The organism is Pseudomaricurvus alkylphenolicus, from assembly GCF_011683955.1.
GTDB lineage: Bacteria > Pseudomonadota > Gammaproteobacteria > Pseudomonadales > Cellvibrionaceae > Pseudomaricurvus > Pseudomaricurvus alkylphenolicus.
This window is the reverse complement of sequence record NZ_JAAQPI010000001.1, coordinates 403,698-461,368: the sequence shown is the minus strand read 5'-3', so window position 1 is coordinate 461,368 and position 57,671 is coordinate 403,698. Positions and strand designations below refer to the sequence as shown.

Here is a 57,671-nt window from a genome sequence, read left to right as displayed (position 1 = left end):
TCATTGAAATGGCCGGGCCTCGCCGATCCATCGCTACCCAATATGGGGTATATTCCTCACGCTGTGTCGACGGCGGTGGAGCGGGCCGGCTTTAGCCCTGAGCTTACTATCGTTCCCTGGGCCCGAGCCGTCGAAAAGGTAAAAACCGGATATGCCGACGGCTTTATTTCTGTGTTTATGATCTGGGAACCCGGATTTCCAACGGTAAAGATCGAACCCTTCTATGTGGCCAATATCCACTTTGCTGCACGCAAAAACAGTGAAGTCAGCTTTGAACGGTTCGAAGATCTTTTTGGTCTGTCAGTAGCGCAACTGCGCGGCAGCTGGTACGACGATCGATTTCACCACTCAGACCGGGTAAATAAAGTGTATGTCACCAATCTAAAGACCGGGTTGCGGATGGTTGCGCGCAAACGTGTCGACCTGTTTATCGAACCGGAACATCCGTTGCTCTATGCCATCGACCAGATGCCAGCGGTCGATCAGGCTAAATTGACCATTCTACCTACACCGCTGACCAAGCATGCACTCGGTGTGCGTTTGGGGCCACAAATGGTAGACAACGAGGAGGTCATCGGTCGGTTGAATAACGCCTTTCGCGAGATAAAGGCCGATGGTACCCTCAGGAGCTTGATGCAAGAGCATAAACTCCGGGGAACAGTGGAAGTACCTTAACAAAGCCAATCGGTAGACGCAGATTTGAGTCGGCGTCTAAGATATTGAAATAGCCTGGCGTAGCGGGTATTCTTCCCGACGAACACAATCAACCAATTGGACACGGAATTATTCTGTTCATCTTATGAACGTTCGGATGATTCTTCACTATTACAGGGACGGGACTCTTTATGACCACCTTACGCATTCTATTTATTTCCTGCTGTATGCTCTTTGTCGGGTGTGCTTCGAACCCAATGCAGACGGCTACCAATCAAACACTAGAAAGAGTATCGGAAGACAAGACGCAGGTGGTTTTTATGCGTTCATCGTTTGTCGGTAGCGCCATTAATGCCTCTCTTTATGACGTTACCGATGGCGATCCGGAGTTCATAGGTATCATCGCCAACGACACAAAGATCGCTTATGAAACCCAACCGGGTGAACGAGTGTTTATGGTAGTCTCTGAAGCCGCTGATTTTCTCAACGCTCAATTGGATGGTGGCAAGGTGTACTATTCCATGGTGACCCCTCGTATGGGGGCCTGGAAGGCGCGATTTTCCCTATGGCCCATCCGCAATGACGGGACAAGCAAGTTCAATACCCAAGACAAATCGTTTGATAAGTGGATTCGTGCTACCAAGCTGGTTGAAAATTCACCAAAGGCAAGTCAGTGGTTCAACAGCAATGTGGATAGTGTAAAGGCGAAGCAGGCAAAGTACTGGCCTGTTTGGCAGCAGAAGTCCGAAGCTGATCTGGCGAAACGTACCTTGAACCCTGAAGATGGTATTTAGAGTGTAGCCCCGGTAAGTGAAAAGACCCAAACCATAAGACCAATATCTTTGGTTTGGGTTGTTCTCGACTACGTTTCCCCAAACCCCACATCCAAGGCTGCGGCAATTTTATCCGCTTCATCCGTCGTTAGAGTCAGAGGCGGCGACAAGATAATTTTGGTCCCCACGGGCCTGATCAGCACACCCTGTCTGCGCGTGGATTCCGCCACTCGTGAGGCATAACCATCCATCGGATTGATTGGCTCGCGAGTCTGTTTATCCGTTACCAGATCCAGCGCAATCATCAAGCCCTTACCCCGAACCTCACCGACAACTTCGTACTTATCGGTCAAAGGCTGCAGAACTTCCAACAGATACGCTCCTACTTTTGCTGCGTTCGCAGGCAGACTTTCCTGCTCAACAATATCCAGAACGGCCAGAGCCGCAGCACAGGCGGTGGGGTGACCCGAATAGGTATAACCGTGCATGATCATTGAACTGAAGTCGCTACTGTTTTCAATCGTTTCGGCGATGCGTCGGTTAAACACGGTTGCCCCCAGAGGGATGTAGCCAGCGGAGATTCCTTTGGCCAGGCATAGAATATCCGGGGCCACTCCCCAACCACGACTGCCCAGTATGGAACCCGTGCGGCCAAATCCGGTAACCACCTCATCGGCGATCAACAAAATGCCATAACGGTCGCAGATTTCCCGTACCTTTGGCCAATAGGTTTGTGGCGGGACAATAACGCCGCCCGCGCCCTGCACCGGTTCGGCAATAAATGCCGCAATGCTGTCGGCGCCATGGAACTGGATTTGGTCTTCCAGTTGTCGGGCGCAATGTGCCGCCAGCTGCTCAGGATCTTCACAGTCCCAGGGATTGCGATACAGCCAGGGAGTGTCCAGTATAATGCATCCGGGCATCAAAGGACCGTGGTTTAGATGGTAAACGTTGTTGCCCCCCACGGAGGTGCCACCGAAGTGCACACCATGGTAAGCATTGCGTAGCGACATAAACTTGGTGCGTTTGGGTTCGCCGGCCGCCAACCAATATTGGCGGGCCATTTTCAGTGCCGTTTCCACTGCATCGGAGCCGCCGCTGCTAAATAGCACGCGCGACATATCTTCCTGTTCAAACATTGACGTCAAACGATCAGCAAGGTCGTATGCTCTGGGGTGAGCAATACCGTCAAACATTTGGTAATAGGCCAGCTCGTCCATCTGTTGTTGGATGGCTCGCTTTACGGATTCACGATTGTGCCCGATGTTGACGTTCCACAATCCGGCTATGCCATCGAGCAGCTGATTGCCGTCGATATCGGAGACATAGTTACCGTTGCTGCCGGCTATAATCAACGGCGCCGTTGAATTGGCAGGCGACATGGGATGCCAGAATTTTCTTTCAGCTGTTTTGTATTTCTCGTTCATAACGTCATCTCTGGTGAAGGCTATTTGTTAACGTAAAGCAGGTGATGAGAGGTGTATTCAAGCAGCCCCTCAAGCCCAAACTCCACGCCGAATCCAGACATTTTGCAGCCGCCGAAAGGAGTGTTGGGTTGGATCTGCGCGTGGCAATTAACCCAGCTCACTCCGCTCTCCAGTTGTGAGGCGATTTCTTTGGCGGCATCGGAGTCTGAAGACCAGACTGAGCCACCGAGACCGGAGTCGCTGGCATTGGCTCGGGCAACCGCATCGTTGACATCCCGGTAGGCGATAATAGGCAACACCGGACCGAACTGTTCTTCGTCCACCAGCGCAGTGCCATCGGTGATGTTTGCTACAATCGTCGGAGGGTAAAAATACCCAGCGCCCTTAATGGCTTCTCCGCCACACAGCACCGTTGCACCTTGTTGTTTTGCGTCTTCCACCAGTTTTGCCACTTTGTCGAACTGACGGGCGTTTTGGATAGGGCCAAAGTTCACGCCCTCATCCAACCCGTTGCCAACCACTTGTTGTTCAGCAATTCGCGTCAGACGCTCGCAGAAATCCTGGTATTGAGACTCGTGTACGTATAATCGTTTCAGTGCGGCACAGGTTTGGCCCATATTCAAAAAGGCCGCCTGAAAAATGTCTTCGCAAACTTGAGCCGGATGGGTGTCCGGGAGCACGATACCAGCGTCGTTGCCGCCCAGCTCCAGCGTCAGCCTTTTCAAATTGCCGGCGGCGCCTCGCATAATGTGCTGACCGGTTTGTGTTGAGCCGGTAAAAATTATCTTGTTGATGAAAGAGTGTTCCGTGATGGCCGCCCCAATAGCGGCGGCGCCGGTCACGATATTAATCACTCCGGGTGGAACGTGCAGATTGATGATCTCCACCAACCGAAGTGTACTCAGGGGTGTAAATTCGGAGGGCTTGCTGACAACGGTATTGCCTGTGCGAAGTGCGGGCATAATGTGCCAGACGGCTATCATAAAAGGCCAGTTCCAGGGAGTGATCGAGGCAACCACTCCGAGCGGTTTGCGGTGCAGCTCGATTCGTTTGTCGGAGGTTTCTTCAACGACTTCTACCGGAATGTCCAGTTCTGCGTTGTAGCGAGTCCAGGCAACTCCTCCCATTACTTCCGATTCTGCCAGCGCCAGAGGCTTACCCTGTTCCTCCACAATCAGCCTTGCCAATTCATCACATCGGCTTTCGATGTCGTCTGCAATGCGATGGAGAAGTGCCCGCCGCTCCGCATCAGAGCTTCGTCGCCAGCTGACAAAGGCTTGCTTGGCTGCGGCCACCGCCTGATCGAGTTGCTCTGTAGAGCCACAGGGGCATTGTGCAACGACCTCTGCCGTAGCCGGGTTAATGACATCAAAACAGGCTTCTGCGCCTGCCTCGCCTTTACCATCAATGACCAGTTCAAAGTGCTTGTTCATGGGGAGCCCTCCTTATGATTTTCGCAATAATCTCATAATATGAGATTTAGTCAAATAAATATAATCTGATGTTCCCCGATTGGAGAAGGCAGTCGCACTTTGAGATAATGCCGGGCTTCCACATTACGAAGAAGATCAGCGGAGGTTTAGGTGTCGAGTTTGAGCAAGATGTTAAAGGTTCTCGACCTATTTGGGCCTGAGGCCCAGAAGTTGGATGCCGATTTCATCGCCCAGGAAATGGACTTGTCACGGGCAACGGCTTATCGATACGTCAAGGAACTCTGCGATGCCGGGTTGCTCTGGCGCCTTGATGGTAGCTATGCGCTGGGGCCGAGGCTGATTGAACTCGATTGTATGATGCGCCAAAACGATCCGCTCATATTGGCGGGCCATGAGCCTATGCAGGCGTTGTCGGAGAAAACAGGACTGGCTGTTTTTATCAGTGTTTACTATGACGGCCGTGTGATAAACACCCATGTTGAGCAGCCCACCAAGACGATTAATCTGGCTTTTGGTCGAGGTCGGCCGCTACCTATTTTTAAAGGGGCGCAGTCCAAGGTGTTGGTTTCTCATCAGAAAGGCAGGCGTTTAAAGCGCATCTTTGAAGAGCATATCGAATCTGATACGACTTATGACTTTTCCTGGAAGGATTTTTTGCAAGTGACCAAGAGAATCCGCCAGGACGGTTACTGCCAAACCCACGATGAACTCAATTTGGGACTGACAGGTATTGCCGCGCCCATTAACAATGTTGCCAATGACGAAGTGGTTGCTAGTCTGGCCGCCGCGGGTAACACCAGGGACTTTGAGTTGCTCCGTTCGGAAGTGGTGGTGGAACTGGTGATTGAATACGCTCGCCTGATTAGTGAGAAGCTTAATCCCTAAGCCGCAATGGCCCAAATGCGCGTAGATGAAATTGAGTTTTGAACTCGGTTCTGGTCGGACTGTCGGCAGAGTGCGAAAAGCTGAACTTCGGCGTGGCACAGTTTGTCTTCGTGTGTAGCAGCGCGCTCCGAGCGCGACCGGGTTGGCACCGTCTCTTTGCACAATAACCGACCATTGGAATTAGGTGTTTTTCCCAGGTCTTTTCTTTGCGGATAGGAGGAAAGGGGCTGGTGATTTTGTGCCACAACGGGCGGCTGGGTGTCCGTTGGAGGGGCACGCTACCGGCCCTCCCGGCTTCCCTCAGTCCCCAATGAGCCAAGCAAAAAACGCTTGTCTCATTGACTCCTTCGGCGTTCGCTTGAAATGCCCCTCCAACGAACACCCAGCCACCCTTAAGACCGAGGTATGCCGACTTGTTCGTTCTGAACTTTGCAACTTCAAACCGTTGATATGGAGAAAACCCATCGCGCTCAGAGCGCGCTCCTACAGGTGGTTGGAGAATCCTGTAGGAGCCGGCTCTGAGAGCCTGCCCCGCCTTATCGGGTACGGCGATTGCGCTCGAAGAGCGCACACATCTACTTCAGGTTATGGCACAAAACCGCCTGTCGTAAGAATCACTTCTATTACTCATTCCTCCTCCATTTTTGCACTTCCGTTCTCCTGGATACCGGTTGACTGATATGTCGCCAGCTTGAGTGATTTCTTTGCTTTGAGAAATTTACCCTCTACCAGGCAATAAAATCCGTTGACCAAATAGCACAAATCTCATAATATGAGATTCAAGCAATCAAAACGGTGTTCTAGAAAAGATGAATGGCGCTGAATTACTGGTAAAGTCCGCAGTCGAAACGGGCATTGAGTACTGTTTCGCTAATCCCGGTACGACAGAAATGCCCCTGGTGGCGGCAATGGAGACAGAGCACCGCTTAAAACCGGTTCTGTCCATGTTCGAAGGTGTTTGTACCGGGGCCGCCGATGGCTACGGCCGCATCGCCGCCAAGCCGGCTCTGACCCTTACCCATCTCGGGCCGGGCTTTGCCAATGGCATCGCCAACCTCCACAACGCACGCCGTGCCAATAGCCCGATAGTGAATGTGGTGGGTGATCACGCTGCCTGGCACGTGAATTACGATCCCCCTCTGGCCAGCGATATCGAATCCCTGGCACGTCCGGTATCAGGTTGGGTGCGTACGTCCCGTTCTGCGGCGGGTATCCCAGAGGATTTTCTGGCAGCAGTTAAAGCGTCCTGGCAACCGGCCGGGCAGGTGGCAACGTTGATGTTGCCCATGGATCTGCAGGCGGCCGATGTCACTGCAGAGTCAACGCCTTTGACAGTGAGTGCTCCAAGCAGACGTTTTGATAACGGCAGTGTTGAAGAGATTGCCGTACAGATTCGCGCCGGCAAGCGTCTGGTGTTTATTGTGGGCGACACGGGTTTATCAGAAGAAGGCTTAAAGGCCGCTGGCCGCCTAAAGCGGCTTGAAGGCATTGAGCTGTATGCGGAAACCTTTCCCCGGTTGAGTTATCGCGGGGGTGGCTTGCCAGATCTGGATCGATTGCCTTATTTTCCGGAGCAGGCCATCGAAGTGTTGAATCAGTACGACTATGTTGTCTGCGCGGGTGTTGTAGATCCTATCAGTTATTTCGGTTACGAAGGTCTGCCTTCCCGTTTGGCTGAGGAAGATCGGCTCATGTCGCTGGCTCGTGTTGGTGATGATGTAACGAGTGCGCTCTCCGCCTTGGCTGAGATGGTTTCGGCACCGGGTTTTTCTCCACTGCAAGGAGAGGTTGCACTTGCGTCTCCAAATGAGGCGTTAACCCCTCAATCTATTGGGCAAGTTGTCTCGGCCAATCTTCCTCGCGATTGCATTGTGTCAGTCGAAGGCGGTACCTGCGGTTATCCGTTTTTCTCTGCCTCTGCGCACGCGGCCAAACACAGGGTCATGACCAACACCGGTGGCGCCATTGGCCAGGGTATTCCCGCCGGGCTGGGAGCCGCGTTGGCGGAAAGAGGCAACACCGTGGTGTGTTTGCAATCCGACGGCAGTGCGCAATACACCATCCAGGCGCTTTGGACGATAGCCAGAGAGCAACTGCCGGTCGTGATCCTAATCGCGGCGAATCATCGCTACGGCATTCTGCAGAACGAATTGCGTCGCTATGGAGTGACGGACTTTGGTCCTCAATCGCTGACGCTAACGGAACTGGAAAAACCACGGATTGACTGGCAGGCGCTGTCGCGGGGTTATGGAGTACCTGCCGTAACCGTTGCCACAAATGAAGAGCTCTCCCGGGAGTTCAATGCAGCTTGCGCTGCAAAAGAGCCACGACTGATTGAAATGGCCCTGTAAGCGGATGGAGACTATGAATAACACGCAACTTCTGCCGCAGGTGCAAGCGTTTCTGGATAAACCACACCAATTGTTTATCGGGGGCCAATGGTGCGCCGCTGCCGATGGTGGGACGTTTACTGTCGAAAATCCGGCAACCACTCAAGTGATCGCCGAGGTTGCAGACGCTGCCGAAGACGATGTTAACGCTGCAGTTGCTGCAGCCAGGGACACGCTTGATACCGAGTGGAAGCAGGTATCTCCCTCCGAGCGTACCCGGCTGATGTTGCGTCTGGCCGATGCCATTGAAGCCCACGCCGAAGAGTTGGGACAGATTATCACCCTGGAAAATGGCAAGCCTTACACCAATGCTCAACAGGGCGAAGTTCGCATCACCGCGAATATCATTCGCTATTTTGCCGGATGGCCAAGCAAAATTGAGGGCAGCACTATCCCGGTTTCACCTTCCAGCGGCGAGCCCATGTTGAACTACACCCTGCGAGAACCCGTTGGTGTATGCGCTCTTGTGGTGCCCTGGAATTTTCCTCTGTCGATGTGTGCATGGAAGCTGGGGCCGGCATTGGCTACAGGCTGTGCCTCCGTGCTTAAACCTGCCGAGCAAACGCCTCTGGTGGCGATTCGTCTGGTCGAACTGATCGAAGCCTGTGGCTTCCCTGCCGGCACCGTTAATCTTATCACCGGATTCGGTGCCAAGGCGGGGGCGCCGCTGGCCGCTCACCCGGGAGTGGATAAAATCGCCTTTACGGGCTCCACTCAGGTCGGCCGACTGATTGCCCAGGCCGCCACTGGCAATATGAAAAAAGTCTCCCTGGAGCTGGGCGGCAAGTCCCCCAATATCATCCTGCCGGATGCTGATATAAAACGGGCGGCCAAAGGGGCTGCCGACGGGATTTTCTATAATCAAGGTCAGGTATGCACCGCCGCATCGCGGTTGTACGTGCATGACAGCGTGCTGGATCAAATACTCGACGAACTGTCTTCCCACGCGGCCAAACACGTGGTCGGCCCGGGGTTAGCCGCCGACACCACCATGGGGCCGCTGGTGTCGGCCGCGCAACACCGTACTGTCAGTGGTTATCTGGAGCGTGCCGCCAATGAAGGGGCGGAGTTGATCTGCGGTGGTCAACGCCCCGAGGGTCTGGAGACGGGCCACTTTCTGGAGCCCACTGTGTTTCTGGATGCCAGCGAACAGGCATGCATCGCCCGGGAAGAGATTTTTGGACCTGTGGTTACCGTCATGAGCTGGTCCGATGTGGATGAATTGGTGCACCGGGCCAACAACACACCGTATGGATTGGCGGCGGGTCTGTGGACCAACGATTTACGCCAGGCGCATACCATTGCCGCGGAGCTGAAAGCCGGTTCCGTATGGGTGAACTGCTGGAACGTTGTCGACCCGGCGTCACCCTTTGGCGGCTACAAACAATCGGGTTGGGGACGGGAAATGGGCAAGAACGTCATTGATGCTTACACAGAAACCAAAAGCGTTTTCGTGAGTTTGGCCGGATAACAACATTGAATTGAGACAGAGAGGTAAGACTATGGATTTGGAACTGGAAGGACGCGTTGCCATCGTAACCGGTGGTGGTATGGGGATCGGTAAAGACGTAGCCCGTTTTCTGGCCCAGGAAGGTTGCAATGTGGTGATTTGCTCGCGCACGCTTTCGGTGTTGCAGGCCACAGCCGCAGAAATTGCAGAAGAAACCGGTCGCGACATTCTGCCGCTGGTGTGCGACACCAATGATATGGAATCGGTCAATAACATGGTGGCCAATACCATGGAGCACTTTGGTCGTGTGGATATCTTGGTGAATGGTGCCGCCGCACCTTCCGGTGTTGTTCGCAATGATATCGAACATGCCGGTGACGATGAGTTGCTGGGAGACCTGAATACCAAAGTGATCGGATACTTCCGATGCGCCAAAGCGGTAACACCTCACATGAAGGCACAGGGGTTTGGCCGCATCATTAACATTGGTGGGTTGACCGGACGCGGCAGCAAAGTGATATCCGGTATGCGTAACCTGGCCGTGGTGCATATGACCAAGTCACTGTCCGATCAACTCGGACCTCACGGTGTCACCGTCAATATTATCCATCCCGGTGTCGTCGACACGCCGCACATTCAGGAACTGTACGAACGCGAAGGCGAAAAGCAGGGCAAGACACCCGCGCAGGTTGAACAGGGTTACATTGATGCAACACCCATCCGACGTACCTTGCAACCCATTGAGATGGGTTGGCTGATCGGCTTTCTGGCCTCGCCCAAGGCCGGTGCCGTAACCGGTGAATCCATCGGCATCGATGGTGGCTTGACTCGCGGCATCTTTATTTAACCCAAGATACGCGAAAATCACGAGGAAACACACATGAGTGGAACAGTATTGGTAGCGACGGTAGGGCAGGGTGTGTTGCGCAGCGCCGACGATGGTAAAACCTGGCACCGCCTGGGCCTGGGCCAAGACGTCGAGTTTGATGCGATTATTCGCTCACTGGATATGCACCCGGGCTCACCGGAAGTGATCTACGCGGGGACCGACACTGGCCTGTGTGTCAGCAATGATGCCGGCAGCAAATGGGTCCAGTGCGACACGCCGTTTAAAGGCGAAACCGTGTGGAAGGTAGCGGTGGATCCCAAAGACGCAGACCGGATTTTTGTGGGTACGGGCGCGCCGTCACGCGCGGTTCTCTGGCGAACGGAAGATCGCGGTGAAACCTGGTTTCGGGCACCAGTAGAGATTCCTGAATTCTGTGCCGGAGTGAATCGTCCGCGCCTGCTGGCATTTTCCTATGATCCCACGGACCGTAACAAACTGTGGTTTGGCCTGGAAGAGGGTGGTCTGTTTTACAGCGACAACGGCGGTGATAACTGGGAGCGGGTCGATAGCCGCCTGCTGTGGGAATACAACTCGGATATCCACAACGTCCATGTGTTGCCAAACAGCGGCAACAAAGTGGTGGTGGTGGTGTGTGTCAACGCCATCTATCGCAGTATGGACGACGGTGTGACTTGGGAAGGGGTTAATCCAGAAGATGCCTTCGGGCTGTATTACGCCAGGGCAACGGCAACACCCATGGGCAGCGAAAGCACCTTGTATCTCAGTATCTCTGACGGTACCCCGGGTACCACCAGTAAAGTGCTGGTTTCTCGTGATGCTGCGCAAACCTGGGAGGTGTTGCCTCTGCCAACCCAGCCCAACTCCTGTATCTGGGGCATTCACGTCAATCCCGCCGACGCCAACAAAGTGGTGATGGGGACCAAGTATGGCCATCTGTTTACCTCGGAAAACCAGGGTGACGGCTGGCAGAAGCAATGGCGTGAATTCAGCGAAATCGCCGACGTATTGTGGACGCCGGCAGAGGCACAGATCAAGGCGGCGCATCAATCCGTTATTGAAAATTAATCCGTCATTACAAGCCAGTGAGGCTCTATTATGGAAATCAAAGTTAACCGCACCCACATTTCGTTGTTTGTCTCAGACCCCGTATCCTCAGCTCGCTGGTATGAACACGTGCTGGGCATGGAAGAGAGTGCCCGCGGAGAGGCCTGGATCATGATGTCCTTTGGTCAGAAGCACCACGACATAGCGTTGATTCAGGCGGAGTCAGGTGCCCAACAGGGTGGATTGGGGCTGCAGCACTACGGTCTGGAAATCGAGGGTGACGAAGAAACCCTGCGCCGACTCTACGGCATGTTGCTGAACAAAAACGTCGAGGTGGTTAAAACCACCGATCATGAAATCGGCAAGGGTGTCTACTTCAACGACCCCGACGGCAATCGCCTGGAATTCTTTCTGGAAACCGAACACGACGACGAGCTGGCCAAGGCCCGCTTTAAGGCAGCCAACGCCCCTAGCCGACTCATTGAACTCGACCCCCTGTTTGACTGAATACAAGGTAATACAACATGAAAGAAGCAAATTTCGGCCCGTATCATATCCGCAAGTGGTTCTCCTTTCAGGAGGAAACCCTGGCGAATGAGAGTGGTAAATTGGCCGACGGTGAGCCGGTATACAAGTACGTGGTCGCAGCCGCTATTCACAACCCTTACGCCGGTGAATACAGCGATTCGCTGGAAAGCCTCATAGAGGCCTCCCCCGAATTGGGGCGTGAATTTGGCCGTCGCATCCAGTCACTGGCGGGGGATCGGCCGATAGAAAGCTACGGTAAGGCCTGTTTGGTAGGCGCCAACTGCGAGTATGAACACGGCAATGCTTTCCTGACCAACCCGGCTGCCAATCCGGTTCGCGACGCCGTGGGCGGCGCCAAATCCTGGGTACCTTCCACGGGTAAGCGTGGTGCGCCTGGTGTGGTAATTGATGTACCCCTGGCTCACAAAGATGCGCTCTACGTGCGTTCTCACTATGACACCATTTCCATATCTTTTAATGACGGTCCCGCCCCCGACGAAGTGATCATTATATGGGCCTTTGCTACACGCGGTCGTCTGCACGCGCGGCTTGGTGGTCTGGCCGTTGAAGATGTTAAGGGCGAAGACGGTCTGGTGTGATGACGATGACCCCCGATAGTGGCTACTTTCAACACGATGGCCTCAACCTGCATTACTTGCGTTGGGGTGAGCCGAAGTGCTTGCCCATTGTGATGCTGCACGGCCTTCGGGCTTACGCCCAAACCTGGCAGTCTCTGGCGGCGGAACTCGCTGAAGAGTTCTGTTGCTACGCATTGGATCAACGAGGGCGGGGTAGCAGCGACTGGGGGCCAACCGGTTCTTACCACACTGAGGTGTATGTGCGCGACCTAAAGGCACTGGTCGACCATCTCAACCTGGAACGCTTTATTTTGATAGGCCACTCCTTGGGCGGCACCAATGCTCTGGAGTTTGCCCGGCAATACCCCGAACGGGTGGCTGCCCTGGTAATAGAGGATATTGGTCCCGGTTCATCGAATCGCGGTGAAGGGTCGGAGCGCATTCGCAGGGAGATGCGCAACACCCCTCTGGTGTTTTCGGACTGGGAGGAAGCAGAGAACTTCTGGCGCAAGGGGCGTCCCAATTTGACGGCGGAGGGAGTGCGGTCTCGCTTGCAATACTCCATGCGGGAAGATGAACAGGGGGGTATCGTCTGGAAGCATGATCAGTCGGGTATCGCCGAAGCGCGGCTGACGATCACACCTACCGATCTATGGCCGGCAGTGGAGTCCATGAATTGCCCTACACTGTTAGTGAGGGGCGGGCAGTCGGATTTTCTCCCCCAGGAAACTGTGAACCAAGTGATGCAATGCAATGCCAACTTTCAGGCCGTGGAGATATCCGGAGCCAGTCACTACGTACACGATGATTGTCCCGAAGCCTTTAATCGAGCCGTGACGTCCTTCGTACGCGAGCAGTTGCAATGAATATAGCCATAAATGAATAACCGTGGGTAAAGAGCAATGAGAAAGGAAAAGACACAAGTCGTTATTGTAGGCGGTGGTCCCAACGGGGTGACCCTGGCCAACTATATGGGCCTCTATGGCATTGATGCGGTTGTGGTTGAAGTCGAAAAGCAAATCCTCCCCTACCCAAGAGCTGTGGGAATGGACGACGAGGCCATGCGGGTACTGCAAACCGTTGATCTGGCTGAGCCCGCCATTAAAGACATGATCCAAAATGTTCCGCTCCGCTACTACAATGCCCGCGGTGTTTGCTTTGCAGAAGTCAAACCGGCGGCACGTCAGTACGGCTGGCCCATGCGCAATATTTTTATGCAGCAACTGACCGAGGCAACACTGCGGGAAGGGCTGGGGCGCTGGTCCAATGTCGACCTGAGACTCGGCCATGAAATGCAGGAGCTGACCCAGGACGAAAATGGAGTAACACTGACGGTCAAAAGCGGTGACGGCGACTCTTATCAATTGCAGGCTGACTATGTCATTGGTGCCGACGGCGGCCGCTCTCCGGTACGAAAACAGCTGGGGATTAAACTGGAGGGTATTACTCACCCCAGAAAGTGGGTAGTGGTCGATGCTGCCAATGACAAGCTGGACGCACCCTATACGGCCTTGCATGCCGACCCTTCTCGCCCATTTGTCTGTATTTATCTTCCTTACCAATATCGTCGCTGGGAATTCATGTTGTTCGAACATGAAGACGAAGAAAAAATGTGTGAAGAAGGTAATATCCGAAATCTCATTCGCGGCCATATCGGTGATGCTGCAGACGAACTGGATATTGTTCGCATCCGCGCCTACACCCATAACTCCCGAGTGGCGGAAACCTTTGTCAAGGGCAGGGTGGTACTGTCTGGCGATGCCGCCCACATCACACCACCTTGGGCGGGTCAGGGATTAAACTCCGGGCTTCGTGATGTTGGCAATATTGCCTGGAAAATTGCGGCAGCGGCAAAAGGCCTGGTCGGCTCCGACATTTTGCAAAGCTATGACAGCGAACGCCGTGGTCACGCCACTGATTTGATCGCCCTTGCCGACAATATGGGCGCAGTATTGGGATTGACCGATCCTTTGATGGCAGGCGTACGCGACTGGATATTCAAGGCGGTGGATTCAGTGGATAATCTGCGTGAGCACCTGGTCCAGTTCAAATTTAAACCCAAGGCGATGATTACCAAGGGCATCGTGCATCACGACTCTCCGGATATCCGTCGCGATACCATGGTAGGCCAGTTGTTTATCCAGCCCGACGTTGAGGATTGTGAAGGTCGTCGCAGGAAGTTTGATGAAATTCTGGGCCCTTGGTTCTCCATTGTCGGGTACCGTGAAAACCCAACGGACTATTTGTCCGAAGAGCACAAGGTATTCTGGGAACAGTTCAACACCCGCTACATTCAGGTTAATCGATCCCGCAGTGGCCTCAGCTTTGACGAGCGCCTGGAAAACAGCAATTCGATATCGGTGGAGGATGTGGACAACGATTTGGCCAACTGGTTTAGCGACGCTCAGGATAGAATCGTCGTGGTACGCCCGGATCGATTTGTCGCGGCCATTACCAGCCCCGCCAGATTAAACGAAGCACTGGATGGTCTGCGTAAGAAGCTGGGTGGATAAAGGGCGAGATGATGACGGCGACAGTAGAAATTGCGACAGAAGCACTGATGCGGGCATCACAAAACTCCGTTTCAGTGGAAAGGTTGACGGCTCTGGAGGAAATGCCACTGCAAGTGGGTTACCAAATTCAGATGGACAACCTGCGTCGTCGTTTGGAGTCCGGTGAGGTTCACACCGGTTGGAAAGTGGCGATTACCAATCAGAAAGCACTGGATAAATTCAGTGTCACCGAGCCTGCGTCTGGTCCCCTGACACAATCTATGGCGGTGATCAACAGAGGCTCTATTCCGCGAAACGAGCTGCTGCGGCCAAAGCTCGAAGCGGAATTGGCGTTTATCGTCGGAGAAAACCTGACGAAGAGCTGCGATAACGACGAGCAACTGTTGAATCATGTCGCCAGCGTCGCGCCTGCTATCGAAATTGCTGACTGCCGCATTCGTGACTGGGCATTTAACGCTACATCCTTTGTTGCCGATAATGCAGCCGCCGGGAAGTATTGCCTGGGGGAGGCGCTACCCTTTCATCAGTGGGACAGGTCCGGTCCTCAATGTGACCTCTTTATCAACGACTCACCGGTTGCCCAAGGTCAGGGCAGTTATGTGTCGGGAGGTCCGATCGCCAGTTTTCTGTGGCTGATCAAATCGCAACTGCGACAGGGCGGCATGCTCAAGAAAGGCGATGTGGTACTGACGGGCAGTATGACACCGCCGTTGGATATTCATCCCGGAGATGATATTCGCTTACGTATGTTTGATAACGATGTTCAAGTGCATTGGGCGCAATAGCTCCAGGAGCGACAGGTAATCCGATGAAACCCTCAAACCATCTAAACAGCAATATTCCTGCGGCCAGAGTTCTCGGCCTCAAGTCTTTGATCGCGGTCGGGGTGGGGCTGGTGGTGTCACAGGGCATCATGGCGCTGATGCTACAGGGCGTTGGTATTGCCGGCATCGGGTTTCTGTTGCCCATGACGTTAGCATTTGTGATTGCCCTGGCCAACGCCGCCAGCTTTTCCGAGTTGGCTCTGATGTTTCCCAAGGCGCGAGGCTTTAGCGAATACACCGAAGTTGCCCTGGGTCACTTCCCCGCCATGATGGGGGCTTATTCGGGCTATGTGGTGGTGGCGATGTTCGCCATTCCCACGGAGCTGATGCTGGTGGATCTGCTGGTGGGTGCGCTTTACCCCGGCGTGTTTCCTCCTCTGGTATTGGGGTCTGGTGTGCTGGTACTGTTTACCGTATTGAACATTATCGGTGTGGATGTCTTCGCAAAAGCTCAAAGTGTGCTGGCGTTTACCATGATCCTGTCACTGTCTGTATTGGGACTGTCGGCATTGGCCGGTGAACCCTCTGCGGATGCCACTTTTGCCAATCTGTTTACCCAGTGGAATCCCTCAAACGTTGATTTGTTTGCTTTGGTGACCATGGCGATCTGGGGATTTGTGGGTGCGGAATTTGTGTGCCCGCTCACCCAGGAATGCAAATCTCCTGAGCGCAATATTCCCCGCGCCATGTTTCTCAGTACCGCGATTATCTTTACCGTGTTTATTATTTACTGCCTGGGAGCGCTGCACTATGTTCCCGCCGAAAAACTGGCGGGAGGCCCGTTGCCCCATGTCGACTATGCCAAAGCGGTATTTGGCGATTCCGGACTTGTTTTCATCACCATTGCCGGCCTCACGGCGGTCTGCAGCACTGTCAATACCACCCTGGCATCTGTACCCAGAATGCTGCAGGGAATGGCGCGGGATCGCCAGGCGCTACCACAGTTTATGGTGCTGCACCCGAAGAGTGGTACTCCGTGGGTCGCAATTGTGTTTATGGCGCTGTTGGTTGGCATACCCATGGCGCTGATGTCGGCGGAAGATATCAGCACCATGTTGATTTCTGCCTCGCTCTGTTGGTTGCTGGCGTATCTGATTGCTCACTGCAGTGTGCTGGTGTTGCGAAAGCGCCTGCCGGAAAAGTCCCGACCCTTTAAAACCCCGTTCTACCCCATGCCGCAACTGATCGGTATCGGCGGTATTACCTATGCATTGCTGCACGCGGCGCCGTCCCCGGAGCTGGTCGGCCAGATCTACGGCAACACCGGGCTGGTGCTGGGGGTTGTGTCAGTCGCCACTTTGCTCTGGATTAAATTTGCAATGAACCCTGGTCAACTGGAGGTGCGTCATGAGCACTAAGTTTGAGAACGGATTGAAGCTGCGCAGGAATACGTTGGGAGCGGAGTATGTGGACCGTTCGATTGACAACGCAAACGCGTTTAACCAGCCGTTGCAGCAGCTGGTCACCGAGTACTGTTGGGGAGACGTCTGGCAGCGGGAGGGGCTTGCCCTCAGGACCCGAAGTCTGATCAATCTGGCGATGTTGACCGCGCTCAATCGCCCCAAGGAACTGGCGTTGCATATACGGGGAGCATTGAACAACGATTGCAGCGTAGAAGAAATACGCGAGGTTTTGCTGCAGACCGCCATTTACTGCGGCGTACCTGCTGCCATCGACAGTTTTCGGGTCGCGGCGGACATTTTTGAGGAAGTTGGCATTACTTTGGACGAGTAGATCATACCTAACAACTCTTTATAAAAACGTGAAAACCAAAAAGTGGAGAAACAGCCATGAACAAAGTCAAGTCTATGGGCACTGCAAAGTACTTTACTTACGCAACGTTGGCAGCGGCGATCAGTGCGGCCAACGTATCGGCGGCAGTACTAGAGGAAATTGTAGTGACTGCTCAAAAACGAGAGCAAAGTCTTCAGGACGTCGGAATTTCGGTATCGGCATTTTCCGGTGATCAGATGAAAGATCTCGGCGTGACCAATACCGTGGAAATTACAGAACAGGTTCCAGGGTTGCAGCTAAATACCTGGTCTCCCACCATTACCATCTTTAACCTGCGCGGTGTGTCCCAGAATAACTTTACGGACAATCTGGAAGCGCCGGTAGCGGTTTACATTGACGACTCCTATGTTGCCAGTATGAACATGATCAGTGGTCAACTGTTCGACGTTGAGCGGGTAGAAGTGTTGCGTGGGCCCCAGGGAACATTGTTTGGTCGCAACGCGACCGGCGGCGTTATCCACTTTCTGACCAAAGGCGCTGACGAAGAAGAGCTCAATGGCTATATAGAAGCCACCGTTGCGGACTACGACAAGATGAGCATCGAAGGTGCGGTGGGTGGCGCGCTTTCTGATAATGTCCGCGCCCGTGTTGCTGCTCGTTGGGAGCAGTCTGATGGCTATATCGAAGCCGCTGCTTTCCCTGAGGGGAATCCCCGAGCCAGCAGCGGCGAAGATCTGGGTGGCAGCGATGGTTACGCATTCCGCGGTGCCTTGCAGATCGATCTTAACGACAAGGCAACATTGGAGCTGATGTATAAATACACCGAGGACGAAGATGTACCCACCGGAGGCTACAGCTTTCTGCCTTATGGCGACAACACTGAGGCCTATATCCCTCCAGAGTTTCAAGACTTTGTCACCAATGTAATTAGCGCTCCGGCAGAAGCCACTGGAGATATTTTCTTTTGCCCGAGCCAGCTCGACTGCTTTGCGCCGGTTAATGAGGCGGGTCTAACCATCTTTGAAGGGGATTCTCCGACCCCGCACAAGCACTTTTCTGACTACGAAGGTTTCTTTAACCGTGAGACCCAGAACTTTACCGCGCGTCTGGATTGGGAGCTGGATAACGGTATGGAGCTGGTGTCGATTACCAACTATGCCGATATGGATAAATTCTATACCGAAGATGGTGATGGGATTCCGGTGTCCATTATTGAGTTCACCACCATTGCCGATTTTGAGCAGCTCTCCCAGGAAATTCGGCTTTCTGGCAGCACTGACTCAACCCGCTGGCAAGTAGGCGCCTTCTGGCTGGATATGGAAACCAATGCCGACGTGATCACTCGTGGAGCGCCGGTATCCGGCGTGGCGGCCGGGCTGGGTTTTGATCCGGCAGCGTTGACCAATCCTTCGGTGGTACAGGACTATACGTTGGAATCGTCGAACTGGTCCGTTTTTGGTCAGGCAGAGTTTGATCTTAACGACAGTCTGACATTGATCGCCGGTTTGCGTTGGTCCCAGGATGACAAAGATATGCGCTTCCAGACGGGATTTGTCTCAGAAACCGACGGTATAAACGTACCAGGCCTGTTTGATTTGCAATCTGCAATCGCCGAGGCTGGCGGCGGTGATCAGGATAACGTCGACTACGGTGACTACGCCGCCAGGTTGCAATTGGACTGGCGTCTGAATGACGGTACCCTGGTATTCGCATCATTCAATAGGGGTATTAAGGGCGGTAACTTTGCACCTTCCGCCAACGTCGGTGTGTCCAACATCAAACACGATGAAGAGGTGCTGAACTCCTACGAAATCGGCATCAAAACGGAAATGATGGATGGGCTTGCCCGTCTTAATGCCACGGCATTTTACTACGATTACGAAGACTACCAAGCCTTTACCTTTTCCGACGCCACACCCAGCGTCGCCAACGCGGATGCCACCAATGTGGGCGCGGAATTCGAGCTGTTCCTGACCCCTAACGAACACTGGGACATTATGCTGGGCCTCTCGTATATGGACTCTGAGGTGGATGGTGTACAGACGCCACAACAGCAAGTGACTCCTGTCGGGTTTGAGGTGGACTGGCCGGTGGATATTCTGGACGGAGTCGAACTGCCCAACGCGCCAGCCTACAGCCTTAACTATCTGTTCCGCTATAACTGGGACATGCTGGGCGGCAATGCGGCGGTCCAGATCGACGGAACTTACTACGATGATCAGTATCTGGAAGTCACCAATGGTGGGGGTGCTCTGCAGGAAGCTTATGGCGTGACCAACGCTAATGTCAGCTGGACCAGTGAAGACGATACCTGGCAACTGAAAGCGTGGGTTAAGAATCTGGGTGATGAAGAATACAAACTCTACAACCTGGACCTGGGAATTCTTGGCTCAACCGCGTTCTATGCGCCTCCGCGTTGGTACGGTGTAACTGCAAATTATAAATTCTAGCGTCAGGTGTCCGGACGGTCCTTTTTCAACAATCTGATCAAGGGCCGTCAGTCCGAGAACTCTCTTATCCACCGATTATAGGAAACCGCCTCTTTGATGACTAAAGCCGTCTTCTTTCTGTTGAACTTTGTCATTGCGTTGAGCGCAATACCGGTATCCCAGGCGAGTACCTCCCCGAATGACTCTCCTAATCCGACTCGTCCAAATATTTTGCTCATTGTCGCAGATGACTTGGGATACGCAGACCTTGGCAGTTATGGCAGTGAAATCGAAACACCAAACCTCGATAAACTGGCAAATGCAGGTGTTAAGTTTACCAATCTCTACGCTGCACCTACCTGTTCCCCTACTCGGGCGATGTTGTTGTCAGGTACCGATAATCATATTGCGGGCCTTGGCAATATGGCTGAAGAGATGGCCTCAAACCAGCAAGGCAGGCCGGGATACGAGGGCTATTTAAATTTCAACGTCGTGTCAGTAGCCTCTCTGTTGCGCGACAGCGGCTATCGTACGTATATGAGCGGTAAGTGGCATCTGGGACTGGAACAACAACACAGTCCTTTCGCCCGAGGCTTTGATCGGTCCTATACCCTTCTCCAAGGTGGTGGTGGACACTTTGATGATTTGCCCATTATTGGTCCGGAGAGAGCCCTCTACCGCGAGGACGGAAAACTGACCAAACCGCCCAAGGATTTCTATTCCACGGAATTCTACGTGGACAAACTGATCAGCTATTTACAGAACGACCGGCCACAGGCTACAAACCCCTCAGGCCGCCAACCGTTTTTTGCCTATCTGGCGTTTACCGCCCCCCATTGGCCGCTACAGGCGCCGGCCGCCAGCATTGAAAAATACCGTGGCCGCTACGACAGGGGCTATGATCATGTCCTGGAAAAACGTCTGAACAGAATGCGAAAACTGGGATTGATTGATTCCACTCTGTCTGCCGGCCCCCGCTTTCCGGGGGAGCGCCCTTGGGAACAACTGACCCGCGAAGAGCAAAAAATGGAAGCTCGCAAAATGGAAATCTTCGCAGCGATGGTGGACGACCTCGATCACCATGTTGGACGGCTGCTGGACTATTTGGAGCAAATCGGTGAGAAAGACAACACCTTTATCTTCTTCCTGTCCGACAATGGCGCAGAGGGGCATCATCTGGAGCGTGGCTGGAAGGATCTGGATGACTGGGTGGCACAATGCTGCAACAACAGTTATGACAATATGGGCGAGGCTGATTCCTACGTCTGGTATGGTCCTAACTGGGGAAGAGTCAGCAGTGGGCCTCTGACTTATTTTAAAGGTTTTACCTCAGAAGGGGGAGTTCGTGTTCCAGGATTCGTCCACTATCCAGTGGCGAAGAGAACCGGTGAAGTCAGCAATGCATTGGTTACTGTAAAGGACTTTGTGCCTACGGTACTGGAATTGACCGGTGCGGATTATCCCAAGGGGAGTTACAGGGGGCATAAGATTGTGCCGCTTCAAGGGACCTCTATGTTACCCTATCTGAACAAGCAAGCAGAAGAAGTGCATGATGCAGAATATGCTATGGGCTGGGAACTGTTCGGTAAGCGAGCCGTTCGCCAGGGCGATTGGAAAATCGTATGGCAGTACAAACCATACGGAACGGGACTATGGGCGCTGTATAATCTCAATAATGACCCTTCAGAAAGCAGGAATCTGGCAAACCTCTATCCAGAGAAGCTAAGGGAAATGATCGAGCAGTGGGACATCTATGCGCGAGACAATAATGTGATCCTGCCTGATCATGCCAATGTGCATTACTAAGCTCGCTAACTCAAGACACAGGGGCATTGCAGTTGAACCATCGACAAATCCGTTAAAGGCTACGTCGGCTGCGGTTGAGCACTACTGCCATAGAGTTCAATGGCGTCGAACACAATCATAATGGCGTCGGACTCGTGCTCCTGCACGGTTTTGCGAAGCAGCGGAATTTGATCGCGTTTGACGGTCATAAACATAACATCGCGTTTGCCGGGTTGATCGATGCGATCACAGTGTAGCAGCGCTCCCGGAGAGCACAGATTTTTCTGAATCTGCGGCAGCAATTGTGACACGTCATGGCAGGAGATATGAACGGATTTAACGTTGGGTCTGCCAGTAACGATCAAGTCGATCATTTTCCCCGTCACGAAGATACTGATGGCACCGTAGAGTGTTGTTTCCAACTCCATAAACGCCAGCGCGGAGAGTGCCACAATCAGGCAATCCAGACCGAACATCATCCGTCCCACGGCGATGTGAAACCGATCGGCCAGTACCCGTGCCAAAATGCCCCAGCCACCCGGGGCGGCACTGCTGCGGAATGCCAAGCCAACGCCAATTCCCGTCAACACGCCACCAACCACGGCACTCAGCAAGCGATCTTCGGTGATAGAGATCTCCGGGCACAGGTAATAAAACAGGTCTGACGCCATTGAAGTCATCAGGATAAAAGCCAGTGTGTGGAGTAGAAAGTCGCGACCGAATGCCTTGAGCCCAAGAATCATCAGCGGCGCGTTCACCAGAGCCATAATCAGCCCTGGTCCAATGCCGGTGAGGTGATTGGTCATGATGGCGATACCGGATGCTCCACCAGCAGCAATTTTTCCCTGGGTGAGAAAAAACACGATGCCCGCTGCCATGCTGACGCTGCCCAGTATCAGGTTCAGGTATCTGATCGCGTTTTCGGACTTGAATGTCATTGTTTTCTCTTGGAGGCATTTCAGGATTGCGGAACAGTGACGGGATGTCAGCCCAGAACATTATCCGTGCCTAAGGGATTCAGCACAATACACACAAAATTTACAATGACTACCTACTAAGAGGGGTGGAAGTCGAGGCCGTTAGGGAAATATTCTATCAGAATTGGTACTAAGCCAGATTGTAGGGGCATGATATCCGCGCGACAATTCAACGCCCCTTCAGTCCGGCCTCGGGAAGTTAATGAATCTCAAGTATCTTTAATGCTCAAGCGAGAAACCAAATACTCGATGCTCTTTGGTGTAAGTCACCATGCGTATTTAACGAAGGCTATAAACCACATTGCCGTCCATTACGGTCATCGTTACTTTAACATCACTGAAGGTATAAGGGTCTGTTTCAAACAGGTTCTTGTCAAGCACAACAAAGTCCGCTTTTTTGCCGACTTCCAGCGAGCCGATTTGATCTTCCATGCGCAGTTGATAGGCTGAACCCAGGGTATAACCCCGAATCAGGCTGGCGATATCCAGTCGTTCGGAAATATTCGGCTGGATCGGCGCATCGCGCTCGCCCGTCTCCTGGCGGGTGTGACCGATTTCCATATTAAACACCGGTGACATGCCCAGCGTGCCGGCTCCGGAGGCGGGAAAGTCACTGCCAAAGGCCAGGGTCACGTCGTTTTCTTTAAAGCTGTTATAACGGAAGTAACGATTAAACTGATCTTCGCTGACGTACTTTTGACCTTGTGAATCGAACGATGTCCAAAGAGGTGTACTTTGAGCCACCACACCCAGCTCGGCGAAGCGTTTGATAGACTCGTCGGTAACCACCTGTACATGGCAAATGGAATAACGACTGATTGAATCCTTGTGTGTTGTCTTTGCCAGCTCAACAGCGTTCAGAGCCTCGTGAACGGCACGTTCGCCCAGCGCATGAATATGAACATCGATATCACGCTTGGCTGATTCGCTTACCAGGTCGTTCATCTGCTCTTGGCTAAATACGGTCTTGCCATTATTGCCGGGATCGCCCTGATAATCCTCAAACATCGCCGCCGTCTTGCCTTCGATGGTACCGTCATTCATGATCTTTAGCATATTGACGTGAAAGCGATCGCTCTTGCTGGTTCTGCGCAGCTCTTCAACACGATCAATAGCACCGTCGATCTGATCGGCACTGACGATCGCGTGTGAACCCACATAACGAACATGCATCTTGTTGGCGTCCTGCAGCTTTTTCAGCACACTGACTTGATGCTCGGCTGCATCAAAAGCGCCGGCATCGAAAACAGCCGTGATGCCATAGCTGTTCATGATGTTAAAGACCAGTTCGGAACCTTGGGTGATGGACTCCAGGGTGATCACGTCCAAGTCTTCCATCGCCTTGCCGGCGGTCCCTTCCAGCAGGTAACCTGTCGGCTCGTTGCCGTCGCCGCGTTTGTAGTAGCTGAACCCCGGGGCAATATCGGGAGTGTCTTTGGTGATATTGAGCACTTCCAGCGCTTTGCTGTTGGCCCAGGCGCCGTGAAAGCCTTCATCCATCAGCAGTACCGGACGATCAGAGACCACTTTATCCAACATGGCCTTGTGCGGACCATCGGCGCCAAAGGCCGAGGCCAGAAAGCCATAACCGAAGATAACGGGTTTGTCCTGGTGCTGCTCGGCGTAGTCGCTGACGGCTTCTACCCAATCCTCGGGGCCGGCAAAGGTATCGAGCGCTAAAGCCAGCGCATAGGCGCCGCCCATCAACGGATGCATGTGAGAGTCCACAAAGCCGGGCAGCATCATTTTGCCGCCAAGGTCTGTAACACGGGTGTCCCCGTCGGCGTATGCCGCAACACCTTCATTGGAGCCCACGTAGACCAGCTCGCCATTTCTCACGGCTACCGCTTCAGCCCAGGGTTGGTCGTCATCTACGGTGTATACGCTCGCATTCAAATAAACGGAATCTGCGGCAGGAACCCGCATACCCCCAGCTTCCAGCGCTGTCTTACAACCCGCCACAAATAGCGCGGTTCCAGCCAGGCCCGCCGTAAGCCACCCCAGATAACGTGTGTTCATGGACTCTCTCCCAGGTTTTACTGCCAAAATGTAAGTTGCGACTCATATTTTTGCATTATTGTGCTGCCTGGCGCAAGAATAAATTGAATAATTGTTCGGCTAATGGCTGATTTTATGGGTGCTAGGTGTCGCCGTTGAAAGCTTAATAGCTCTTCAAAATCAATTGGATAACTGTAATTTCTGGTGTTGGGCTGAGCTGAGGAAATCTTTGATATCTTGAGCGATCTGACCAAATTGATCCTCGAATGTCGCTTGCTGATGAAGTGATTTCACCGCCTGGTCATATGTTTGAGCAAGGTTCTTGTTGCGCTCATTGATCAGAAAGGACAGGTACAGATAGCTATCGGCAACGAATTCCTTGTGGAACTGATTTAACGGAATTCCAAGGCGGTCAGCGAGAGCGGTAATGGTCTGGTCACTATCCAAAAGGCATGGCAAACGACCTCTGGCCAGCATCTTTAAACCCAGGTCGGCGGAGTTAACCAGAGTTCTCTTTGGCAGCCCGAGAAGTTCTTCATAGTGATACCCCCGTGTCCAGGCATAAGAGGTGTCTTGCCAGCTGCCTTGGATATTGGAGACACAAATCGCTATCAAGGTTTCTTTGGCGATGGGGTGATTAGGGGTCAGGAGATTAAAATTGAACAGCCCCTTTGTATAATTGGACGAGTAGGTTCCCACGATGGCATCAATGGTGCCATTAGAAAGCAGCGAGGAAAGTCGCTTGAATGGGGACAATTGGATCTTGACCTTATAGCCCGCCGGCACATAAGCGGCCCGAAGCAGTTCCAGCACGGGGCCGCTGCCGTCCTGATTGACGTAACCAGGCCAGTAGTCAGTGCCAAATAACAGCGTCTGATCGTTCTGATCGGCCACCAGGGAAGTGCAGGTACCACCAAAGATAAGTACGGCAAGAAGAGCGCACAACTTCATGAAAGCCTCTGAGTACCTGTATTGCTGACACTGAAACTCTCAATATAGCCTAATTTGCCACCATTATAGGGCTCAATAGGCCATGCATGCCGGTATCGTTATGGCGTGCGGCGGGGGCTTCAGGCGAGGGCTGCGGGGTTCGTTCAAACCAGGGATCTGATTAATTTGAAGTCCTCGTTTGATCTGGGTCAAAAATGGAGCAATCTGTGCACGCAAAGCGAAGATTTGACTATATGGTGCTCTCCGTCAAAGAAAGTGAATACAACTAAATAAGTATTAGCCAACAGAGAGAAGCATTATGTTTTGCATCCAATGCGAGCAAACTCAGAATCGTGATAATAACCCGGGTTGCCAGCTGAGCCGGGGGTTGTGTGGCAAAGAAGCGGAAACCGCCGACCTGCAGGATCTGCTCAATTACATTCTGATGGGGATCAGTATGTATGCCCATCGCGCCCGCGCCCTGGGCGCCGCCGATGCAGACGTCGACCACTTTGTGGCGCCTGCGTTTTTTACCACATTGACAAACGTTAACTTCGACGCCGACCGCTTTGTCGAGTTGATTGGAGAGGCGATCGAAGTCCGTGCCAAAGCCCGAAACCTCTATACCGAAGCTGCTGAAGCCGCAGGGCAGGCTGCGCAAGAACTCCATGGACCAGCCACCTGGTTGCCCACCGCGCTTAACCGCCAGGCGCTTCAGGCTCAGGCCCATATTGCCAGCATCGCCCAGGGCGACACCCACGAAGATATTTTTGCTATGCAGTGCCTGCTGATTTACGGCCTCAAGGGGTGTTGTGCCTACTACACCCACGCGTTGGAGGTTGGAAAAGAGAGCGAAGAAATCTATGCCGGCATTCACCAGTATATGGATTTTATCGCCAGTAAATCCCAGGAGCTGAATGCGCTGATCGAAGCAGCGATGGGCATTGGTAATCTGAATCTGAAAGTGATGGCGTTGCTGGACGAAGGCAACACTGATCGCTTTGGTCATCCCGTTCCGACGCAAGTTCGTGTCACACCGGTAAAAGGCAAAGCGATTCTGGTGTCAGGTCACGATCTGCAAGATCTTCACGAGCTGCTGAAGCAGATCGAAGGCAAAGGTATTAACATTTACACCCACGGTGAAATGCTACCCGCTCACGGTTACCCGGAACTGAAGGCATACTCTCATCTGGTGGGTAATTACGGTGGCGCCTGGCAAGATCAGCAAAAAGAGTTTGCCAACTTTCCCGGCGCAATACTGATGACGTCCAACTGCTTGCTTAACCCTAACGTCGGCGGCTATCAGGAGCGCATATTCACTGCCGGGCCTGTGGGCTGGAACGGTATTGGTCATATCGAAAACCGCAACTTCGCTCCCCTGATCGAAGCGGCTGTGGCGCAGCCGGGTTTTGCGGAAGATCAGATCGAACAATTTGTTTCCGTCGGTTTTGCCCGCAACAGTGTTTTAGGAGCGGCGGACAAGGTGATTGACGGGGTCAAATCCGGAGCCATCAAACACTTCTTCCTGATCGGTGGCTGCGACGGTGCCAAACCGGGTCGCAATTACTTTACCGAGTTTGCCGAGCAGACGCCGGATGACACCGTAATGCTCACCCTTGGCTGCGGTAAATTCCGTTTTAACAAACAACAGCACGGCGACATTGGTGGCATTCCCCGTTTGCTGGACGTCGGTCAGTGCAACGATGCCTACTCAGCCATTCAAATCGCGGTGGCTCTAGCGGACGCGTTCGACTGTGAGGTGAATGATTTGCCACTGACTTTGATCGTGAGCTGGTTTGAGCAAAAAGCGGCCGCCGTTTTATTGAGTCTGCTGGCGTTGGGCATCAAGAATATCCATCTGGGCCCCTCGCTTCCACCGTATCTGTCACCGACCGTGGTGAACTTCCTGGTGGAGACGTTTGATTTGAAACCCACCGGTAATGCACAGCAGGATATGGAGGCCATTCTCAAGGCCTCGTGAACGGTTTTAAATTGTACTCACGTACCAACTAAATAAGAAAACCTTGTGGTTATGTTCCGGGACAGTGTCAAAACATTTGACACTGTCCCGTATAAACCCCAGTCTGAAAAAGTCGTAAAAAAATCTTTTCAAAAGAAAACAGACCATTAGATAGCAGGACCCTTTCTGCGGTGTGGAATATGCGTAGTTTTCCACACCTAACTGGTAAACTCCGGAGAATAGGTCATGTGCAAGCGGAATACACGAATACTCGCGACGTTGCTGTCGATAATTCTGTTGGGACTGGCCACGTTGACCTCTGCCAATACTATCCCCATGGGTAATACGCACCTGGATACGCAGACGCCCACGTTTATCGAGTTCAATCCCCCTCAACTTCCAGCCGGTTTTTTTGCTCCCAACCCCAACTTCGCGGATCCGTTCTTTGGTCCTTTCTCTCCCCCTCTTATTGAGCTGGAGGGTTTGGGCGACCCCGACACCATCGTGAGACGAAAAGAAGATATCGTTCTTTCCAATATTGGTGATACGGCCACTGTTGATATCGAGATAGTCGCGTTAAGTTTGCGTTCAGTAGAGCCTTTTCAGGTTGACGTTGGTGGACAAACTCAGGATTGGATGCTGGATATTACTTTGCCGTCGTCCGTCCCTCAGCCCTTAGGGCAAATGACGATCGAAAGAACCTCCAACGAAGGAGGCACTTTCTTGGCTACCTTGCCAGTCATGCCTTTGTTGGTTTTTACACGGCAAAGTGACAATGAGCAGCTTTTTCATGATCAATCCACTTTCCTGTTGCAAACTGCGTTTCCGGCCAACTGGTTTGGTTTGGATGAAGGCATATTTTTCCCCGAACCCTTTGCCTTGACGAATGGCATCCCGAATTCGGGTTCTCCGGGTGGATTCGATCCTCCGTCCCAGATGCCATTTGTGTTCCATTCTGTGGAACCTGTATCTTTACCTTCAACCATCGTGTTGTTAGTGCTGGGGCTACTAATGGTCAGGCCGCGTTCCAAACGAAGTGCAATCTCCAAATAATGCCCCGTAGCTTTCCTTTAACATTCAAGGAGAATTCGCGGCTCTACTAGTAACGATATTTGGCTGACACTCTCACCGTTCTGGGTTCGAGTGGATGGTAGTGAACGTCCTCCACTGCGTTCACTTCATTGGAAAGCCGTGACTCGTAAAAATAGTCGATGTCGTGATCATTGCTGTCGAACAGATTCAATACATCAGCTTCCAGAGTCAGGGGGCCGCGCTTGTAGCCCAGCCGAAGGTTGGCAACGGTTGTGCTGTCCGAAGTTATGTCACCGCTTTCTTCCAGGGGACGCTCACCGAAGTATCGCAAACGCAGGCTGCCAAACCAGCCGTTGTGGAACTGCGCATTAATGCCGGCTTGCCACACATGCTCAACGGCACCGGGAATATGATTGCCGTCGGGACTTGAATCGGAGAATTCGGCATCTGTGTAAGCGTATTCCAGATCGAGATTCCAATGCTCATTCAGGCGAAAATAAGCCGTGAATTCCAGCCCCTGACGTTCGGATTCACGGCTTGTTTCAGTATTACCGGCATCGCCGACAAACAGCAGTTCGTTGTCGAGTTCCAGATGCCACAGCGCCAGTGAGGTATTCAGCCGCTCGGTGATAAATCCACGAAAACCCACTTCGTAACCCAGTGAGCCAACCAGGGGATCAACGGCATCTACCCCGGCGCCATTGGCGGGATCAACCGTAATGGTTGTGCCGCGGGCATCGTTGGAGTGAAATCCTTCGCCGATGGATGCATAGGTTTCCCAGTTGCGATTCAGCGTATAAACGATGCTGGCTTTTAATGAGGTCAAGGCGTCCTGTTCGTTGCCACTGTTGCCATTGAGATCAATGCCGAAGGTATTGTTACCGGCGAGGTTGTCCACTTCAAAATCGAAACGGTCATGACGCAGCCCGATAATTGTCTTCAGATCTTTTGACCACTGCAGCTGATTTTCCCAGTAAGCACCGATACTGAACTCATTGATGGCATCGCGTCTTACCGTGCCCAGGCGTTGCCGACCTTGAGTTTTGTACAGGGCAACTTCGTCGATATCGTCGTAGCGAAGTTCGACTCCCAGCCGATTGCGCATCGGTTTTCCGAACAGCGATTGCAGTTCAAATTGATAGTGAATGGCTCCGCCGTAGATCCAGCGTTTGTCCGCCTGTTCAAACTGATCACCGTTAACAGAGTCGTCCAAGTGGTAGGTAAAGTTTGACCATAAATTCATATCGTAACGAATGGCATAGGCCGACCACTGCCACTGCTGGTTTTTCCATTGGGCGTTGACACTATAGCGACTGGACTCTCCGCCGGCAGAGTCATCAATAGACCCCAACTCATCAATGATATGTTGCCTGACCGCTCTATGCGGAATTTGATCTGCACTGTTCCAGCGGTTGTCGTAGCCCATAAAGGCGAGACTCAACTCGCCGTTGAGCCAGGGCCGAGTGTGTTTTAACAACACATTGGTTTTGTCCAGATCCTCATCGACATCCTTCCAGGGGCCCTGGTAGCGATTGTGCTCAACTGCATAGAGCAGATGACCACCCGCGGCAGCCATGCTATCGGTGAGCAGTAAACGACCGTAACTGTCCTCTCCCAACGAGATTTCCGCTTGCCCCTGATTCCGTTGTGTGAAGGTCTGCATGGCGGCGCTGCCGGCGCCACTGAAATCTCCAACATCGGCGTAGTAGGCGCCTTTTTTATAGGCAAGGGTTTCGATGGTCTCCGGGATAACAAAGTTCAGATCCGTATAACCCTGCCCGTGGCCATGGCTGCGCATATTGATGGGCATGCCATCGATAAAGGTGGCAAAGTCGGTACCGTGGTCGAGATTGAAACCGCGAAGAAAATACTGATTAGCTTTACCGGTGCCGCTGTGCTGTGTCACCACCATACCGGGTACCAGCTCAAGCACTTCGCCGGTACGCAATAATGGGCGAATAGCGATTTCCTCCTGCCCCACCAAACCCTGGGACGCACTCTGCGAAGCACCTATCAAATTAACCTGTCGGCCAGTGACCTCCATTTCCTCTATAGAGTCGGATTCTGAAGTGTCGCGAGCCGAGTCTGACTGAGCAGTCAGGCCGTGGCTCAAAGCCGCTATGGCTAACGTTGAACGGAGTAGGGTTGTTCGCATCAAGTGCTCCACAGGTGGTTACCGGTTGACGGGCAGCAAAAATCGGCTATGGTGCCGGGTAAGGACTGAAAGCATAGATGTCGTTGTTTTGGTTGGCAATTAAAAATTGTATATTTATCAATAGGTTATGTTATTTCTCGATTTGTGTGTCGGGTTTTGACGGCGCCGATTGCCAATCGGTTTTAAGAGCTGGCGGTCATTGCCAGTCATAGAGAAAGAGTGATGTTCAAACGTAAAACCCAGGTCAATGCTCTGCCGCAGTTAGGTGAGTTGGAATTATCCGTGATGGATGCCCTGTGGCTCGCACCTGGTCAAGGGGCTAAAGACATTCATGCTGCGCTGCCCCGGCAGCAACGCTCCAGCCTCAGCACGGTGCAGTCCACTCTGGAGCGATTGTTCCGCAAGGGTTTACTGACTCGAACAAAACAGGGCCATGCCTATCTCTATCATCCCAAGCTCGAGCGCTCCGAATTGATGGGGCGCCTGATCGGTGGTGTCATCAAGCAGCTGCACAATGGCAGTCTGGAACCCATCCTTTCCAGCTTTGTGGACTTTGCGGATCGGATGGATGACAACACGCTGGATCAGTTGGAACAGCTTATTCACCAACGGCGCCTGCAACGCTTGGAACAGCAGGAGGAGAGCGATCATGATTGAGTGGTTCGCCTCGGTGTCGCTGATGTTATTGGGGCTCTGGTTTGCGTTGGCCTGCCTGCTACGCTTGTGCTATCCGGTGATCCGATCGGCAGTGATTGGTGGTCACGCGCCCCAGGCCAGTCTGTTATTACTGCTATATTCCGCTGTACCGTTGGTTGGCAGTGTCTGGCTGGTATCGAGCCTCTATTGGCCTGATGTTGCCCGTTGGTTGGTGGTAGAACACTGCCACTCCGGTTTATGCCGACCCCACGGGCCTGTGAATAACCTGGCGATTTGGCCGGCATTGTGCGTCGCACTTTATGTGGCTTGGCGGCTAATACAGAAGATCCAACAACTTTATCTGCCCTCCCAGCGGTTGCTCAAACAGCTACGGTTCGTCGGCGTTCGGAGACAGGGCTTTTTTGAACTGCCAGACTCTCAGGTAGCCGCGTTTACCGTGGGTGTCTGGCGGCCGGATATTTTTCTCAGCAGCGGGCTGCTCGAACGATGCAGTGAGCAGGACGTTGTCACTGTTCTAGCCCATGAAAAAGCGCACCAGCGACGACTCGACAATTTGCGTCGAATCCTTATTGGCATGCTGCTGGCACCTTTGCCGCAACCCATGTCTCGTCGGTTGTTTGACGACCATCAGCTATTGTGTGAAAAAGCCTGTGATCAGGCGGCAGCTGACCAGGCCGGGCCGGAATCTGTTGCTGAGGTCATCGTCAAACTGGCGCGTTGGCAAAAAGCGGCGCCCGCTCATGCCAGTGCGTTTGCCGACAGCCATGCCCGCTTGCGAGTGGAGTCATTGCTGGCGCCGTTTCCCAAAGCCAATCCCGGACTCTTTGGGTTATTGGCAATTACCATCGTTGCCCTGCTGTGGTTGGCTGATCCGCTGCACCATCTGTTGGAAGGCTGGCATTAAACAGAATGTCGCTGCTTGATCAGAGCGGCAATTCGAGCAAATCACAACATGTAGTGGTGGGGTCTGCCAAAAATCGAGGTTTTAAACACCCCTAACCACAATATATGGTGTTCAAAAGCTACACAATCGGGCCCGGTCTGGCTATAATCCGCGCCATCGGGCGGATTGGATGTAGTCGCCCGTAAATATGTGTTTAAAAGAAACTCAACTTTTTGGACCCCATAGGAACCCTACATGCCAAAAGCAAAAAAAGTAGTAGACCCAATCGCCGCAATGGAAAAAGAAATTGCGACTCTCCAGGCCAAACTCGGTAAGGCCCGCGACAAAGCGGTTACCGAAGGAGAGAAGGCCGTTGCCAAGGCCCAGGCTGCTGCGAAGAAGCTGAGTGAAAAGCAGAGCAAGGTAAAGGCTCGTCTGGACGCCGTTCGTTCCAAGCACAAGACCAAGCCGACTGCCGCGACCAAGAACCAGCTGGCCAAGCTGCGTACTGATGCAAAGGCTGCTACCGCTGATGCTAAAGTCGCCAAGCAAGCTCTGGCTGCCGCCAAGCAGGCTCTGACTGAAGTGAAAGGTGCGCAAAAAGTCGCTGCCGGTCGCGCTGGTGCCGTTGCCAAGCACGATGCCGCTCAGGCCAAGAAAGCTGTTGCATCCGAGAAGAAGAAAGCTGCTGCTGCCAAGAAGCGCAAAGCTGCTACCGGTACCAAGGGTAAGGCCAAAGCTGCGAAAGCCGCTGCCTGATCCGTTTTGGTATAAAGTAGCCCCCGTGCCGCCGAATGTGGTGTGCATGGGGGTGACCCCAAACTGGGTGATTCTATGACCGAACAACAGCGTAACAACCCCCTGCATGGCGTCAAGCTGGAGGCCCTGTTAACCGAACTGGTCGAACACTACGGCTGGGAAGTATTGGCCCAGTCGATCAATATCAACTGCTTTAAAAGCAATCCCAGCATCAAATCCAGCCTCAAATTTCTCCGCCGCACTGCCTGGGCAAGAGAGAAAGTAGAGAGCTTCTACCTCTATAAGTACAAGCGATTACCCAAACCCGACGATGTACAGTACCAATTGCCCCCTCGCGATCGGATTGTGCCTATGGATCAGAAACCCCGCAGTCCGGCGGTGATCGAGGCAAAAGAGAAAAAAACCGAGCAGGATGTGTGGAGCAACTGGCGGAGCAAGAAGCCTTCAGATTCTCAGGACTGAGTTGATTCAAAGCGCTGGATCACCCAAAGCGCGACGAGTGCCATACCATCGATATGGCATTGCCAAAATACTCTGCTATCTTCGATGGGTTTTATAAAGGAAGCTCGGGCTCAATCGAACCCTAATCAGAACAGACACCGATTTCAATCGATATTGATCAAAAACAGGGTGGTTGCCTTGATCTTATCAACAATCCGACGCCTGGCGGCCGGCTTAAGGCTGTCGGGTCGAGTTGTGACAATGAGTCCATCAATCATTGAGATCAATAAGGTGGCTTGTTCTCTGGCATCCCTTTTGGTTAGGTCCGGTTGGGCTTCAGAGATCATCTGGGCAAGTTGAGAGATTTGCCATTCGTACATATTGTGGTGATGTCGGGCTGCTGTTTCATCATGGCTGGACAACGACCACAAATGGGTAAAAAAGCCGATCGTTTCTGCTTCCCAGTTGTCGTAGGTTAAATATTCAACAATTCGAAGCAGCTTTTCTCTGGGCTCGTCTGTAGAGTCATAGATTCGCTGATATTCCTCCTCATATCGACTGGCGGTGTCATTACATATTGCTTCCACCATGTCGCTCCAAGTGGGGAAATAATACTGAACATTGGCTAGATGCATGCCCGCCTGAGCGGCAATGCTGCTCATGGAAAGCCGTGTGTCATCTTCATTGGCGAGAATTTCACGGGCGGCGTTGAGTATCTTGCGAACTTTTTCCTGGCCTTTTTTTCTTACCGCAGTGCCGGGTTTATGTCCGTGGATTGCTTCATTCACAGTATATATCCAAAGTGCCTGTCAGGTTTCATTCGTATCCCAGTTCTGAGATTCACAAAACCAAGATGGGTGTGCAGAAGCCAGTGTAACCGATATCCCCCTCCATTTCATCGCTCGTCCACAAACAAAATTGGTTGGCATACCAATAACAAATTTTGTAGTAGTACAAAAAAATTATTTGTAGCACTACAAAAAAACTGATACATTGAAGTTGTAACCATGACAGAGGCCCGTCGGCTCTCTGTAAGCTATTGATTTGATTGAGGAAATAGGAGTTTACTATGATTGACTATCGGCAGGCGACGGTGCAGCAGGGCATTGAGCCTTATCTACCACTGGAGGAAGACGGCTGGGAAGTTCTGGAGGGCAGTCCGATACAGTCTATGAGATTTGACCAAGGTTCCCTGGAAAATGGACCGGTACTGGCCATATGGCGTTGTACTCCCGGTAAGATTCGCAAAGTACAACCCTTTAACGAGTTCGTCACGCTGTTTGACGGCGAGGTCGAGGCAACCGTCAATGGAGAGTCTCAAAGTCTCAAGCCTGGGGACAGCTATTTTGTACCCAAAGGGGCAACCATTACCTGGGATGTGAAGAAGACCGTCAGCAAGTACCTTTTAGCGTGTGGAGAAGGCGCTGTTCTCTAGCAGTTTAATTCAGAGGTGACCATGAAGAAAACGTCTAAATCCCTGGGTATGGATAACAACATTTCCCGTAGAGACTTTGTGGGGTCCAGTCTTTTGGGCGCGGGAGCCTCGCTGTTAGCCATGTCCGCCCCCTCGCTTTTCAGCGGCAATGCTCATGCACTTGAGCAGCGCATTCCACTGCCTCTGAAAGGGCTGGGTCCTGAATGGTCTGGCCCCGGCGGAATGGGTGACTACGGAAACGCGAACGGCAACACATACCGAGAGGTGAATGCCGGCCACAGTATTCGAAATCGAGCGTTTCGAAAACGACTCGATACCGCTGAAGACTCCGGGGAAGAAATGGATCTGGTGGTTGTCGGAGGGGGTTTTTCCGGGCTGACCGCCGCGTATAACTTCTCCAAGTCGCGACCCGACGCATCGGTTCTGATATTGGACAATCATGCCATTTTCGGTGGTCACGCCAAGCAAAATGAATTCGAGGTTGATGGAGTTCATTTGTGGGCGCCGCAGGCTTCTGAAGGCAATGTCTGGCCTATCGCGGACCAAAAAAAGCTGGGGCTGTCCGTTCGTTATTGGGACGAGTTTGGGCTGCCTCAAGAATTTGAGTGGCAGTCGTTAAGGGGAACCAACAAACCCTTGAACGTACCTGTTGATCGATTTTCCCCCATGAACATCGCCTGGGAGAGAGCGGATACGGGATATTTTTTCAATGGTGCTACTCAGGGCCGCGGACAGTGGGCCGTCAATCCCTGGAAGAATGGCTTTGCGGACGCGCCCTATTCGAATCAATTCAAACACGATCTGGCGAGAGCCGAATTGTTTCGGCAGCCGCCCAAGGTTGATGATGTATCGGCCTTCCTGGACTCAATGACCTATCTGGAATATTTGACGCAGGTTGTGGGTGTATCACCCGAGTATGCAAAGCATGTGGACATGCCCATGGCGGCCATGGGGTGTGGCTTGGGGTCGGATGTGGTATCGGCTTATACGGCAAAAGGGTTCTTTCAGCCTGCCACCGCCGGGTTTGATATTGCCAAAGGGGGGCGGGACTTCACCGACACCGTTTGTCTTGCCAGCTGGCCGGGCGGTAATTGTGGCATCGCCCGCCATTTTGTCAAAGCGATGATTCCTGATGTCTTTCCCAAAGCGAAGTCGATTAGTGATGTTCTCAATCATGAGGTCAATTGGAGTTCGCTCGACAACAAAGACCAGACCGTACGAATTCGCCTGAGTTCCACCGTTGTTAATGTGGTACATGAGGGTAGACCTCACAAGAGTGATGCGGTCCAGGTTACCTACCTTAAAGATGGCAAACTACACAAGTTAAGAGCCAAGCAAGTCATCATGGCCTGTGAGCAACACGTAAACAAGTACATTGTGCAAGGCCTGCCAGATGCAACCTACAACGCGATGGATACCTTCTTGCACGCGCCCATGTTAACCGTGAATGTTGCCGTCAGAAACTGGCGTTTCATGGAAAAACTGGGTATTACGGCTGCCCGATGGGATGACGGTTTTGGTTGGTGGACCAGTTTGCGTCGACAGATGATTATCGACGGCAAGGAACCCATGCCGCTGGATCCTGACAAACCCACGGTACTAACGCTTTATATCCCGTTCCCGATTCCGGGATTGGCCGCCGCCGACCAGGCATCTGCAGCTCGCATGCAAATGTTCAGCCTGGCATTCAAAGACATCGAATACAAAGTCCGGGAGCAATTCACCAAGATGTTTGGTGCTTCCGGATTTGATGCCAAGCGCGATATTGCCGGAATCACCGCCAATCGCTGGGGGCATGCCTATGTTGTTACTCCGCCCGGGTTCCATCATGGCAAGAATGGAAAACCTTCGGCCAGTGACGTGATTCGGGAGGGTTTTGGCCGTATTCAATTCGCCCATTCAGAGCTGATTGGAGAACAATTGTGGCAAACCGCCGCCATGGAAGGTGAACGTGCCGCGCAGCAAGCACTGAAATACTGATCTTATTCGCCCGTCTATCAATAACAACAAGTTACAGGAGAGCAATATGAACATGAATATGACGCATACGAATGACTATTTGGCTCGTCTACCCAAAAAGCTGGTGCCAGTGATGACCTGCCTTGCTATTGGCGCATCCTCCAGTGTGAGTTCCTCGGTACTGGAAGAAATAGTAGTTACGGCTCAGAAGAGGGAGCAAAGCCTCCAGGACGTCGGCCTGTCGGTTTCAGCATTCTCTGGCGATCAGCTGAAGGAATTGGGGTATTCGGACACCATCGATATTGCAGCCCAGGTTCCAGGTTTGCAGCTGCAACAATTTCACCCTTCGATCACCGTATTTAATATCAGAGGGATATCGCAAAACGATTTCGGAGACCAACTGGAGGCTCCCATTGCGGTATTTACCGACGATGCATACGTCGGCGCGATGGGTGCCATTCACGGTTCTTTGTTCGATGTGGAGCGGGTAGAGGTTTTGCGTGGACCACAAGGTACACTGTTTGGACGCAACGCTACCGGGGGGCTGATTCACTTCGTCACCCGCAAGCCCACAGAAGAGCTTGAAGGCTATGGCATGGTCACTTTGGGCGAGTACAGCCAGATTAAGACCGAGGGCGCAATCAGTGGCGAGTTGAGTGATGGCTTACTCGGCCGCTTCTCCTTTGCTACCAATCGTGGGGACGGGTGGCAGAAAAACCAGATAGGAACGGACTTCAAACAGTCGGATTCCTTCTCCGTTCGGGGACAATTGCAATTTGATCTGTCGGATGATGCTACCCTGAACCTCAAGTTGCAGCACAGTGAAACGGATGAAATTGGGAATACCTATGAAGTGATTACGGCCGAGGCCACTGGCGTTGGCGGCACTGCAGTGATTACAGGCGGCCCCAATCCCATCACTGGATACGAAAGACCTTTCAATGATCCCCATAATTTGGCGGTCAATGATCTTGGTTACTTCCAGAAGGAACAATCCGGGATAACCGCCAATCTATCCTGGGATCTGGACAAGGTAAGCTTTCACTCCGTGACCGACTTTCTCTCATTGGATAAAGACTACAAGGAAGACGCCGATGGGTCCCCGATTGACTTCTTCGCGTTTTTTACGGAACAGAAATACGATCAATTCTCCCAAGAATTCCGATTAAACGGTGAAGGTGAACAGTATCGGTGGGTGGGTGGGTTATATTATTTAAAGATGGACACCGAAAATCGCTCATTTATTGACATTAACTTCCAGGATGGCAGTGGGACAATACCCTCGGGCGTAACCTACGAGCTTGAATCAGAAAGCTACGCGGTATTTGGCCAGGTGGAATATGATCTTTCCGATGACTGGATGTTGTTGGGTGGTTTGCGTTGGACGGAGGACGAACGGCAGATCGACTCTGCCTTCACCGACTTCCTATTTACCTCTGGTGAGCCGATTGTATTTAGTCCCAACACCACAGATTTAGCCGATCAGGACTGGAGCAACTATTCGGCAAAATTGGAAATCGACTGGCGACCCAATCAGGACTGGTTGTACTACGCCAGCGTGACCAAAGGACACAAGGCGGGTAATTTTGCACAGCCGGTGTTTGCGACTACCTTTTCGCTGCTGCCACACGACGAAGAAGAACTTGTCAGCTATGAGATAGGATTCAAAGGCGAAATGGCCGATGGTTCTCTCAGGTTAAATGGTGCGATCTTTTACTATGACTACAAGGACTACCAGGCATTTTCTCTACAAGGTCTGGAGCAGGCCATCTTTAACAAAGACGCGAGTCTGAAGGGTGGAGAAGTCGAAGTAACCTGGTTGACCCCTGTGGAGGGATTGGAAATTCTGCTAGGGGCCTCGTTCCTGGATTCAGAGGTCGAAGACGTTGTTCTGCCTGACGGCACAGTCAAGAACAGAGAAATGCCTCAAGCGCCTGAGTTGTCCGCCAATGCGCTTGTGCGCTATGGATGGGAGGCGTTGGGGGGACAGATGGCGGTACAGCTTGATGCCAACTACAACGCTGAGGCCTATTTCTCCGTTTTCAATGGCCAGGAAGAGCTGGAAGACGCCTATACCATTGCCAATGCCCACATTTCCTATCGAACCGACAATGACCAGTGGAGACTGACAGGCTTCATCAAAAACCTGACGGATGAAGAATTCCGAGTCTACAACCTGGACGTCTCCGCTCTGGGGTTTATTCAAAACGCCTACGCGCCACCGAGAACGGCAGGTGTCAGTGTTGAGTACAATTTTTAATTTTTCTTGTCGTAGACTTGGCGCAGGGAAACCTGCGCATTTTTTCTTCCGACAATCCCAAAGTGTGTTTTTGAAAAAGATCATATTGAGAGAGAATCCTATGAAAACCAAAATAATTACAACAGACAATCACAGATATTCCGCCCTATTCGCGACTACAGTGATGCTGTCGTCGTTCAGCGTAACCTCATTGTCTGCGACAATCGAAGAGATAATCGTCACGGCCCAGAAAAGGGAACAGAGCTCACAGGATATCGGTGTTGCCATAACCGCTTTTGGCGGCGAGGATCTGAAGGATATGGGTATTCGACAGCCCGTCGATATTGCTGCCCAAACACCCGGAGTTGATATTAAGAACACCTTGGGGAAGGTTAACCCGGTCATCACCATTCGCGGCGTTGGATTAAACGATTACCACAGTAACAACAACCCGTCTACGGCAGTACACGTCGATGAGGTGTATCTGGGGTCGTCGGCCTATTTGTCTTTTCAGTTGTTCGATGTGGAGCGTGTGGAGGTATTAAAAGGCCCCCAAGGCACGCTCTATGGTCGCAACACCACCGCGGGTGCGGTGAACTTTATCACCAAGAAACCAACAGAAGAATTTGACGCGAGTGTTGATGTCAGCTACGGGAATTACAACAGCTTCAGTGGCGAGTTTGCGTTTGGCGGGCAGTTGACGGAATCGATCAACGGTCGTGTGGCATTGATGGTCGATCAAAGTGATGGCTATGTCGAAAATCGGGGTACTGTCGGATTTGAGGGATACACGGGGGCACCGGGAAAAATTGAACCACTGCCGCTCAAGAATCCGGATGACGAAGCCAGCAGTACCGATGCTGTGGCCTGGCGAGCGTCATTTACAATAGAGCCCCATGATAATCTGGACATCTTCGCCTCGATACACGGCAGCAAAGACGATTCCAATGGCTACATTCTTCAAGTAGACGGCCCCGTTGGTTCATTTGATGGCGGTGTGGTTTCCGGAGAGAGTAGCCGTTTTATAGACACCGATTCAGATCCTTTCACTCGCTATGATAACTCCGATACCCGCGTCGATTCGGAGGCTCTGGGAGGGCAGCTGCGTATCGACGCACACGGTGAAAGTGTGACGTTTTCTTCCATTACGGGTTACGAGGAACTGGACAGAAATGTTGTGGACGGTGATGGCCATCCGCTCAGGTTGCTTGAGTGGGATTGGTACGAGGATATGTATCAGTTTACGCAGGAGTTTCGGTTGACTTCCAACGGTGACGGCGATTTGCACTGGATTGCCGGTGTGTTTTATTCAGACGAGGAAATTGACTTCCAAAAGAATGCCATTACGGCGGACTGGTTACTAACCGATATCAATACTGAATACGTGCAAGGCGGAGAATCGTTGGCCGTATTTGGCCATACTGAATGGCAATTCTCGGAAGCCTGGAAGCTGACGCTTGGCCTGCGCTATACGGAAGAAGAGAAAGACTATCGGGGTGGCACCTACGATTTGGACCCCTACGGAGCTACCATCTTTTTTCCAGGCGGTGGCGCCTTCGCCGAAGCCGATGAGGACTACGATACGCAAGATATATCGGGAAAAATTGCGCTGGACTGGACGCCTGCTAATGATGTGCTGATCTATGGCTCTATCAGTAAGGGATTCAAAAGTGGTGGATTCGATGGTTCCACCGTCTTTGACTCATCCGACGTGACGCCATTCGAAGAAGAGACATTATGGGCCTATGAACTGGGATTCAAGACATCGTTATTTGAAAACTCTCTGCAGTTTAACGGTGCAGTATTCTTCTACGACTACCAGGATATGCAGGCAGAGGCGACGGTCACAACGATAGTTGACGGCGTGCCACTGCCGTCATCGATTCGCACCAATGCCGGCGATGTTGAAATGACCGGAGCGGAATTCGATATTCTCTGGCTTCCTGGCGAAGGCTGGGATATCAGAGCAGGAGTGTCTCTGATCGACAGCGAAGTGGTCACCTGGAACTCAGTAAATCCTGCAGAACGCCGAGCCAACGAAGGTAATCAATCACCCGACGCACCCGAGCTGACATTCAACGGGCGTATACAGTACGCCTGGGAGCTTGCCAACGGACTCAACCTGACGGCGTCAACAAACTTTAACTTTGTGGATGACACCTTTAAGGACATTTATAACACCCCGGCATTCGCCGCAGACTCCTACTGGGTGGTTGATGGTCGCCTTGCCTTGTCGGACCCGGAAGATAACTGGCAGATTGCGCTATGGGGCAAAAACCTGGCCGATGAAGAGTACGTCGTAAACCGGTTTGAGACGTTAAATGGGGAGCCCGGTTCCAGTTGGACCTGGTACGGTGCACCGAGAACATACGGCATTAACCTGAGATATAACTGGCAGTAGATCTACCGCCATTCTCACCGATTTCACCAGGATGGCCTCAGGCAGCAATCCTGGTGAACCTATTCGAAAAAGGAAGACAGATGTTGCTTTCTGTAGAGAAACGGCTTTTGGGCGTCGTTCTGTTGTTTGCCATTCTGAGTTTGCCGCTCAGGCTTCATGCTCAGGAAAATCCCAAAAACGTCATTCTGATTATTGGTGATGGTATGGATGATCAACAGATCACCATCGCACGCAATTACTTAAGGGGTGCCGGCGGGCGTCTTGCCATCGACAGGTTGCCGATCAGGAGCGCGGTTCAAGTACTTACGGTTGACGAGTCAAATCCGGAAAAGCCCGTCTATGTCGCCGATTCCGCCAACAGCGCCACGGCGATGGCAACCGGTGTGGTGACCAGCCGAGGTCGCATTGCAACAGCTGCGCAATCCAATCTGGCGTTGAAGTCCATTACTGAAATCGCGATCGAAAATGGAGTTCGTACCGGTGCGGTTACAACGGCTTCTGTCACCGACGCCACTCCCGCGTCTTTTTTAGCTCATTCTGTGAATCGAGGTTGCCAAGGTGCAATCAATATGCGGAAGGAAAAGTGTACTGTGGACCGTTTAGAGCGGGGTGGCAAAGGCTCGATTGCCCATCAGATCTCCACATCGTCCATCGATATTCTGCTGGGTGGTGGCAGACAACATTTTGATGCTTCAATACTTAAAAGCCAAGGCTTTCACCTTGTGGAATCAAAAGAGGCATTGGAGCATCTGCCCTACAACGGAAAGGTCCTGGGGCTTTTTTCAGAGGGGGATCTGCCCGTTCAACTGAGGGGTGAGAACAACCACAAAGCGGAATTTCTCGACTTTGACGGTCAATCCATTGTGGCGCCTCCCGCGTTTAGCTGCATCCCCAATCCTTTAGCCAGGAATGTGCCCAGCCTGAAGACAATGACCGAGAAGGCCATTGCGCATCTGGATAGAAACAACGAGCGCGGATTTTTCCTGATGGTGGAGTCGGCATCCATTGACAAACAGGCCCACCGCCGACAGCCCTGCGGAAGCATCGGTGAGCTGGAACAGTTGGATGAGGCTCTTGGAGTCGCCCTCGAATTTGCAGCTGGAGATACCAATACTCTGGTACTGGTCACAGCGGATCACGGCCAGGCCGCGCAATTAGTGCCTTACCCGAGTATGTTACCAAAGAGTGAAAATGCCTTCAGTATTGGTCGTTTGGCAGTCATCAAAACCCCGGAGGGTGGTCTGATGGGGGTTAGCTACGCCACCAATAACGCCGCTTACGAGGAGCACACAGGCACACAAGTGCCCTTGATGATGAATTTTATGCCGCCCGAAGGGGCACAACCCGTGTTCGATCAGCCTCAACTATTTTCTTTGATGCGCTTTTTTTTGCGAATGTGAGGTTGCTACGAATGGGCTGCTCGCATTGGCTGTATCGGAGACTCTCGTCTCAATACAATATGTCTGTTCACCTCTGGTCACCGCTACCAAACTTCAATTAATCGAGCTTTTGCCTGAGTCTGCTCGTAGCAGCAAATGATCCAAAATCGATTGCTGGATATCGTCAAAGGCAACACGTTTCTCTTTACTATCGACATTCAATATTTCCAGCCCCAAGGGATGAAACAGTAGCCGCCCCAAGCCAAGGTACGCCAGCGACATCGCATAAGCATCGAAATCCTCAACACCATCGCGCAGCAAGCCTTGCTGATGAAGGTGATCCAATTCTTCCCGATACATGTCAAAAACGTTTTTCAGGTAGTCCCTGGTGGCCTGGCTGGGAGGCTCCCATAGTCGGCCGCGCATATAGTTGGCGGTAAGCTGTTCCTCTTCGGCGAACTCCGGATTGTTCTGTCCAAAGGCGTCCCCGATGTGTCCATTGCGTATGGTGTGTAGCGGTGTTTCGAACATAGCCCGCCGGCGACCGGCGACATAGTGGTCGGTGGCATCGCGCAGCCCGGATTTACCGCCAAAGTACTTGTGTACCAGCCCCTTGGAGACACCCGCTTCTGCCGCCAACTCATCGAGGCTGGTCTTATCATGGCCTTTTTCGCCAAACAGCTTCATGGCGGCGTTGATCAGCTTTTGCCGCCCGCTATTTTCCGTCGTCGCATGTTCTTCATGCTGCGGCTGCTTGCCGCCGCCTGAGTTGGTGGGCATTGCCACTCTCCTATACTTGCTGATGCCAATCCAGCGGCCATTGTAGCCAATAACAGCGAGGGGTGCACGGGCGAGCACCTTTTTGTTGACATCAGGTGCATGCTTGTGCACCATAGGGGTGTGGGGTGCATGCTTGTGCACCTTGGTAGTTAAAAAGCCTGACTTAATTGCAGCTGGTTATAAATGCTGAAAGAGATATCCAATAACGAGAGCGAACTGATGAAGACATCATTTTCTAGAAAGGCTAGTGCAGACAGCTGGATTACTGGTACAAAACTTGGATTTTGCAAGAAGACAGCCTTGGCGGCCGCTTTTCTGGCCATACCTTGTGGCCATGCCGTGGCGGAAGATGTCGCCAGGCTCATGCTAGAGGAAATTATAGTCACGGCCGAAAAGATTGGAGCCAAGAGCATTATGGATACCTCTTTCTCCATCAGTGCCATGACCGGGGAGCAATTGGAAGACCAGGGTGTGGTTTCCGTTGCCGACGCGATTGCCGGCAACCCAGGAGTATCCAGCGTTGAACTGTTCGGGGGTTCCAATACGGTTCAAATTCGCGGTGTGAGTTCGTTGTTTGGCGACGCGACAGTGGGTTATTACATGGATGATTTACCCTACACCCAAGTGGGACAACAGTTTGTACCCGATATGAACCCCTATGATCTTGAGCGCATTGAGGTGCTGCGCGGCCCGCAGGGTACGCTCTACGGGGCCAGCTCCCAGGGGGGTACGGTGCGTGTGCTGACGCGTAGTCCAGAGCACAACGAGTTTGAATTCAAGGCCAATGGCGGTATTTCATCGACCAGTGGGCATGGCGACAGCTGGAAGGCACAGGCCGCAATAAACCTGCCATTGATAGAGGACGTGCTGTCTGCGCGTGTTGTTGCCTCTCGTGTGGATCAGGCTGGCTTTATCGACTTACCCCTGACGGGCGAAAACGACTACAACGACAGCGAAGACGAAAGCTATCGAGCCAAGTTGTTGTTTACGCCGACAGACAACCTGAGCATAAAACTGACGGCCTGGCACAGTGAGGTGGCAAGCGCGGTTCCCTATGCCGATAAAGATTATGAGTTTTCGCCGGTCTTTATCGAGTTCGATCCTGCGGCGTTGCCATTGCCGATTCCGGCCGGGGTGAGGCCCGTTACAGCCGATGATCTGACGAACCGTATAGAATTCGATTTATACAATCTGGTGCTGGAATACGATTTCGAGCAGGTCTCCCTCTACAGCACCACATCGCTGATCGAGAACAAACAGCAGCTGGATCAAAATGTGTTGGGCGCTCCAGTATTGCTGCCGATTGAAAACCGCACGCTGAATCAGGAGCTGCGTCTGGCTTACACTGGCGAAGGCAGTTTGTCCTGGACGGCCGGTGTGTTCTTTATGGACGCCAGGCAAGAGCAGCAGGTCATTGCCGGAACTTTGCTGGCGGGGCTGCCCGACCCGGTGTTAACCGTCGTCGCCGATCAGGAGAAACGATCCACGCAATGGGCGGTGTTCGGAGAATTGCACTACGAACTGAGTGACGAATGGACGCTGACACTGGGCAGCCGTTACTTTGAAGATGAGCGGGAGGAAGAAGACCTGGGGGCGCTCACCATTGCCGGGCTGAATGCGCTGGGTTTTGACGCCAAACGTTCACAGGACCTTGACAAGGTGACTGGTCGCGTGAACCTGGCCTACGCGCCCGACGGCGACAGTCTCTATTACCTGAACGTGGCTCAGGGATTTCGCAGTGGCGTGGCGCAGCAAGGTATCTCTCTGCTGTCGGCAGTGGCCGCAGGTATCGCCGCTCCTGAATTTTCCGAGTCGGAAGATCTGATCAGCTACGAGCTGGGTACCAAATTGAGCTTTATGGATGATGCCCTGACTCTGGAAGCGGCGCTGTATTACCTGCAGTGGGATGACATCATCACCCTGTTGGGCACGGTGGATCCGAACAGTGGCCTGCCCATTTCCTACGCTGAGAATGTGGGCGAAGCGGACGCCGTTGGCGTCGACATCGGCGTTCTCTACCGCGGGGTTCCCGGTTTGACTCTGCAGATCGCAGCCAACTTCAACAGTACAGAATACGGAGACGATCTGCCCCTGGCCAATATTGCTGACGGGGATACCGTCACCCAGGTGCCCGAGGCCACAATGTCGGTATCGGCCGCCTACCAATGGCCATTGGCAGATACCGGGCTCAACGGCCGTTTCTATACGGCCTATCAATACACCGATTCACGACCGGATTACACGGTCGGGTTCAGTACGGAGTCGGACTCCTTTGCAGTGCTTAATGCACGCCTCGGGGTAGAAGCGGAACACTGGTCGCTGTATCTGACGGGCGAAAACCTCACCGACGAAGATGGCCGCATCAGTCTGTTTGCGCAGACCGCAATAGCCGGCGTGCCGGCCAGTCGCATGCGTCCACGAACCCTCGGTGTCGAAGCCAGTCTGCGTTTCTGAACGTCAAACACCGCTTGAGCGGGGCACTCCCAGGTGCCTCGCCACCAGCCTGCTCAACCAAGACTCTGGAAATCTGCAATGACCGAACACTTTATGACTCTGGAAAATTGCCACCAACACGTTGGTGAGACGTTTTATTCCAGCTGGACAACCATTACCCAGGAACGAATTAACGCCTTTGGAGAGGCGATCAACGATCCCGATCCACACCACATCAATCCTCAATGGGCATCCGTTCACAGCCCTTGGGGTAAGACCATAGCGTTTGGCTGGCTGACGACTTCCCTGACGACGTCAATGCTCTATGAGGTGTTTCGTTATCAGCTCGATGGCGACCCTGTAAGCTATGGCTATCCTGCCAGCTACGGATTTAATCGCATGCGCCTGATCGCACCGGTACTGGTCGACTCTCGTATTCGCGGGAAAATCACCCTGAAGAACATTGAAAGCAAGGGCGACAACAAAACTCTATATACGTTCGAAAAGGTGGTCGAAATCGAGGGGCAGGAAAAACCGGCGTTGGTGGCTGAATACTTGATTATGTGGCTGAAAGATCGCGAGGCCTGAATTGATGAGAGTCCCCGAGTTGGCGCTGATCAGCGATTACCCGAGGCACTATGCGGCTGCGACGCCGAACGCCGATGCGTTGGTCGAGCAGAAGCGGAGCTACAACTGGCTGCAATTCGAGCGGGCTGTTGATCGCTGTGCGCGTGCTCTTTATACCTGCGGCGTCAGGCGGGGTGAGCGGGTGGCCCTGTTGTCGGTACCACAGGCTGAATACTTGATCCTATTTATGGCGACGGCGCGCCTGGGGGCAATCTGGCAGGGCTTGAATCCGCGTCAAACCCGAGACGAGTTGAGTTATCTGCTGCAGGACTCGCGCCCAAAAGTGTTGCTGGGGATGGAACAATTTGAGGGACGTGATTTCCGTAAGGATCTGCGATATCTGTTCCAGCAATGCTCCAGCATTGCGTCGCTGCATACGATTGGGGAACCTGATTTCAGTGATTTTCTTGCCCTTGGCGCTGAAGTTGATGAAACAGATTTTTCCAGGGAATGTGCCAGCGTCCGCGCAGAAGACCCCTGCCTGGTGGTTTATACATCGGGCAGCACAGGCCGTCCGAAAGGCGCACTGCTCAGCCACGCCAGTGTGGTCACCAGTGCCCGCACCCAATGCCGGCACTGGTGGGCGGAGCCTCTGCGAATTCTCAATAATCTGCCCATAAACCATGTGGGAGGGGCGGTGCAATTGAGTTGCCAGGCGATCGTTGCCGGCGGCGCCAGTGTGTTGATGCCTCGATTCGACGCGGAGGATGTCGTCAAGGTGGTCAACGAACTGAATGTGACTTTTATGCATCAAATTCCCATGATGTACCAAAAAATACTCGAATGCCCGCAATACCGAGAGATGGGAATGGCCTGCGTGCAATCGCTCGTCTGGAGCGGATCACCCTGCCCACAGGATATGATTCGCAAGTTGCGTGAGATAACGCCGCAACTGTATACCAGCTATGGCAGTACCGAACTGGGTGGAGAAGCGCTTTACATGCCGGATGATGTCTGTGATGAGTCGCTGGCGAGCTTTGTTGGTATTCCGCCCGCCGGCTACCAGGTGCGTCTTGATCCCGATTCCAATGAAATACAGGTGCGTTCCAAGACGGTTATGTCCGGCTATTTGAACCAACCGGAGGCAACTCGGGAGGCGTTTACCGAAGACGGCTGGCTCAAAACCGGGGATTGCGCGGAAGTCGATCCGGACAGTGGCTACTGGCGCATCGCCGGCAGGATCAAGGAGATGTATAAGTCCGGTGGCTATAACATCTACCCCAGGGAAATCGAGTTAACGCTGGAGCAGCATCCGGCCGTCGCCATGAGCGCGGTGTTTGGTGTGCCTGATCCCGTTTATACGGAAAAGGGCGTGGCCTATATCCTGCTCGAGGCAGGCGCCCGCCTGGAGGAGGCTGATATTAAACAGTTTTGTAAACAACACTTGGCGAACTACAAGGTGCCCAAACAGTTTTTTATCCGTCGGGAGCTGCCAATGCTGCCCATTGGCAAGATCGATAAAGCACAACTAAAAACGATGAGAAGCAGCAAATGAGGATTTACAACAAAACCCTTTCGGACTGCGAATGCTTTCAGTTGCAGAGTGCTTTCGACATGACGTTCGAAATCACGGTGGGCCTGCCGGGCGGCTATCCAAAGCCGGGCAAGAACTACCCTCTGTTGCTGGTTCTGGATGGCAGTCTGACCTTTGCAACCGCCTTCGAGACGGTTCGCGCTCAAAGCGGGCTGGGCGGAATCGAAGAAATCATCGTGGTGGGTATTGATACACCACCGGACGAAGGCAATGCCATGCGTGGCCTGAAACGGCTTCGATATTTAACCCCGGGATGTCCACAAAGAGGTCCACATATTGAGCCAGTGTTTCAGCTTTACAAAGAGGCGGTTGATCAACTGGGCTGGGACTTTGAAGATACCTTTGGGGGGGCAGCCGACTTCCTGGGCTTTATTGAGAAAAACCTGATGCCCGTGCTGTCCGACCGTTATGCCGTCGCGGTTGACGATATAGGTCTGTTTGGTCACTCAGCGGCCGGCGCTTTTGCCGCCTACGCATTGTTTGAAGACAGTCAGCTGTTGCGGCGCTACCTCATTGGCACCTTTGGCACCGAGTGGTGGGATGACATCGAAGCGGTGGAAAAAGCCTTTGTGGAGAATCAAAAATCATCAAGCAATAGGGTCGCCCGGAAAGTGTATCACGCGGTTGGTGGTGCTGAACTGGACGAACCCGCATCTGCGCAGGCCGGTATTGGCCTGCCGATGCTGGAACGCCTCAAGGATTTGAAGTTGCCACGTATCGATATCACCACGCACGTGTTTGATGGTGAAGATCACGCTTCAGTGATACCCCATATTATCGCCACCGGTATTCGAAAACTCTATGGCACCGGATTGGGTTATGCAGAGGGTTTGACTGCCCGGCTGGAAAACGATGAAACAGCGAGTTTATAGATATTAGAGAGCATTAAGCTGGGAGATTGGCATGAGCCAACCAAAAATATTTAAGAACGCCGTTATTTTTGACGGTGTTAATGAAGAGCTGATCGAAGGTGGCAGTGTTGTTGTCGAGGGCGAACGTATTCGTGAAGTCACCGATAAAAACGTCAACATCGACAACGCCGAGGTGCTTGATCTGAAGGGCAAATTTCTTATGCCCGGTCTATTGGATCTGCATTTTCACGCTTATTCCATCAGTTTTAACATGGCCAAGCTCGACAGCATGCCCAAGCCGCTTAAGGTCAGCCATTCCATCAAATTGCTTGAAGGCGCACTGCAACGGGGTTTTACCACGGTCAGGGATCCGGGCGGTGGTGATGTAGGACTGCGCCTGGCTACCGAGGCGGGACTGATCAATGGCCCGCGTTTTCTCTACGGGGGACAGGCACTATCGCAAACCGGTGGTCACGGCGATATGCGCCGTCACGATGAAGAAGAGATGTCCTGCGGTTGCGCTTATTCGGGCACCATCTGCCAGGTGGTGGATGGTGTCGATGATGTGCGCAAGCTGGTTCGTGAGGAACTGCGTAAAGGTGCGGATCATATCAAGATGTTTATTTCCGGCGGTGTGGCATCCCCCACAGACCCGATCTGGATGCCTCAATTTACCGATGAAGAGATTCGGGCGGCGGTTTACGAATGCGAGACCCGTCGTAAATATGTGGTTGTACATTGCCACACAGATGTAGGCGCAAAGCGCAGTATTGCGAACGGCGTACGCTCCATTGATCACGCCACCGAGATTCTTCCCGATACGGCTGAAATGTTAGCGGCGACAGACAAGACGTTCGCCGTACCCACGCTGGCGGTCATGCGCCAGATCCTGGATTACGGCCCTGAGCTTGGCATGTACCCGGAGAGTCTGGAAAAGATCAAACCGCTGTGGGATCAGGTGCTGACGTCCGTCGAAAACATGCACCGAGCCGGGGCCAAAATGGGTATGGGAACCGATTTGTTTGGTCCGCAGTATCATCCTCTACAGAGTAAGGAGTTTGAATATCGCGCTGAAGTTCAACCGGCCATCGATGTCCTTCGCTCAGCAACTTCCATCAATGCGGAGATTGTGCAGATGAAGGGCGCAGTGGGTGAAATCAGTGCCGGTGCCTACGCTGACATGATCGTGCTGGATGGCAATCCGCTCAAAGATCTGTCGGTCTTCCAGCGACCGGAACAGATGCCGCTGATCATGAAAGGTGGGAGCCTGATTCGCAATGAGCTCCACTGATTTCAAGCCGCGTATTTTTGTCTGTGGCATTGCCACCGAAACCCATGGCTTTAATAAATACCCCACCACTCTGGAGGCGTTTACCGAGAAGGGACTCTTCTTTGTGCCAGAGCACGGTGATCTGCAGCAATTTCGAGACAGTGATCATTACTTTGCCGGCTATCTCGACGTTGCGGAGGTTGAGGGTTGGGAGCTGGTGGTAGGCGTTTGTGCATTCGCCTGGCCAGCCGGCCCGGTCAGTGAGCATGCCTTTGAAAGTCTGTGGGCGCGCATTGAAAAACAGCTGTTGACGGAAGGGCCTTTTGATGGGTTGTTGCTGCCGCTGCACGGCGGCATGGCCTGTGAGCACCTGGATGATCCGGAAGGCGAGTTTGTACGGCGAATCAGGCAGCGTCTCGGGCGGGATGTTCCCCTGGCCGTTAATCTCGATCCCCATGCAAACCTGTCGCCACAGTTCGTGCGCGATTGTGACATCATTTGCGGGTTTCATACGACGCCCCACACAGACATACGAGCCGCGTCACTGAGATCGGCAACCTTATTGGCGCGTACCCTCAAGGGGGAAATCAAGCCACATTGCTGCTCCATCCACCCGCCCATGATCACGGGTCTTGATCATGGACGCACCCTGGCCGAGGCATCTCCAATGCGGTCGCTATTGGAGCGGGTGCGGCAACTGCAGGCTGACGATCCACAGCTGCTGGACGCGAGTTTTATGGCCTCCTTTCCCCATGCGGACCAGACCTGGACGGGCCCCAGTGCCGTTCTGGTCATGGACGGCGAATCGGATCGGGCGGATGCCTACCTGAACGAGCTGGGCGAAGAGATCTGGCGGACGCGGGACGTGTTAACCATTGATATCGTGTCCATTGACGAAGCCCTCGACGCTGTCGAAGCGACGGCCGCTCAGCCGCGACCGTTTCTACTAGGCGATTTCAGTGATTGCCCCTATGCCGGTGGCTATGGTGACAGTACCGCAATGCTGCAGGCGCTGATTGCACGCCGCGTTGCCGGGGCTGTCTTTGGTCCCTTATTTGACAAAGCTGCCGTCGAGCAGGCTCACGCAGCCGGAGTCGGTGCTGAGATAGAGGTTGCTCTGGGTGGCAAGTGCGATCCCCGTTTTGGCGGTGGACCGGTGTCGGGAATCGCAGCCGTGAGAGCCCTGTCCGATGGCAAATTTGTTCACAGCGGACCTTATCTTCAGGGGCAAGCCGGGGACTTGGGTAAAAGTGCTCTGCTCAACATCGAAGGCGTTGATGTTATCGTCAATAGTTTTCCAAGCCAGATCCATGATCGCGAACAACTAAAACTGTTTGGCGTTATTGCTGAAGAGATGAATGTGATTGTGAGTAAAGCGTTCAATCACATGCGTGCTGATCTCCAACCCATCAGCCGAGGTCTGCTCTACCCGGACGCCGGTGGCATTTTCAGTTTTAACTTTCAACAGTTTCACTGGCAAAAAATCCGCCGTCCTATCTGGCCCCTGGACGACGTTGAGATCGACGTGGCGGAGATGGACAGAAGTTGACTAAGCTTACAAATATTCCGAAAGTGAAGGAAGTGCGAATGACCCAGATTCACGGTTACACCAAGCCCGGCTATGAGGCCGTTCGAGACACGTTTTCCAGGCAAGCCCATCTAATGGGGTCAGGCGGCGCTGCCTTTGCTGCGACCAGGGGTGGGGAAACCATTGTGGATCTGTGGGCAGGGCAGGCGGATCACAAGCGTCCATGGAACTGCAATACCAAGGTGCATATACAATCCACCAGTAAGGCGGTAACCGCCTTTGCCGCCATGTTGCTGGTCGACCGGGGCGAGCTGGACTTGGATGAAAGGGTCAGCCAGTACTGGCCTGAATATGGATGCAATGGCAAAGAAAATACCACCGTGCGAATGCTGCTAAGCCATGCTTCGGGTTCCACGCAATTGCCTGGCTACACTGAGCTACTGGACCTGGATGGCAACGGCCTTGATCAATACGACGAAATTGCCAGGCGCCTGGCCCAGGCAGCACCGGACTGGGAGCCGGGTACGGCAGAGGGTTATCACGGTTATACCTATGGCAACCTCGTCAGCGAACTGGTGTACCGTATTATTGGCAAGCGGGCGGGCGAGTTCCTGCGAACTGAATTGTTCGGACCCTGGAGTTTGAACTGCTGGTTAGGCACCCCTCCCGAAGAGCAGCGGGACCTGGCACAAATCAAACCCTGGCCTATGGCCCCGATGACCGAGCAATGCACCAATGCGCTGGCCAAGATGCAGGAGCTGCTGGAAAACGGAGACAGCGAGGGGGATGCGGAAAGCCCCGCCGATTGGAAATACGACGCTCACTTTAACGGTTTATTTGGTGCAGACCTTCACCTGCGCTCCTTGAGTTTCTTAAAGCTCTGGAGCGAGCCGAAGGCACTGGCCGCTGAATTCGGTTCCGCCAATGTCACTTCGGATGCACGCAGTCTCGCGCGCCTCTGGACGCCTCTAGCTAATGAGGGTGTTCAGTTCGGAAAGCCGTTCTTTAAACCCGAGACCGTCACAGAGTTCATCACCCCGGCGGGCCCCGGCGGCAAGGATAGGCTGATCAATCTGGAGAACCGCTGGACACCGGGCAGCCATCATTCGAATACTCCTTATTTTCCCGACTTACCGGCGCCCTTTGGTCCCAATGCCAAGGCCGTGGGGATGATCGGCGGTGGTGGTAACTACGGTTTTGCTGATCCAGAGGCCGGCATCGCCGGTGGTTTTGTACGTAACCACTATGATGCGACGCTGGGGCTGAGTTCGCTATTGGTTGAGAGTCTTTATCAGAGTCTGTAGGGGCTGAAATCGTTGATCCAATTTGTATTTGGGGGTAGTGCATACGTCTGTGGAGTTGCGGATAAAGTGGAAGTTAAGCTTTAACTCAGCTGTCAGACATGAGCCGACATAAAATTCATGCTTTCGCATCAGTTAGTAGATTGGCAAGAGAGGTATACTTAGCGGACTTCAAAACCCAATTTACGGAGTGGCGTAGGGTGGATTTACCCACAAGGGGCACAAGAGCGAAGCGTAATCCACCAAACTACTCTCAGGCTACAACAAAAGGACGTGTTATATGCCGTATTACAAAAGGCTTCGAGTCTCCGGCGGTAGCTATTTCTTCACCGTAAATATAAAAGACAGAAGCCGAAACCTGTTGGTAGACAACATCGATTTACTTCGAGACGTGACAAGAACTGTTCGTCTTCGTTACCCATTTCAAATTGACGCCTGCGTTATCTTGCCAGATCACTTCCACTGTGTTTGGACGCTTCCAGAAGGTGATTCCGATTTTTCCTTGAGATTGCGCTTGCTGAAAACAGCGTTTTCAAAGGCTTTACCTGAAAGCCTGTTATGTCCGCTCAATCGTAAAGGGCGAAGAGAGGCAGGAGTTTGGCAGCGGCGTTTTTGGGAACATGCGATTCGGGATCAATCTGATTTTAATGCTCATGTTGATTATGTGCATGTCAATCCCGTTAAACACGGGTTGGTTTCTCGGGTGAAGGATTGGCCTTATTCATAATTTCACCGGTATGTAAAGGGGGGCGTGTTGCCAATTGACTGGGGTGGAGATGTAGCGATGGATATCGGAGCAACCGGAGAGTGATTGGTGGATTACGCTGTCGCTAATCCACCCTACCAAGCTATGGAGTTAATATCAGGTGTTGGCTCTATAGCTGAACTTAATTTTCCAGAGAAATCACTGAACTTTAGAAGTCGTGAAAGACCGGGTTGGGTAGACATCAGTCTTTCGATTATTCCCTATCTCTTAGTTCGAATGTCTGCTTTAGAGGATTCCAAGATATATCCCTTCCCAAAAGCCCACTAATACCTCCTCCCATTTACGAATGCAGCGAGCCCTCACAAACTACTGCGACGAATCCAACACACGTCACGTATTTAGATAAGCCACGTAGGTTTTGTACATCGCCAATAGGGCCAACACAAGAAACAGCATGCCACTGATACGATGCAATAATGTGATGGAGATCCTTTGCAACAGGGTACGCCCAGCCCAAACGCCCAGCGCTGATGTCGTTACAAGCGCAAGGGTTGAACCAATCCATACGGCAATGGGTGTGCTCGTGCTGGTTAAAGCCACGACTGCCAACTGAGTCTTATCGCCAAATTCAGCGATGGTGATGAGCATGAACGTCGCCAGCAGAATACTGCGGTCATTACGTACGTCGACAGGTTTATCGTCTTGATGATCTTCTGCAAGTACCGCATGAATGCCGAACGCTGTAAATAGAATGGCAACGCTTGCAGCGATAATGACATTGGGAATCCAGCTGGCTATTGCCACGCCGAATACGACCGCAATTGTATTGAGGAACAGGAATGCCAAGCCGGAGCCCAGCATCACGGGGGCTGCACGGTATCTGGCGGCGAGTGCCATACAGACCAATTGGCTTTTATCGCCCATCTCTGCTGCAAATATCAATAAGTAACTCGTACTTGAAATGGTAAGAATATCCAATCCGTTCAAAGTTGACGTCAGCCTGATCAAATCGTCCATAAATTCAGCTGGCCACTGATCGACGGGCCTGCACTATGCCAATTACAAGGGGTCATGATATATCATGTTGGGTTCATTCACCCGTTTAAAATACTGAGCTAAAGCGCTTTTCTGGAGCCATTCCCCCACTGTACGTGAATAACGCGGTGGGGAATTCCCTGTCGTTCAAAAAACGCCATCCAGCGCAGCTGGTTTTTCTGCAGGCGGTCTCCTGGACCCTTGACTTCGATCAGTTCGTAGCCGCCTGCGGCTGGGAACAGAATCAAATCCGGCAGGCCGCTGCGGTGATGGCGCAGATCACTGAGTAGACGCTCAAACAGGCTGGTCCAGTGAGCCGCCGATATGCGGGTTAATGCCAGTTCCATTAGCGGCTCCGAGATGACTGTCCAGTTTACCAGAGGGTTGGCAATGCCACGTTTTTCCCGATAGGTCCGCCAGATCCGCTCGCTCAGGGATTGGCTGTTCAGCTCCGCCAGACGCTGGTCTATGTGATCTGCGCGTAAGCGATAGAAGTCCGGGGTGTGGAAGTCGGCGGGGGCGCTTTGAAAGGGATTGAAGAATGCACCTGCTATCGGGGCAAAGACAATATCCCAGAGATACAAGCCAAGCATTCCTGTGAACAGGCTGTTTTCAACGTAGAAGCAGCATTGTTTGTCAGTGGTGGTTTCGATGTTTTGATTGGACAGCTCAAGCTGCTTATATTGCAGATGGTTGGCAACCAGAAGTTCGACCCGTTGGTCGGAGGGGGGCAGCACCAGGGTCTCTGAATTGGGCTTGGCAGTCTTTGGGGCCGGCCAATCCGTTGCCACTTCCGTGCGTCTGGCGGTGCGATGACCAAAACTCTTGGCAAACACCCGCTCTTCTTCGTTGTGGGGCTCGGCCAGTATGTCCCTACATATGGCCAGCCCGGCGTCGACTTCCCCTCGCTGCACCGCGATCCGCGCCAGCCGCTCTCGGGCCGGAGGCAGCTGGCACTGGCGGTATAAGTGTTCAGCTTCCGACAGTGCATTGAGTCGTTCCAGTTGTCGTGCCAGGGTCAAGCGCAAGCGCTCCAAACGACGTTGCAGGGTTCTGTCGCCATCAATTCCCTCGGGCAGCTGTGAGTTCAGTTCCAGGACCGCCTCAAGGTTATCCAGGGGCATCTGTTCCAGTTGTTCCAGGCATTGATAATACTGCAGATGTTGTTGTACTTGATGCCGCGACTGAAACGGCAGGTTGCCGTGGTCCAGCGGGTAGTTTTCATAGCGCGTTAATCCCAGGTCTCTCAACACATACTCGGTGAGATCCTGGCGAAGATTTCCAAAAAAGCACAACTTGAAGGTGTCGAAGTGCTGTCCGCCCTGTACCCCATAGGCTGTGTCGAGGTGGCGAAGGCGAGACAGAAACTCAGCGGCATCTTTTTCCAAAAGAGCCTCCAGCAATTGCTCACGCTTGATATTTTTGGGAAAAGACTCCCCACAAAAGGACAGCAGCTCGGCTTTTGTGTAGAGCGGCAGGTATTGCGTCAGTGGCAATTGCGGATCTCGGCACAGCAAACCACACGCCTGCAATCGCTCTGCGGTCGCGGGAATGTTCTCGATCTCGTTGTAATGCAATTTGCTCAGCCGAAACAATGCCCCCGCCGAGGAGGGCACCCCTTTGCGGGACAGCAGGCGCACGTACAAAAGCTGGCTGTGATGATCCAACGCCTGGAAGGAGCGGTAGAAACCCAGCTCCTCCTCGGACAGCAAGTGATCGTAGCACCGGTAGACAAAATCCAGCAATGACTGGAAATTGGTCAGGTAGTAGTCATCTGGCAGAACGACTTCATTGGCCATAATGGCTTTTATCCGGTAGTGGAAATGGATTCTCACTATACCCCAGAATTGGGAAGTGTTCTTGCGGCTACTATGCCTCGCGCTAAAACACAAAACTGCACATCAGAAAATCTGAAACGTTGTCCGCCTACACATTGCCGCTATCGGACCTGAATATCAGCAGTGCACCCACAACCACCAGCAGGCTTCCCAGCCACGCCCAAACATCCGGGACCTGTCCCCATATCCACCATCCCAAAAAGCCGGCAAACACCACATTGCAGTAACCCACCGGTGACACCTCACTGGGTTTGGCGAACTTCAACGCACGGGTGTTCATCTGCATGGCGGCGAAGAATCCCAACCCGACGGTCAGTAATATCGGCCAGTTGAAGGGAGATAGGGGTGTCCAGTGCACAATCGCCAGAGGCAGACTGCAAATACAACCGAGGAGAAAATAAAAGAAGATGATCGCGGTGCTGGATGTGCGGCCCACCAGTTCACGGGTGGACACCATTGAGACGGCCAGCCCCAACGCGGATAATAAACCCAATAGATGCCAATGACTCAGCTGCGCACCAAATGGCCGAAGAATCACCAGTACGCCGCAGAACCCCACAATCAGAGACGGCCAGCGACTGGCGGGCACGACTTTATTTTTCCAGATCAGTACCAATAGTGGAACAAAAAGAGGGGCGGCGAAGCGCAGCAATGTGGCCTCCGCCAATGGAATTTGGAGAATGGCGAAGTAAAACGCGTAAAAAGCAGCGACACCGCTGACGCCCCGCAATAAATGCAGGCGAAACAGGCTGGGAGTGAGGCGAAAAATTTCGTTTTTTGCTCCCCGAACCCCTCCCAGTAAAGGCAGGCAAAGCAGCAGCCCAACAGCATATTGACAGCAGACGATGGTAAACACAGCCATGTCGTCGCCAAGAATCTTAGTGCCAGCCGTCACCAGCGCGTTGATCACTGCGGCCATCAGGCTGATGGCCACCGCTTTTGGCAAATTGCGGGAGCAGGATTGGCCGAGGGCGTTAGAGTTCAGCATCCGCTTGTTGTTCCGGCGCCGCCCTGGCAAAGCTCTGCAATCCCCGCAGGTGCTCGGTGATACCGCACAATGTCGGATATTGACTCAAGTCGCAACCAAAACGCTCGGCATTGTACACCTGGGGCACCAGGCAAACATCGGCCAGGGTAATACTATCGCCAAAACAGTGTTTGCCATCGCCCTGTTCACACACCAATGTTTCCAGTGCACGTAAACCCTCGCCCACCCAATGCTGAACCCAGCGTTTCACACCTTCATCATCCTGCCCCAATTGCTGG

Annotated in this window: 47 protein-coding genes (2 of these 47 cut by a window edge); 35 read left to right on the top strand and 12 right to left on the bottom strand. The window is 52.9% G+C overall.

Annotated elements, in window-relative coordinates; all coding sequences use genetic code 11:
• On the top strand, positions 1–675 hold the 3' portion of the coding sequence (locus HBA55_RS01820) for a substrate-binding periplasmic protein (RefSeq protein ID WP_166986207.1). The gene continues 111 nt to the left of window position 1, outside the view; only the last 675 of its 786 coding nucleotides appear in the window; the start codon falls outside the window, past its left edge; the stop codon is at positions 673–675.
• A 299-nt stretch (positions 676–974) separates the two neighbouring features.
• On the top strand, positions 975–1,448 hold the full coding sequence (locus HBA55_RS01815) for a hypothetical protein (protein ID WP_240945853.1): 474 nt from the start codon (positions 975–977) through the stop codon (positions 1,446–1,448).
• 68 nt (positions 1,449–1,516) lie between these two features.
• Here HBA55_RS01815 and HBA55_RS01810 read toward each other — a convergent pair whose 3' ends face one another.
• Both HBA55_RS01810 and HBA55_RS01805 read right to left on the bottom strand, forming a co-directional pair.
• Complete coding sequence (locus HBA55_RS01810) at positions 1,517–2,854, bottom strand: aspartate aminotransferase family protein (RefSeq protein ID WP_166986202.1); 1,338 nt, start codon at positions 2,852–2,854, stop codon at positions 1,517–1,519.
• 20 nt (positions 2,855–2,874) lie between these two features.
• Positions 2,875–4,287, bottom strand: coding sequence for an aldehyde dehydrogenase family protein (locus HBA55_RS01805; protein ID WP_166986199.1), 1,413 nt, complete (start codon positions 4,285–4,287; stop codon positions 2,875–2,877).
• Between the two features lie 168 nt (positions 4,288–4,455).
• On the opposite strand from HBA55_RS01805, the gene HBA55_RS01800 reads away from it, so the two are divergent.
• The 14 genes from HBA55_RS01800 to HBA55_RS01735 all read left to right on the top strand — a co-directional run bounded on the left by HBA55_RS01800 (position 4,456) and on the right by HBA55_RS01735 (position 21,318).
• Positions 4,456–5,172, top strand: coding sequence for an IclR family transcriptional regulator (locus tag HBA55_RS01800; RefSeq protein WP_240945889.1), 717 nt, complete (start codon positions 4,456–4,458; stop codon positions 5,170–5,172).
• An 809-nt stretch (positions 5,173–5,981) separates the two neighbouring features.
• Positions 5,982–7,523 carry an acetolactate synthase large subunit gene (locus HBA55_RS01795; RefSeq protein WP_166986192.1) on the top strand — a complete coding sequence of 514 codons (1,542 nt, stop codon included), beginning with the start codon at positions 5,982–5,984 and terminating at the stop codon, positions 7,521–7,523.
• A 13-nt stretch (positions 7,524–7,536) separates the two neighbouring features.
• Complete coding sequence (locus HBA55_RS01790) at positions 7,537–9,033, top strand: aldehyde dehydrogenase family protein (protein WP_277345504.1); 1,497 nt, start codon at positions 7,537–7,539, stop codon at positions 9,031–9,033.
• A gap of 31 nt (positions 9,034–9,064) precedes the next feature.
• Positions 9,065–9,859 (top strand): SDR family NAD(P)-dependent oxidoreductase, encoded by a 795-nt coding sequence (locus HBA55_RS01785; RefSeq protein WP_166986186.1) that lies wholly within the window; start codon positions 9,065–9,067, stop codon positions 9,857–9,859.
• A gap of 33 nt (positions 9,860–9,892) precedes the next feature.
• Entirely contained in the window at positions 9,893–10,927 is a 1,035-nt protein-coding gene (locus tag HBA55_RS01780) for a sialidase family protein (protein ID WP_166986183.1), read from the top strand.
• Between the two features lie 30 nt (positions 10,928–10,957).
• Positions 10,958–11,413 (top strand): VOC family protein, encoded by a 456-nt coding sequence (locus tag HBA55_RS01775; protein WP_166986180.1) that lies wholly within the window; start codon positions 10,958–10,960, stop codon positions 11,411–11,413.
• A gap of 17 nt (positions 11,414–11,430) precedes the next feature.
• Positions 11,431–12,033 carry an amino acid synthesis family protein gene (locus HBA55_RS01770; RefSeq protein WP_166986177.1) on the top strand — a complete coding sequence of 201 codons (603 nt, stop codon included), beginning with the start codon at positions 11,431–11,433 and terminating at the stop codon, positions 12,031–12,033.
• A 5-nt stretch (positions 12,034–12,038) separates the two neighbouring features.
• Positions 12,039–12,878: an alpha/beta fold hydrolase gene (locus tag HBA55_RS01765; RefSeq protein WP_166986174.1), complete on the top strand. Its 840-nt coding sequence runs from the start codon at positions 12,039–12,041 to the stop codon at positions 12,876–12,878.
• Positions 12,879–12,914: 36 nt separating this feature from the next.
• Positions 12,915–14,525, top strand: a complete 1,611-nt coding sequence (locus HBA55_RS01760; RefSeq protein ID WP_166986171.1) for a bifunctional 3-(3-hydroxy-phenyl)propionate/3-hydroxycinnamic acid hydroxylase — start codon at positions 12,915–12,917, stop codon at positions 14,523–14,525.
• 8 nt (positions 14,526–14,533) lie between these two features.
• Complete coding sequence (locus HBA55_RS01755) at positions 14,534–15,310, top strand: 2-keto-4-pentenoate hydratase (RefSeq protein ID WP_166986168.1); 777 nt, start codon at positions 14,534–14,536, stop codon at positions 15,308–15,310.
• Positions 15,311–15,333: 23 nt separating this feature from the next.
• A complete protein-coding gene (locus tag HBA55_RS01750; RefSeq protein WP_166986165.1) occupies positions 15,334–16,707 on the top strand; it encodes an APC family permease in 1,374 nt (457 codons plus the stop codon).
• Positions 16,697–17,083 (top strand): carboxymuconolactone decarboxylase family protein, encoded by a 387-nt coding sequence (locus HBA55_RS01745; protein ID WP_166986162.1) that lies wholly within the window; start codon positions 16,697–16,699, stop codon positions 17,081–17,083. The genes HBA55_RS01750 and HBA55_RS01745 overlap by 11 nt, the downstream gene beginning before the upstream one ends.
• Positions 17,084–17,139: 56 nt before the next feature.
• Positions 17,140–19,533 carry a TonB-dependent receptor gene (locus HBA55_RS01740; RefSeq protein ID WP_166986159.1) on the top strand — a complete coding sequence of 798 codons (2,394 nt, stop codon included), beginning with the start codon at positions 17,140–17,142 and terminating at the stop codon, positions 19,531–19,533.
• Positions 19,534–19,629: 96 nt separating this feature from the next.
• Positions 19,630–21,318 carry an arylsulfatase gene (locus HBA55_RS01735; protein WP_166986156.1) on the top strand — a complete coding sequence of 563 codons (1,689 nt, stop codon included), beginning with the start codon at positions 19,630–19,632 and terminating at the stop codon, positions 21,316–21,318.
• A 59-nt stretch (positions 21,319–21,377) separates the two neighbouring features.
• Here HBA55_RS01735 and HBA55_RS01730 read toward each other — a convergent pair whose 3' ends face one another.
• From HBA55_RS01730 to HBA55_RS01720, 3 genes are all read right to left on the bottom strand, one after another.
• Positions 21,378–22,235 carry a YitT family protein gene (locus tag HBA55_RS01730; protein WP_166986153.1) on the bottom strand — a complete coding sequence of 286 codons (858 nt, stop codon included), beginning with the start codon at positions 22,233–22,235 and terminating at the stop codon, positions 21,378–21,380.
• A gap of 318 nt (positions 22,236–22,553) precedes the next feature.
• The gene (locus HBA55_RS01725; RefSeq protein ID WP_166986150.1) at positions 22,554–24,293 is read right to left on the bottom strand and encodes an amidohydrolase; all 1,740 of its coding nucleotides are present in this window, start codon (positions 24,291–24,293) and stop codon (positions 22,554–22,556) included.
• Between the two features lie 159 nt (positions 24,294–24,452).
• Positions 24,453–25,223, bottom strand: a complete 771-nt coding sequence (locus HBA55_RS01720; RefSeq protein ID WP_166986148.1) for a type 2 periplasmic-binding domain-containing protein — start codon at positions 25,221–25,223, stop codon at positions 24,453–24,455.
• Positions 25,224–25,521: 298 nt separating this feature from the next.
• On the opposite strand from HBA55_RS01720, the gene hcp reads away from it, so the two are divergent.
• Together hcp and HBA55_RS01710 are read left to right on the top strand one after the other, a co-directional pair.
• Positions 25,522–27,183 carry a hydroxylamine reductase gene (gene hcp / locus HBA55_RS01715; protein ID WP_166986144.1) on the top strand — a complete coding sequence of 554 codons (1,662 nt, stop codon included), beginning with the start codon at positions 25,522–25,524 and terminating at the stop codon, positions 27,181–27,183.
• 225 nt (positions 27,184–27,408) lie between these two features.
• The gene (locus tag HBA55_RS01710) at positions 27,409–28,215 is read left to right on the top strand and encodes a hypothetical protein (RefSeq protein ID WP_166986141.1); all 807 of its coding nucleotides are present in this window, start codon (positions 27,409–27,411) and stop codon (positions 28,213–28,215) included.
• A 46-nt stretch (positions 28,216–28,261) separates the two neighbouring features.
• Here the strand turns inward: HBA55_RS01710 and HBA55_RS01705 are convergent, their stop codons facing one another.
• Entirely contained in the window at positions 28,262–30,349 is a 2,088-nt protein-coding gene (locus HBA55_RS01705) for a TonB-dependent receptor (protein WP_166986138.1), read from the bottom strand.
• Between the two features lie 222 nt (positions 30,350–30,571).
• On the opposite strand from HBA55_RS01705, the gene HBA55_RS01700 reads away from it, so the two are divergent.
• The 4 genes from HBA55_RS01700 to HBA55_RS38320 all read left to right on the top strand — a co-directional run bounded on the left by HBA55_RS01700 (position 30,572) and on the right by HBA55_RS38320 (position 33,110).
• Entirely contained in the window at positions 30,572–31,006 is a 435-nt protein-coding gene (locus HBA55_RS01700; RefSeq protein WP_166986135.1) for a BlaI/MecI/CopY family transcriptional regulator, read from the top strand.
• On the top strand, positions 30,999–31,910 hold the full coding sequence (locus tag HBA55_RS01695) for a M48 family metalloprotease (protein ID WP_166986133.1): 912 nt from the start codon (positions 30,999–31,001) through the stop codon (positions 31,908–31,910). Before HBA55_RS01700 ends, HBA55_RS01695 begins: the two co-directional genes overlap by 8 nt.
• Before the next feature lie 234 nt (positions 31,911–32,144).
• Positions 32,145–32,648: a hypothetical protein gene (locus tag HBA55_RS01690; RefSeq protein ID WP_166986130.1), complete on the top strand. Its 504-nt coding sequence runs from the start codon at positions 32,145–32,147 to the stop codon at positions 32,646–32,648.
• Between the two features lie 75 nt (positions 32,649–32,723).
• The gene (locus HBA55_RS38320) at positions 32,724–33,110 is read left to right on the top strand and encodes a VF530 family protein (RefSeq protein ID WP_166986128.1); all 387 of its coding nucleotides are present in this window, start codon (positions 32,724–32,726) and stop codon (positions 33,108–33,110) included.
• Between the two features lie 143 nt (positions 33,111–33,253).
• Here the strand turns inward: HBA55_RS38320 and HBA55_RS01680 are convergent, their stop codons facing one another.
• A complete protein-coding gene (locus HBA55_RS01680; protein ID WP_166986125.1) occupies positions 33,254–33,877 on the bottom strand; it encodes a TetR family transcriptional regulator C-terminal domain-containing protein in 624 nt (207 codons plus the stop codon).
• A gap of 281 nt (positions 33,878–34,158) precedes the next feature.
• Between HBA55_RS01680 and HBA55_RS01675 the strand changes: the two genes are divergently transcribed.
• The 5 genes from HBA55_RS01675 to HBA55_RS01655 all read left to right on the top strand — a co-directional run bounded on the left by HBA55_RS01675 (position 34,159) and on the right by HBA55_RS01655 (position 42,523).
• Positions 34,159–34,524 carry a cupin domain-containing protein gene (locus HBA55_RS01675; protein ID WP_166986122.1) on the top strand — a complete coding sequence of 122 codons (366 nt, stop codon included), beginning with the start codon at positions 34,159–34,161 and terminating at the stop codon, positions 34,522–34,524.
• Positions 34,525–34,545: 21 nt separating this feature from the next.
• A complete protein-coding gene (locus HBA55_RS01670) occupies positions 34,546–36,504 on the top strand; it encodes an NAD(P)-binding protein (protein WP_240945852.1) in 1,959 nt (652 codons plus the stop codon).
• Between the two features lie 46 nt (positions 36,505–36,550).
• Positions 36,551–38,743 carry a TonB-dependent receptor gene (locus HBA55_RS01665; RefSeq protein WP_166986119.1) on the top strand — a complete coding sequence of 731 codons (2,193 nt, stop codon included), beginning with the start codon at positions 36,551–36,553 and terminating at the stop codon, positions 38,741–38,743.
• A 100-nt stretch (positions 38,744–38,843) separates the two neighbouring features.
• Positions 38,844–41,123, top strand: a complete 2,280-nt coding sequence (locus tag HBA55_RS01660; RefSeq protein ID WP_166986116.1) for a TonB-dependent receptor — start codon at positions 38,844–38,846, stop codon at positions 41,121–41,123.
• 80 nt (positions 41,124–41,203) lie between these two features.
• Positions 41,204–42,523 (top strand): alkaline phosphatase, encoded by a 1,320-nt coding sequence (locus tag HBA55_RS01655; protein ID WP_166986112.1) that lies wholly within the window; start codon positions 41,204–41,206, stop codon positions 42,521–42,523.
• Positions 42,524–42,616: 93 nt separating this feature from the next.
• On the opposite strand, the gene HBA55_RS01650 is transcribed toward HBA55_RS01655, so the two are convergent.
• On the bottom strand, positions 42,617–43,282 hold the full coding sequence (locus tag HBA55_RS01650; protein WP_166986109.1) for a TetR/AcrR family transcriptional regulator: 666 nt from the start codon (positions 43,280–43,282) through the stop codon (positions 42,617–42,619).
• 300 nt (positions 43,283–43,582) lie between these two features.
• Between HBA55_RS01650 and HBA55_RS01645 the strand changes: the two genes are divergently transcribed.
• The 8 genes from HBA55_RS01645 to HBA55_RS01610 all read left to right on the top strand — a co-directional run bounded on the left by HBA55_RS01645 (position 43,583) and on the right by HBA55_RS01610 (position 53,553).
• A complete protein-coding gene (locus HBA55_RS01645) occupies positions 43,583–45,736 on the top strand; it encodes a TonB-dependent receptor (RefSeq protein WP_166986106.1) in 2,154 nt (717 codons plus the stop codon).
• 78 nt (positions 45,737–45,814) lie between these two features.
• Positions 45,815–46,303: a MaoC/PaaZ C-terminal domain-containing protein gene (locus HBA55_RS01640; RefSeq protein ID WP_166986104.1), complete on the top strand. Its 489-nt coding sequence runs from the start codon at positions 45,815–45,817 to the stop codon at positions 46,301–46,303.
• 4 nt (positions 46,304–46,307) lie between these two features.
• Positions 46,308–47,837: a class I adenylate-forming enzyme family protein gene (locus HBA55_RS01635; protein ID WP_240945887.1), complete on the top strand. Its 1,530-nt coding sequence runs from the start codon at positions 46,308–46,310 to the stop codon at positions 47,835–47,837.
• Positions 47,834–48,748, top strand: a complete 915-nt coding sequence (locus HBA55_RS01630) for an alpha/beta hydrolase (RefSeq protein ID WP_166986098.1) — start codon at positions 47,834–47,836, stop codon at positions 48,746–48,748. Before HBA55_RS01635 ends, HBA55_RS01630 begins: the two co-directional genes overlap by 4 nt.
• Positions 48,749–48,779: 31 nt before the next feature.
• The gene (locus HBA55_RS01625; RefSeq protein ID WP_166986095.1) at positions 48,780–50,018 is read left to right on the top strand and encodes a metal-dependent hydrolase family protein; all 1,239 of its coding nucleotides are present in this window, start codon (positions 48,780–48,782) and stop codon (positions 50,016–50,018) included.
• Entirely contained in the window at positions 50,005–51,546 is a 1,542-nt protein-coding gene (locus tag HBA55_RS01620) for a M81 family metallopeptidase (protein ID WP_166986092.1), read from the top strand. The genes HBA55_RS01625 and HBA55_RS01620 overlap by 14 nt, the downstream gene beginning before the upstream one ends.
• A gap of 38 nt (positions 51,547–51,584) precedes the next feature.
• Positions 51,585–52,829, top strand: a complete 1,245-nt coding sequence (locus HBA55_RS01615) for a serine hydrolase domain-containing protein (RefSeq protein ID WP_166986089.1) — start codon at positions 51,585–51,587, stop codon at positions 52,827–52,829.
• 277 nt (positions 52,830–53,106) lie between these two features.
• The gene (locus tag HBA55_RS01610) at positions 53,107–53,553 is read left to right on the top strand and encodes an REP-associated tyrosine transposase (RefSeq protein WP_206019481.1); all 447 of its coding nucleotides are present in this window, start codon (positions 53,107–53,109) and stop codon (positions 53,551–53,553) included.
• Positions 53,554–53,922: 369 nt separating this feature from the next.
• Here the strand turns inward: HBA55_RS01610 and HBA55_RS01605 are convergent, their stop codons facing one another.
• The 4 genes from HBA55_RS01605 to maiA form a co-directional block, all read right to left on the bottom strand.
• A complete protein-coding gene (locus tag HBA55_RS01605) occupies positions 53,923–54,549 on the bottom strand; it encodes a TMEM165/GDT1 family protein (protein ID WP_166986086.1) in 627 nt (208 codons plus the stop codon).
• A gap of 98 nt (positions 54,550–54,647) precedes the next feature.
• Positions 54,648–56,366, bottom strand: a complete 1,719-nt coding sequence (locus tag HBA55_RS01600; protein WP_166986083.1) for a VRR-NUC domain-containing protein — start codon at positions 56,364–56,366, stop codon at positions 54,648–54,650.
• Between the two features lie 127 nt (positions 56,367–56,493).
• Positions 56,494–57,393, bottom strand: a complete 900-nt coding sequence (locus HBA55_RS01595; RefSeq protein WP_166986080.1) for a DMT family transporter — start codon at positions 57,391–57,393, stop codon at positions 56,494–56,496.
• Positions 57,380–57,671: the end of a maleylacetoacetate isomerase gene (maiA, locus tag HBA55_RS01590; protein WP_166986077.1), read on the bottom strand. It continues 356 nt past the right edge of the window; the window shows 292 of its 648 coding nt (coding positions 357–648); its start codon lies off the right edge, out of view — the gene reads right to left on this strand; it ends in the stop codon at positions 57,380–57,382. Before maiA ends, HBA55_RS01595 begins: the two co-directional genes overlap by 14 nt.

Excerpts from the sequence above, each read along its gene's own strand:
- HBA55_RS01815 (WP_240945853.1), top strand. The coding sequence starts at position 975 with ATGCGTTCATCGTTTGTCGGTAGCGCCATTAATGCCTCTCTTTATGAC.
- HBA55_RS01810 (WP_166986202.1), bottom strand. The coding sequence starts at position 2,854 with ATGAACGAGAAATACAAAACAGCTGAAAGAAAATTCTGGCATCCCATG.
- HBA55_RS01805 (WP_166986199.1), bottom strand. The coding sequence starts at position 4,287 with ATGAACAAGCACTTTGAACTGGTCATTGATGGTAAAGGCGAGGCAGGC.
- HBA55_RS01800 (WP_240945889.1), top strand. The coding sequence starts at position 4,456 with ATGTTAAAGGTTCTCGACCTATTTGGGCCTGAGGCCCAGAAGTTGGAT.
- HBA55_RS01795 (WP_166986192.1), top strand. The coding sequence starts at position 5,982 with ATGAATGGCGCTGAATTACTGGTAAAGTCCGCAGTCGAAACGGGCATT.
- HBA55_RS01790 (WP_277345504.1), top strand. The coding sequence starts at position 7,537 with ATGAATAACACGCAACTTCTGCCGCAGGTGCAAGCGTTTCTGGATAAA.
- HBA55_RS01785 (WP_166986186.1), top strand. The coding sequence starts at position 9,065 with ATGGATTTGGAACTGGAAGGACGCGTTGCCATCGTAACCGGTGGTGGT.
- HBA55_RS01780 (WP_166986183.1), top strand. The coding sequence starts at position 9,893 with ATGAGTGGAACAGTATTGGTAGCGACGGTAGGGCAGGGTGTGTTGCGC.
- HBA55_RS01775 (WP_166986180.1), top strand. The coding sequence starts at position 10,958 with ATGGAAATCAAAGTTAACCGCACCCACATTTCGTTGTTTGTCTCAGAC.
- HBA55_RS01770 (WP_166986177.1), top strand. The coding sequence starts at position 11,431 with ATGAAAGAAGCAAATTTCGGCCCGTATCATATCCGCAAGTGGTTCTCC.
- HBA55_RS01765 (WP_166986174.1), top strand. The coding sequence starts at position 12,039 with ATGACCCCCGATAGTGGCTACTTTCAACACGATGGCCTCAACCTGCAT.
- HBA55_RS01760 (WP_166986171.1), top strand. The coding sequence starts at position 12,915 with ATGAGAAAGGAAAAGACACAAGTCGTTATTGTAGGCGGTGGTCCCAAC.
- HBA55_RS01755 (WP_166986168.1), top strand. The coding sequence starts at position 14,534 with ATGATGACGGCGACAGTAGAAATTGCGACAGAAGCACTGATGCGGGCA.
- HBA55_RS01750 (WP_166986165.1), top strand. The coding sequence starts at position 15,334 with ATGAAACCCTCAAACCATCTAAACAGCAATATTCCTGCGGCCAGAGTT.
- HBA55_RS01745 (WP_166986162.1), top strand. The coding sequence starts at position 16,697 with ATGAGCACTAAGTTTGAGAACGGATTGAAGCTGCGCAGGAATACGTTG.
- HBA55_RS01740 (WP_166986159.1), top strand. The coding sequence starts at position 17,140 with ATGAACAAAGTCAAGTCTATGGGCACTGCAAAGTACTTTACTTACGCA.
- HBA55_RS01735 (WP_166986156.1), top strand. The coding sequence starts at position 19,630 with ATGACTAAAGCCGTCTTCTTTCTGTTGAACTTTGTCATTGCGTTGAGC.
- HBA55_RS01730 (WP_166986153.1), bottom strand. The coding sequence starts at position 22,235 with ATGACATTCAAGTCCGAAAACGCGATCAGATACCTGAACCTGATACTG.
- HBA55_RS01725 (WP_166986150.1), bottom strand. The coding sequence starts at position 24,293 with ATGAACACACGTTATCTGGGGTGGCTTACGGCGGGCCTGGCTGGAACC.
- HBA55_RS01720 (WP_166986148.1), bottom strand. The coding sequence starts at position 25,223 with ATGAAGTTGTGCGCTCTTCTTGCCGTACTTATCTTTGGTGGTACCTGC.
- hcp (WP_166986144.1), top strand. The coding sequence starts at position 25,522 with ATGTTTTGCATCCAATGCGAGCAAACTCAGAATCGTGATAATAACCCG.
- HBA55_RS01710 (WP_166986141.1), top strand. The coding sequence starts at position 27,409 with ATGTGCAAGCGGAATACACGAATACTCGCGACGTTGCTGTCGATAATT.
- HBA55_RS01705 (WP_166986138.1), bottom strand. The coding sequence starts at position 30,349 with ATGCGAACAACCCTACTCCGTTCAACGTTAGCCATAGCGGCTTTGAGC.
- HBA55_RS01700 (WP_166986135.1), top strand. The coding sequence starts at position 30,572 with ATGTTCAAACGTAAAACCCAGGTCAATGCTCTGCCGCAGTTAGGTGAG.
- HBA55_RS01695 (WP_166986133.1), top strand. The coding sequence starts at position 30,999 with ATGATTGAGTGGTTCGCCTCGGTGTCGCTGATGTTATTGGGGCTCTGG.
- HBA55_RS01690 (WP_166986130.1), top strand. The coding sequence starts at position 32,145 with ATGCCAAAAGCAAAAAAAGTAGTAGACCCAATCGCCGCAATGGAAAAA.
- HBA55_RS38320 (WP_166986128.1), top strand. The coding sequence starts at position 32,724 with ATGACCGAACAACAGCGTAACAACCCCCTGCATGGCGTCAAGCTGGAG.
- HBA55_RS01675 (WP_166986122.1), top strand. The coding sequence starts at position 34,159 with ATGATTGACTATCGGCAGGCGACGGTGCAGCAGGGCATTGAGCCTTAT.
- HBA55_RS01670 (WP_240945852.1), top strand. The coding sequence starts at position 34,546 with ATGAAGAAAACGTCTAAATCCCTGGGTATGGATAACAACATTTCCCGT.
- HBA55_RS01665 (WP_166986119.1), top strand. The coding sequence starts at position 36,551 with ATGAACATGAATATGACGCATACGAATGACTATTTGGCTCGTCTACCC.
- HBA55_RS01660 (WP_166986116.1), top strand. The coding sequence starts at position 38,844 with ATGAAAACCAAAATAATTACAACAGACAATCACAGATATTCCGCCCTA.
- HBA55_RS01655 (WP_166986112.1), top strand. The coding sequence starts at position 41,204 with ATGTTGCTTTCTGTAGAGAAACGGCTTTTGGGCGTCGTTCTGTTGTTT.
- HBA55_RS01650 (WP_166986109.1), bottom strand. The coding sequence starts at position 43,282 with ATGCCCACCAACTCAGGCGGCGGCAAGCAGCCGCAGCATGAAGAACAT.
- HBA55_RS01640 (WP_166986104.1), top strand. The coding sequence starts at position 45,815 with ATGACCGAACACTTTATGACTCTGGAAAATTGCCACCAACACGTTGGT.
- HBA55_RS01635 (WP_240945887.1), top strand. The coding sequence starts at position 46,308 with ATGAGAGTCCCCGAGTTGGCGCTGATCAGCGATTACCCGAGGCACTAT.
- HBA55_RS01630 (WP_166986098.1), top strand. The coding sequence starts at position 47,834 with ATGAGGATTTACAACAAAACCCTTTCGGACTGCGAATGCTTTCAGTTG.
- HBA55_RS01625 (WP_166986095.1), top strand. The coding sequence starts at position 48,780 with ATGAGCCAACCAAAAATATTTAAGAACGCCGTTATTTTTGACGGTGTT.
- HBA55_RS01620 (WP_166986092.1), top strand. The coding sequence starts at position 50,005 with ATGAGCTCCACTGATTTCAAGCCGCGTATTTTTGTCTGTGGCATTGCC.
- HBA55_RS01615 (WP_166986089.1), top strand. The coding sequence starts at position 51,585 with ATGACCCAGATTCACGGTTACACCAAGCCCGGCTATGAGGCCGTTCGA.
- HBA55_RS01610 (WP_206019481.1), top strand. The coding sequence starts at position 53,107 with ATGCCGTATTACAAAAGGCTTCGAGTCTCCGGCGGTAGCTATTTCTTC.
- HBA55_RS01605 (WP_166986086.1), bottom strand. The coding sequence starts at position 54,549 with ATGGACGATTTGATCAGGCTGACGTCAACTTTGAACGGATTGGATATT.
- HBA55_RS01600 (WP_166986083.1), bottom strand. The coding sequence starts at position 56,366 with ATGGCCAATGAAGTCGTTCTGCCAGATGACTACTACCTGACCAATTTC.
- HBA55_RS01595 (WP_166986080.1), bottom strand. The coding sequence starts at position 57,393 with ATGCTGAACTCTAACGCCCTCGGCCAATCCTGCTCCCGCAATTTGCCA.